The sequence below is a fragment of the Streptomyces sp. NPDC048566 genome (genome assembly GCF_043199735.1).
Taxonomy (GTDB): domain Bacteria; phylum Actinomycetota; class Actinomycetes; order Streptomycetales; family Streptomycetaceae; genus Streptomyces.
The window spans coordinates 1-57,671 of record NZ_JBICWL010000013.1; the positions used below are offsets into that span (position 1 = coordinate 1).

At 72.3% G+C, this 57,671-nt stretch carries 49 protein-coding genes and 5 tRNA genes (1 of these 54 running past the window's edge); 35 read left to right on the forward strand and 19 right to left on the reverse strand.

Annotated features, from left to right (window positions below):
* Positions 1–99: 99 nt before the first annotated feature.
* From ACGFS9_RS20255 to ACGFS9_RS20290, 8 genes are all read right to left on the reverse strand, one after another.
* The gene (locus ACGFS9_RS20255) at positions 100–681 is read right to left on the reverse strand and encodes an ATP/GTP-binding protein (RefSeq protein WP_046729246.1); all 582 of its coding nucleotides are present in this window, start codon (positions 679–681) and stop codon (positions 100–102) included.
* A complete protein-coding gene (locus tag ACGFS9_RS20260) occupies positions 662–1,258 on the reverse strand; it encodes a DUF742 domain-containing protein (RefSeq protein WP_393254944.1) in 597 nt (198 codons plus the stop codon). The genes ACGFS9_RS20255 and ACGFS9_RS20260 overlap by 20 nt, the downstream gene beginning before the upstream one ends.
* 94 nt (positions 1,259–1,352) lie before the next feature.
* Positions 1,353–1,766, reverse strand: coding sequence for a roadblock/LC7 domain-containing protein (locus ACGFS9_RS20265; RefSeq protein WP_054219305.1), 414 nt, complete (start codon positions 1,764–1,766; stop codon positions 1,353–1,355).
* Between the two features lie 10 nt (positions 1,767–1,776).
* Positions 1,777–5,007 carry a nitrate- and nitrite sensing domain-containing protein gene (locus ACGFS9_RS20270; protein ID WP_393254946.1) on the reverse strand — a complete coding sequence of 1,077 codons (3,231 nt, stop codon included), beginning with the start codon at positions 5,005–5,007 and terminating at the stop codon, positions 1,777–1,779.
* A 354-nt stretch (positions 5,008–5,361) separates the two neighbouring features.
* Positions 5,362–5,937, reverse strand: coding sequence for an ATP/GTP-binding protein (locus ACGFS9_RS20275; protein ID WP_028802395.1), 576 nt, complete (start codon positions 5,935–5,937; stop codon positions 5,362–5,364).
* Entirely contained in the window at positions 5,918–6,316 is a 399-nt protein-coding gene (locus tag ACGFS9_RS20280; protein ID WP_059131717.1) for a DUF742 domain-containing protein, read from the reverse strand. The genes ACGFS9_RS20275 and ACGFS9_RS20280 overlap by 20 nt, the downstream gene beginning before the upstream one ends.
* A 111-nt stretch (positions 6,317–6,427) precedes the next feature.
* On the reverse strand, positions 6,428–6,841 hold the full coding sequence (locus ACGFS9_RS20285) for a roadblock/LC7 domain-containing protein (RefSeq protein ID WP_095936862.1): 414 nt from the start codon (positions 6,839–6,841) through the stop codon (positions 6,428–6,430).
* Between the two features lie 9 nt (positions 6,842–6,850).
* Complete coding sequence (locus ACGFS9_RS20290; RefSeq protein ID WP_393254948.1) at positions 6,851–10,675, reverse strand: nitrate- and nitrite sensing domain-containing protein; 3,825 nt, start codon at positions 10,673–10,675, stop codon at positions 6,851–6,853.
* Between the two features lie 596 nt (positions 10,676–11,271).
* Here ACGFS9_RS20290 and ACGFS9_RS20295 point away from each other — a divergent pair.
* The 9 genes from ACGFS9_RS20295 to ACGFS9_RS20335 all read left to right on the forward strand — a co-directional run bounded on the left by ACGFS9_RS20295 (position 11,272) and on the right by ACGFS9_RS20335 (position 15,308).
* The gene (locus ACGFS9_RS20295) at positions 11,272–11,457 is read left to right on the forward strand and encodes a hypothetical protein (protein WP_393254950.1); all 186 of its coding nucleotides are present in this window, start codon (positions 11,272–11,274) and stop codon (positions 11,455–11,457) included.
* Positions 11,458–11,570: 113 nt separating this feature from the next.
* Positions 11,571–12,347: a fumarylacetoacetate hydrolase family protein gene (locus ACGFS9_RS20300; protein WP_393254951.1), complete on the forward strand. Its 777-nt coding sequence runs from the start codon at positions 11,571–11,573 to the stop codon at positions 12,345–12,347.
* Positions 12,340–13,815 carry a glutamate--tRNA ligase gene (gene gltX / locus ACGFS9_RS20305; protein ID WP_393254953.1) on the forward strand — a complete coding sequence of 492 codons (1,476 nt, stop codon included), beginning with the start codon at positions 12,340–12,342 and terminating at the stop codon, positions 13,813–13,815. Before ACGFS9_RS20300 ends, gltX begins: the two co-directional genes overlap by 8 nt.
* Before the next feature lie 157 nt (positions 13,816–13,972).
* A complete protein-coding gene (locus ACGFS9_RS20310; RefSeq protein WP_393254955.1) occupies positions 13,973–14,707 on the forward strand; it encodes an HAD family hydrolase in 735 nt (244 codons plus the stop codon).
* Between the two features lie 89 nt (positions 14,708–14,796).
* Positions 14,797–14,868, forward strand: a tRNA-Gln gene (locus ACGFS9_RS20315).
* Positions 14,869–14,910: 42 nt separating this feature from the next.
* Positions 14,911–14,983, forward strand: a tRNA-Glu gene (locus tag ACGFS9_RS20320).
* 62 nt (positions 14,984–15,045) lie between these two features.
* Positions 15,046–15,118: transfer RNA gene (locus ACGFS9_RS20325), tRNA-Glu, on the forward strand.
* Positions 15,119–15,134: 16 nt separating this feature from the next.
* Positions 15,135–15,206, forward strand: a tRNA-Gln gene (locus tag ACGFS9_RS20330).
* A 29-nt stretch (positions 15,207–15,235) separates the two neighbouring features.
* Positions 15,236–15,308: transfer RNA gene (locus ACGFS9_RS20335), tRNA-Glu, on the forward strand.
* Between the two features lie 217 nt (positions 15,309–15,525).
* On the opposite strand, the gene ndgR is transcribed toward ACGFS9_RS20335, so the two are convergent.
* A complete protein-coding gene (gene ndgR / locus ACGFS9_RS20340) occupies positions 15,526–16,242 on the reverse strand; it encodes an IclR family transcriptional regulator NdgR (protein ID WP_028806673.1) in 717 nt (238 codons plus the stop codon).
* 189 nt (positions 16,243–16,431) lie between these two features.
* On the opposite strand from ndgR, the gene leuC reads away from it, so the two are divergent.
* The 4 genes from leuC to ACGFS9_RS20360 all read left to right on the forward strand — a co-directional run bounded on the left by leuC (position 16,432) and on the right by ACGFS9_RS20360 (position 19,775).
* Complete coding sequence (gene leuC, locus ACGFS9_RS20345) at positions 16,432–17,856, forward strand: 3-isopropylmalate dehydratase large subunit (protein ID WP_393254956.1); 1,425 nt, start codon at positions 16,432–16,434, stop codon at positions 17,854–17,856.
* A 5-nt stretch (positions 17,857–17,861) separates the two neighbouring features.
* The gene (leuD, locus tag ACGFS9_RS20350) at positions 17,862–18,455 is read left to right on the forward strand and encodes a 3-isopropylmalate dehydratase small subunit (protein WP_393254957.1); all 594 of its coding nucleotides are present in this window, start codon (positions 17,862–17,864) and stop codon (positions 18,453–18,455) included.
* A gap of 297 nt (positions 18,456–18,752) precedes the next feature.
* The gene (locus ACGFS9_RS20355) at positions 18,753–18,983 is read left to right on the forward strand and encodes a hypothetical protein (RefSeq protein ID WP_393254958.1); all 231 of its coding nucleotides are present in this window, start codon (positions 18,753–18,755) and stop codon (positions 18,981–18,983) included.
* Positions 18,984–19,121: 138 nt separating this feature from the next.
* Entirely contained in the window at positions 19,122–19,775 is a 654-nt protein-coding gene (locus ACGFS9_RS20360; protein WP_393254959.1) for an HU family DNA-binding protein, read from the forward strand.
* Between the two features lie 66 nt (positions 19,776–19,841).
* Here the strand turns inward: ACGFS9_RS20360 and ACGFS9_RS20365 are convergent, their stop codons facing one another.
* Positions 19,842–20,045, reverse strand: coding sequence for a hypothetical protein (locus tag ACGFS9_RS20365; RefSeq protein WP_393254961.1), 204 nt, complete (start codon positions 20,043–20,045; stop codon positions 19,842–19,844).
* A gap of 171 nt (positions 20,046–20,216) precedes the next feature.
* Entirely contained in the window at positions 20,217–20,858 is a 642-nt protein-coding gene (gene cofC / locus ACGFS9_RS20370; RefSeq protein ID WP_393255137.1) for a 2-phospho-L-lactate guanylyltransferase, read from the reverse strand.
* A gap of 144 nt (positions 20,859–21,002) precedes the next feature.
* Here cofC and ACGFS9_RS20375 point away from each other — a divergent pair, with 144 nt between their 5' ends.
* From ACGFS9_RS20375 to ACGFS9_RS20385, 3 genes are all read left to right on the forward strand, one after another.
* The gene (locus tag ACGFS9_RS20375) at positions 21,003–21,773 is read left to right on the forward strand and encodes a lysophospholipid acyltransferase family protein (protein ID WP_393254963.1); all 771 of its coding nucleotides are present in this window, start codon (positions 21,003–21,005) and stop codon (positions 21,771–21,773) included.
* Positions 21,770–22,780 carry an NAD(P)H-dependent glycerol-3-phosphate dehydrogenase gene (locus ACGFS9_RS20380; protein WP_393254964.1) on the forward strand — a complete coding sequence of 337 codons (1,011 nt, stop codon included), beginning with the start codon at positions 21,770–21,772 and terminating at the stop codon, positions 22,778–22,780. Before ACGFS9_RS20375 ends, ACGFS9_RS20380 begins: the two co-directional genes overlap by 4 nt.
* 117 nt (positions 22,781–22,897) lie before the next feature.
* Positions 22,898–24,055, forward strand: a complete 1,158-nt coding sequence (locus ACGFS9_RS20385; protein WP_393254966.1) for a D-alanine--D-alanine ligase family protein — start codon at positions 22,898–22,900, stop codon at positions 24,053–24,055.
* Between the two features lie 21 nt (positions 24,056–24,076).
* Here the strand turns inward: ACGFS9_RS20385 and ACGFS9_RS20390 are convergent, their stop codons facing one another.
* Together ACGFS9_RS20390 and ACGFS9_RS20395 are read right to left on the reverse strand one after the other, a co-directional pair.
* Entirely contained in the window at positions 24,077–24,592 is a 516-nt protein-coding gene (locus tag ACGFS9_RS20390; RefSeq protein WP_393254967.1) for a DUF3515 domain-containing protein, read from the reverse strand.
* A 20-nt stretch (positions 24,593–24,612) separates the two neighbouring features.
* Positions 24,613–24,846: an Lrp/AsnC family transcriptional regulator gene (locus tag ACGFS9_RS20395; RefSeq protein WP_037625030.1), complete on the reverse strand. Its 234-nt coding sequence runs from the start codon at positions 24,844–24,846 to the stop codon at positions 24,613–24,615.
* Positions 24,847–25,052: 206 nt separating this feature from the next.
* Between ACGFS9_RS20395 and ACGFS9_RS20400 the strand changes: the two genes are divergently transcribed.
* Entirely contained in the window at positions 25,053–26,018 is a 966-nt protein-coding gene (locus ACGFS9_RS20400; protein WP_393254969.1) for a thiamine-phosphate kinase, read from the forward strand.
* Positions 26,019–26,471: 453 nt separating this feature from the next.
* Here ACGFS9_RS20400 and rpmB read toward each other — a convergent pair whose 3' ends face one another.
* Positions 26,472–26,657, reverse strand: coding sequence for a 50S ribosomal protein L28 (gene rpmB, locus ACGFS9_RS20405; RefSeq protein WP_003993230.1), 186 nt, complete (start codon positions 26,655–26,657; stop codon positions 26,472–26,474).
* Between the two features lie 259 nt (positions 26,658–26,916).
* Between rpmB and ACGFS9_RS20410 the strand changes: the two genes are divergently transcribed.
* Positions 26,917–28,653 (forward strand): DAK2 domain-containing protein, encoded by a 1,737-nt coding sequence (locus ACGFS9_RS20410; RefSeq protein ID WP_393254971.1) that lies wholly within the window; start codon positions 26,917–26,919, stop codon positions 28,651–28,653.
* A gap of 346 nt (positions 28,654–28,999) precedes the next feature.
* Here ACGFS9_RS20410 and ACGFS9_RS20415 read toward each other — a convergent pair whose 3' ends face one another.
* Together ACGFS9_RS20415 and ACGFS9_RS20420 are read right to left on the reverse strand one after the other, a co-directional pair.
* Entirely contained in the window at positions 29,000–32,056 is a 3,057-nt protein-coding gene (locus ACGFS9_RS20415) for a tetratricopeptide repeat protein (RefSeq protein WP_393254972.1), read from the reverse strand.
* Complete coding sequence (locus ACGFS9_RS20420) at positions 32,053–33,891, reverse strand: HSP90 family protein (RefSeq protein WP_393254973.1); 1,839 nt, start codon at positions 33,889–33,891, stop codon at positions 32,053–32,055. The genes ACGFS9_RS20415 and ACGFS9_RS20420 overlap by 4 nt, the downstream gene beginning before the upstream one ends.
* A 161-nt stretch (positions 33,892–34,052) precedes the next feature.
* Here ACGFS9_RS20420 and recG point away from each other — a divergent pair, with 161 nt between their 5' ends.
* From recG to mutM, 8 genes are all read left to right on the forward strand, one after another.
* Positions 34,053–36,266 (forward strand): ATP-dependent DNA helicase RecG, encoded by a 2,214-nt coding sequence (recG, locus tag ACGFS9_RS20425; RefSeq protein WP_393254974.1) that lies wholly within the window; start codon positions 34,053–34,055, stop codon positions 36,264–36,266.
* A 70-nt stretch (positions 36,267–36,336) separates the two neighbouring features.
* Positions 36,337–36,924 carry a 16S rRNA (guanine(966)-N(2))-methyltransferase RsmD gene (gene rsmD, locus ACGFS9_RS20430; RefSeq protein ID WP_393254975.1) on the forward strand — a complete coding sequence of 196 codons (588 nt, stop codon included), beginning with the start codon at positions 36,337–36,339 and terminating at the stop codon, positions 36,922–36,924.
* A 26-nt stretch (positions 36,925–36,950) separates the two neighbouring features.
* Entirely contained in the window at positions 36,951–37,430 is a 480-nt protein-coding gene (coaD, locus tag ACGFS9_RS20435) for a pantetheine-phosphate adenylyltransferase (protein WP_393255139.1), read from the forward strand.
* 99 nt (positions 37,431–37,529) lie between these two features.
* Positions 37,530–38,618 (forward strand): cell division initiation protein, encoded by a 1,089-nt coding sequence (locus tag ACGFS9_RS20440; RefSeq protein ID WP_393254977.1) that lies wholly within the window; start codon positions 37,530–37,532, stop codon positions 38,616–38,618.
* Between the two features lie 174 nt (positions 38,619–38,792).
* A complete protein-coding gene (locus ACGFS9_RS20445; protein WP_393254978.1) occupies positions 38,793–39,437 on the forward strand; it encodes a YceD family protein in 645 nt (214 codons plus the stop codon).
* A 2-nt stretch (positions 39,438–39,439) separates the two neighbouring features.
* Positions 39,440–39,613: a 50S ribosomal protein L32 gene (rpmF, locus tag ACGFS9_RS20450; RefSeq protein WP_006139588.1), complete on the forward strand. Its 174-nt coding sequence runs from the start codon at positions 39,440–39,442 to the stop codon at positions 39,611–39,613.
* Positions 39,614–39,632: 19 nt separating this feature from the next.
* Positions 39,633–40,490, forward strand: a complete 858-nt coding sequence (gene rnc / locus ACGFS9_RS20455) for a ribonuclease III (protein WP_393254980.1) — start codon at positions 39,633–39,635, stop codon at positions 40,488–40,490.
* Between the two features lie 527 nt (positions 40,491–41,017).
* Positions 41,018–41,884, forward strand: a complete 867-nt coding sequence (mutM, locus tag ACGFS9_RS20460) for a bifunctional DNA-formamidopyrimidine glycosylase/DNA-(apurinic or apyrimidinic site) lyase (RefSeq protein WP_393254981.1) — start codon at positions 41,018–41,020, stop codon at positions 41,882–41,884.
* Positions 41,885–42,379: 495 nt separating this feature from the next.
* On the opposite strand, the gene ACGFS9_RS20465 is transcribed toward mutM, so the two are convergent.
* On the reverse strand, positions 42,380–42,805 hold the full coding sequence (locus ACGFS9_RS20465; RefSeq protein ID WP_393254982.1) for a winged helix-turn-helix transcriptional regulator: 426 nt from the start codon (positions 42,803–42,805) through the stop codon (positions 42,380–42,382).
* Positions 42,806–43,051: 246 nt separating this feature from the next.
* Positions 43,052–44,029 (reverse strand): CAP domain-containing protein, encoded by a 978-nt coding sequence (locus tag ACGFS9_RS20470; protein ID WP_393254983.1) that lies wholly within the window; start codon positions 44,027–44,029, stop codon positions 43,052–43,054.
* Between the two features lie 154 nt (positions 44,030–44,183).
* On the opposite strand from ACGFS9_RS20470, the gene ACGFS9_RS20475 reads away from it, so the two are divergent.
* The 5 genes from ACGFS9_RS20475 (at position 44,184) to ftsY (ending at position 52,283) form a co-directional block, all read left to right on the forward strand.
* Positions 44,184–44,465 carry an acylphosphatase gene (locus ACGFS9_RS20475; protein ID WP_351425376.1) on the forward strand — a complete coding sequence of 94 codons (282 nt, stop codon included), beginning with the start codon at positions 44,184–44,186 and terminating at the stop codon, positions 44,463–44,465.
* 380 nt (positions 44,466–44,845) lie between these two features.
* Positions 44,846–45,049: a hypothetical protein gene (locus ACGFS9_RS20480; RefSeq protein WP_028802434.1), complete on the forward strand. Its 204-nt coding sequence runs from the start codon at positions 44,846–44,848 to the stop codon at positions 45,047–45,049.
* 251 nt (positions 45,050–45,300) lie between these two features.
* Positions 45,301–48,870, forward strand: coding sequence for a chromosome segregation protein SMC (smc, locus tag ACGFS9_RS20485; RefSeq protein WP_393254984.1), 3,570 nt, complete (start codon positions 45,301–45,303; stop codon positions 48,868–48,870).
* A 468-nt stretch (positions 48,871–49,338) separates the two neighbouring features.
* Complete coding sequence (locus ACGFS9_RS20490; protein ID WP_393254985.1) at positions 49,339–50,757, forward strand: sugar porter family MFS transporter; 1,419 nt, start codon at positions 49,339–49,341, stop codon at positions 50,755–50,757.
* Between the two features lie 323 nt (positions 50,758–51,080).
* On the forward strand, positions 51,081–52,283 hold the full coding sequence (gene ftsY / locus ACGFS9_RS20495) for a signal recognition particle-docking protein FtsY (RefSeq protein WP_393254986.1): 1,203 nt from the start codon (positions 51,081–51,083) through the stop codon (positions 52,281–52,283).
* 115 nt (positions 52,284–52,398) lie between these two features.
* Here the strand turns inward: ftsY and ACGFS9_RS20500 are convergent, their stop codons facing one another.
* A complete protein-coding gene (locus ACGFS9_RS20500) occupies positions 52,399–53,061 on the reverse strand; it encodes a bifunctional DNA primase/polymerase (protein ID WP_393254987.1) in 663 nt (220 codons plus the stop codon).
* Between the two features lie 447 nt (positions 53,062–53,508).
* Here ACGFS9_RS20500 and ACGFS9_RS20505 point away from each other — a divergent pair, with 447 nt between their 5' ends.
* From ACGFS9_RS20505 to ACGFS9_RS20520, 4 genes are all read left to right on the forward strand, one after another.
* Entirely contained in the window at positions 53,509–54,981 is a 1,473-nt protein-coding gene (locus ACGFS9_RS20505; protein WP_393254989.1) for a hypothetical protein, read from the forward strand.
* A gap of 415 nt (positions 54,982–55,396) precedes the next feature.
* A complete protein-coding gene (locus tag ACGFS9_RS20510; protein ID WP_393254991.1) occupies positions 55,397–56,737 on the forward strand; it encodes an ammonium transporter in 1,341 nt (446 codons plus the stop codon).
* The gene (locus tag ACGFS9_RS20515; RefSeq protein ID WP_081219652.1) at positions 56,734–57,072 is read left to right on the forward strand and encodes a P-II family nitrogen regulator; all 339 of its coding nucleotides are present in this window, start codon (positions 56,734–56,736) and stop codon (positions 57,070–57,072) included. Before ACGFS9_RS20510 ends, ACGFS9_RS20515 begins: the two co-directional genes overlap by 4 nt.
* Before the next feature lie 55 nt (positions 57,073–57,127).
* On the forward strand, positions 57,128–57,671 hold the beginning of the coding sequence (locus tag ACGFS9_RS20520) for a [protein-PII] uridylyltransferase (protein ID WP_393254993.1). Its footprint extends 1,910 nt past the window's final position; the window shows 544 of its 2,454 coding nt (coding positions 1–544); it begins with the start codon at positions 57,128–57,130; the stop codon falls past the right edge of the window.

The following is a 57,671-nucleotide window of genomic DNA, read 5'->3' on the forward strand; positions in this document are numbered from 1 at the left end:
CATCATCTGCTCGCCGGGGAAGGCGAGTCGGCCTCGGTAGGGCACGGCGTGCCGGGCGAGGGCGTCGATCTGCCGGCGCAGGTCGGCGGGCGCGGAGGGCTAGCGGAGCCGGGCCATGAGGGCGTGCTCCACCAGCGTGATCAGCGCCGACTTGGCGTCCGCGCGGTGCCGGGCGTCCGTCGTGATGATCGGGGTGTCCGGACCGATCTGGAGCGCCTCGCGTACTTCCTCGGGGTTGTACGGCTGGTTGCCGTCGAAGCCGTTGAGGGCGATGACGAACGGCAGACCGCTGTTCTCGAAGTAGTCGACCGCGGGGAAGCAGTCGGCGAGGCGCCGGGTGTCGACCAGGACGATCGCGCCGATGGCGCCGCGGACCAGGTCGTCCCACATGAACCAGAAGCGGTCCTGGCCGGGCGTGCCGAACAGGTACAGGATCAGGTCCTGGTCCAGGGTGATGCGTCCGAAGTCCATGGCGACGGTCGTCGTCGTCTTGTCTCCGGTGTGCGTGAGGTCGTCGATGCCCGCGGAAGCGGACGTCATCACGGCCTCGGTGCGCAGCGGGTTGATCTCCGAGACGGCGCCGACGAACGTGGTCTTGCCCACGCCGAAGCCGCCCGCCACCACGATCTTCGCGGACGTGGTGGAGCGGGAAGGCCCTCCGCTAGAGCTTGCGAAGTCCACTGAGCACCCTTTCGAGCAAAGTCACGTCTGGCTGGCCGCCGGCGTTCTCGTCGCCGCCGGGCTGATGGATGGCGACCAGGCCCGCCTCCGCCAAGTCGGCGACGAGGATCCTGGCGACACCGAGAGGGATCGTCAGCAGGGCCGAGATCTCGGCCACCGACTTGATCTCCCGGCAGAGGTTGCAGATCCGCTGATGCTCGGGCAACTGCCCCTGCATCTGGTGCGGCTGCGCGGTGGTGTGCACCAGCGCCTCGATGGCGAGCTGGTAGCGGGGCCTGGTACGGCCGCCCGTCATGGCGTACGGACGCACCAGGGGGTTGGACGCGCCGGTGGGCGACGGCTCGGGCGAGCGCCGCTGCGGCTGCACCGGCTGGATGCGCGGCGCCGGCGGCTGGTCGTACGGGGACGGCCCGGGGCCCTGCGGGCCCTGGGGCGCGTACGGCTGCCGCCGCTGGCTCGGCGCGGAGGGAAAGTTGTACCGGTTCGGGTTCTGCGCACCCTCGCCCTGGCCGCCGTGCCCCTGGCCGGGGCCGTACGACCAGTTGCCCGAAGACGAACCGCCTGGGGGTGTTGCCACTTTCTCCTCCTCCGACTGTGCCGGGCACCCATCACCGTGGGTCCGCGTCCCGAAACCTTACGGCTACGGGACGCCAATACGCACCGTCTGTCTGTTAGTTGAGAAGGCTCCCCTGGAGCTCCGCGCGGAGATCCGGGGTCAGGACCGTGCCCGCGCGGTCCACCAGAAGCGCCATCTCGTACCCAATGAGGCCGATGTCCGCCTCCGGGTGTGCAAGGACGGCGAGCGACGAACCATCGGAAACGGACATGATGAAGAGGAATCCCCGCTCCATCTCCACAACCGTCTGATTCACATGGCCGCCCTCGAAGATGCGGGACGCGCCCGCGGTCAGCGAGGTCAGACCGGACGCGACGGCGGCCAGCTGGTCGGCGCGGTCACGCGGAAAGCCTTCGGACATGGCCAGAAGGAGTCCGTCGGCGGAGACCACCACCGTGTGCGACACCCCGGGGGTGTTGTCCACGAAATTGGTGATCAACCAGTTCAGGTTCTGTGCCGCCTGGCTCATCGGGCTCACACTAACGCTCCTGGTTGTAGGTGCTGTCAGAGCCGAAGCCCTGACCGTTCGTGTCACTACCTGCATTGCGTCCCCGCTCGACGCCCCGGCGCAGGTTGCTCAGCCTGCCCCGGACGTCCTCGGGAGCGCGGGAGACCTGGGGGCCGCCCTGGGGGGTCGATTCCGCGGTGCCCTCGACCAGGTTGGCCTTGGGCACCCGCCGGGGCAGACCGGACGAGGTGACCCCGCCGGCCTTCGGCTTCTTCAGCTGCTCGGCGCGCTGCCACCGGTCGTCGTTGGACGAACGCCAGTCGCCGTCGCCGCCGCTTCCGGGGGAAGCGGGCGCAGCCTGCTCCCTCGAGCGGTCCGCGGAACGCGGGCCGCTGCCGTCCACGTCGCCGCCGCCGGTGGACCCGCGGCGGGGCAGTCCGGCATCGGTCATCGTGTGGCCGGCCGAGGGAGCCGGTCCCGGACGACCGAAGCCTACGCGGTCCTGCTCGCTCACGTCAGCGGCCTGCGGCGATTCCGCTTCCGGAGCGTACCCGGAGCGGTAGCCGCCCTGGTACGCGTCCTGCCGCGGCCAGTCGTCCTGGTAGGACGGCTCTTCGAAGCCCGAATGCGTCTCCGGCGCGGAACCCCGGGCCCCGGAGTGCTCCTCCTGGGCCGCTTCCGGATAGGAGGAGTCAGAGTAGCCGCCGGTGGACGGGAAGTACGCCTCGTCATACGCAGCGCGCTGCGGTTCCTCGTACGACGTCTGCTGGTCGTAGGTGGTCTGCTGCTCCTCGCGCACGCCCTGGCCGCCGTCGTACGCCGGAGCGCCGTCGAAGGTCGGCCGCCCCTGGTCGTAGGGCTGCCGGCCGTCGAACCCGTCGGCGTAGCCCTGCGGGCCCTCGGAACCGTCCGGGCCCTGGGTCTGGGCCTCCAGGTTCGCCCGGCGCTCCTCGCGCATCAGCGACCGGCCCACCGGGTCGAGGTCGCGCAGGTCGTCCGGAACCTCGTAGCGGCTGTCGTCGAAGCCGAGGTCCGCGGCGGTGAGCATCGGCTGCTGCTGCTGCGCCCCGAAGTCCTCGCCCGGGAACGACTGCTGCTCCGGGATGATCTGGGACACGGTGAACTCGTCGCGCATCGGCTGCTCGCCGCCGCCGCCGTGGGTGATGGCGTCGGGGAGCATGACGAGCGAGGTGGTGCCGGCCTGCTCGCCCGAGGGGCGCAGCTGGACGCGGATGCCGTGCCGGTCGGACAGCCGGCCGACCACGAACAGGCCCATGCGCTGGGAGATCGCGGCGTCCACGGTCGGCGGGTTGGCCAGCTTGTGGTTGATGTCCGCGAAGTCCTCGGCGGTCAGGCCGATGCCCTTGTCGTGGATCTCGACCATGATCCGGCCGTCCGGGAGACGGGTCGCGGTGACGCGGACCTTGGTCTGCGGGGAGGAGAACGTGGTGGCGTTCTCCAGCAGCTCGGCGAGCAGGTGCACGAGGTCGGTCACGGCGCGGCCGTGGATCTCGGCCTCCGGCACGCCGGAGAGCTCGATGCGCTCGTACTGCTCCACCTCGGAGGAGGCGGCGCGCAGCACGTCCACCAGCGGGACCGGCTGGTCCCAGCGGCGGCCGGGCTCCTCGCCGGCGAGGACGAGCAGGTTCTCGCCGTTGCGGCGCATACGGGTCGCGAGGTGGTCCAGCCGGAAGAGGTTCTCCAGCTGGTCCGGGTCGGCCTCGTTGTTCTCCAGGTCGGTGATCAGGGTCAGCTGGCCCTCGATCAGCGACTGGTTGCGGCGCGACAGGTTGGTGAAGATCGCGTTGATGTTGCCCCGCAGCAGCGCCTGCTCGGCCGCCAGCCGCACCGCCTCGCGGTGGACCTGGTCGAAGGCGCGGGCGACCTCGCCGATCTCGTCCGTGCTGGTGATCGGGATGGGCTGCACGCGGGTGTCGACGCGGCCGGGATCGGTGCGCGAGAGCTGGTCGACCAGCATCGGCAGGCGCTGCTCGGCGACGTTGAAGGCCGCGCTGCGCAGCTGGCGCATCGAGCGGCTCATCTGGCGGGCCACCATGCCGGCCAGGATGAACGCCGCCAGCAGGGCGATCACGACGGCCGCACCGGTGATGACGGCGTCGGTCTTGGCGCTGTCGGAGATGTCCGCCGCCTCGGCCACCGCCTTGTCGGAGAGGTCCGACTCGATCTGGCGGTAGGCCTGGTACTTGGCCGTGTTGACCGCCCACCAGTTCTGCGCGGTGACGCCCTTGGCGGCCAGTTCCGCGCGGTCGCTCTCCAGCGGCGACTTGAGCCCCGCCAGCGTGGTGACCATCTGGGTCGGGTCGGACGGCGGCTTCACGTAGTTCGGGTCCGCCGCGGCGGCCTGTTTGGCCTGCTCGGTCAGCTCCGTCTTGATCTTCGCCTGGGCCGTCGTGAGCTTGTCCGCGTCGGCCTGGGTGCCGCCGCCGATGTACTCCTCGACGGCGATGCCCTCCAGGTACGCGTAGGAGGAGAGGGCGACACGCTGGCTGGCGAGGCTGCTCACACCCGGGCCGGGCCGGACCAGCATGTGCATGCCGATGGAGCGCTCCAGCGACAGGGCCGCCTTGGAGAGGGAGATCGCGTAGACGGTACGGCCGTAGCTGGTGATGTTTCCGGTGCCGAGGCCGAGCTCGTTGGCGAACTCCATCAGCGGGTGCTGGATCTGGAGGTAGCCCTCCTCGGTCTTCACCCCGGGAAGCTTGGAGGTGTAGGCGGCCTTGCGCAGGGAGTCCAGTCCGGGCTCGACCTTGCGGAAGACCGAGAGCCGGCGCTCCAGGCCGGGCTTGCTCGGCATGTCCTGGGCCGCCGCGTCGAAGGCGTCCGCCGCGTCGTCGGTGTCCTTGCGGACGGCGTTGACGGTCGCCTTGTCCTTGGCGGTGGCCTGGCTGCCCTTGAGCAGCGGGGCCGCGCTGACGTCGCGCTCGACGAACAGCTTGTCGCCGTAGGTCAGCGCCGCCTGCACCAGCCGCGCCGTCTTCTCGGCGTCCTGGGCCTGCTGCCAGGTGTCGATCGAGCTGCGCACCTGGAAGCCGCCCATGACGAGGCCGACGACCACGGGTATGAGCAGGATCGCGTTCAGCCTCGTCGGCACGCGCCAGTTGCGCGGGGAGAGACGGCCGCCGCTCGGCGCGGGCGCCGGGACGGGCTCCGGGCCGGGCATGTGTGCGGGCGCCGCTCCGCGCGGCGGCGGGGTGAAGTTGCCCCGTGCCGACGGCTCGGGACCGTTCGTGCTTCGCCTCACTCGACCAACAACCTCTCGGCGTCGGCACCTGTGTTGTGCCGCGGTATCTCCAGCGCCCGTGACTTGCTACTGGGCAGTTCAGCGCATTTGAGCACGTCAGGGAGCGCCCTTCCAAACACTCGGAACCAGGGGTTCCGCGCGGTGCCGGTCACAGATAAAACGGTCATAAAGAGCGAGCCCCGCCAAAAGACGGGGCTTTCGTGAGCGCAGCGGTACCGGGTGACCGCGAACCGTGTCGGCGCCGGTGAAATTCTCTGTCGAAACGTTATGAACACTGTGGCCGACCGTGTCAAACGACACAGCCGGCTCCAGCACGTCTACGACAACTTCCTTATGGAACTGTCGACTTGGCTGCTACCGCAGCCGGGCCATGAGGGCGTGCTCCACCAGCGTGATCAGCGCGCTCTTCGCATCCGCACGGTGCCGGGCGTCCGTCGTGATGATCGGAGCGTCCGGACCGATCTGGAGCGCCTCGCGTACTTCCTCGGGGTTGTACGGCTGGTGACCGTCGAAGCCGTTGAGGGCGATGACGAACGGCAGACCGCTGTTCTCGAAGTAGTCGACCGCGGGGAAGCAGTCGGCGAGACGGCGGGTGTCGACCAGGACCACCGCGCCGATGGCACCGCGGACCAGGTCGTCCCACATGAACCAGAAGCGGTCCTGACCGGGCGTACCGAACAGGTACAGGATCAGGTCCTGGTCCAGGGTGATACGGCCGAAGTCCATGGCCACCGTGGTGGTGGTCTTGTCCCCGGTGTGCGTGAGGTCGTCGATGCCCGCCGAGGCGGAGGTCATGACGGCCTCGGTGCGCAGCGGGTTGATCTCCGAGACGGCGCCCACGAACGTGGTCTTGCCGACACCGAAGCCACCCGCCACGACGATCTTCGCGGAGGTGGTCGCCCGGCCTCCGTCAGAGCTTGCGAAGTCCACTGAGCACCCTTTCGAGCAAAGTCACGTCCGGCGCGCCGCCGTTGTTCTCATCGCCGCCAGGCTGGTGAATGGCGACGAGTCCGGCCTCCGCGAGGTCCGCGACGAGGATCCTGGCCACGCCGAGGGGCATGGACAGCAGGGCCGACACCTCGGCCACCGACTTCACTTCCCGGCACAGGTGGCAGATGCGCTGGTGTTCCGGGAGCAGCCCCATCAGCTGCGCAGGGTCGGCGGTGGTGCTGATCAGCGCCTCTATGGCGAGTTGGTACCGCGGCCGGGTCCGGCCGCCGGTCATCGCGTACGGACGTACCAGCGGCTGGTCGCCCTCGTCCCCGTACGGCTCAGCGTACGGATCATGAGAGGCGGTGGGCGGTGTCATGAATCCTCCGGGCGGGACAGCAAGTCGGTCAGTCGTGCCGTCTGTAGGGGCCGGTGGGGGGATTGTGGCGGCCGGACGGTGATTTCGTGCGGTGTCTGGATCCGGGGGCGGTCAGTGAAGCAGACTGCCTTGTAGTTCGGCGCGCAGGTCCGGCGTGAGAACGGCGCCGGCACGGTCGACCAGCAGCGCCATCTCGTAGCCGACGAGACCGATGTCGCACTCCGGGTGGGAGAGGACCGCGAGGGACGATCCGTCCGAGATGGACATCAGGAAGAGGAAGCCGCGCTCCATCTCCACGACGGTCTGGGCCACCGTGCCGCCCTCGAAGATCCGGGATGCCCCGGCGGTCAGCGAGGTGAGTCCGGAGGCCACGGCCGCGAGCTGGTCGGCGCGGTCGCGGGGAAAGCCTTCGGACATGGCCAGAAGGAGTCCGTCGGCGGACACGACGACGGTGTGGGACACCCCGGGGGTGTTGTCCACGAAGTTGGTGATCAACCAGTTGAGGTTCTGTGCCGCCTGGCTCATCGGGCTCAACTAACGCTCCTGCTGGTGAGTGGGGCTGGGGAAGCTGCCGGTCTGGCCGCCGGGAGCGGCCTGTCGACCCTGCTGGATGCCCCTACGGAGATTGGTCAGCCGGCCGCGTACGTCGTCAGGCGCACGGGAGACCTGCGGACCGCTTTGGTGCTGTTGCTGCTGTGCCGTGCCCGCGACGAGGTTGGCGCGCGGGACGCGGCGCGGCAGGCCCGAGGTGGTGACCCCGCCCGCCGACGGTTGACGGACGCGCTCTGCCTGCCGGACGAGGTCGTCGTTGGGAGAGCTGCGCCACGAGGCGGCGGCCGGTGCGGCGGCGGACCGCTGCGGCGGCGCCGAGGGACCCTGCGGCTGCTGGGGGACAGCCGGGGCGGACCCCTGGGAACCGTTGTTCCGGTGGGCGCCGTCGGCGGCGGAGCCGTTGGCGCCGGAGCCGTTCGCCCCCGTGCCGTTGGCGCCGGAGCCGTTGGCACCCGTGCCGTTCGCCTGACCGTGGAACCAGTTGGTCTCCAGGGTGTCGAACAGCGGGGTGCGGCCGTCGCCGGGGCTCGTCGCCGGAGGAAGCGCCTCGGGCTCCTGCGGTACCGCGGGCCGCTCGAACTGCCCGGTGGACGAGGGGTCCTGCCGGTTGTCGTAACCCGGCGCCGCGAACTGCCCGGTGGACGAGGGGTCCTGGGTCGCTCCGTAGCCCGGGCGGGCGAACTGGCCGGTCGAGGACGGGTCCTGGGAGGCGCCGTAGCCCGGGGCCGCGAACTGGCCGGTGGAGGCCGGGTTCCCGCTCGCGGGGGAGGGGCCGACGTTGCCGTAGGCGTCCGGGCGCTGGTACTGCCCGGTGCCGCCCTGGCCGCCGTTGTTCTGCCCGGGGTACTGCGGGCCACCGGCGCCGGGGCGCGGGGCGTCGAAGTCGGGACGGGCGAACTCGGAGGTGGAGGCGGGACCCTGGTGGTCCTCGATGCGCGGCATGCGCGAGGTGGCCTCGGGGTCCTCGTGACCGCGCGGGGAGTCCAGCGACGCGCGCGGCACCGGGGGCTGCGCGTTGTCGTCGCTCCAGCTCGGCGTACGGGAGTCGCCGTTGCCGCCGGGCAGTTCGGCGCGTGCGCCGCCGCGGCCCGGAAGCTGCGGCCGGCGGCGTCCGCCCTTGGCGGGCGGCGGGCCCTGCGGCGGCGTCGCGGCGGGGGCACCGCCGCCGAAGCCGTTCTGCTGACGGGAGTCGTTGCCCCCGGGGCCGCCGAACGCGTTCTGCCGGCCACCGGAGGTGTCGCCGAAGGCGTTCGCGGAGCCCGGTCCGTCACCGAAGCCCTGCTGGTTGCCGTTGCCGGAGTGGAATCCCTGCGGGGCGCCCTGCGTGTTCTGCCCGAAGGCGCCCGCGCCGGCACCGGCCGGAGCCGGCCTGCCCTGCTGTCCGGCGCCCGGACCCTGGGGGCCGCGCGCGCCGCCGGGAGCGCCCGGGCGACCGCCCTGGTTGCTGCCGGGCAGCGCGGCCCGCGCTCCCTGGCCGGCGCCGACCTGTCCGCGCTGCGGCGGGGCACCGAGGGAGCCGCCGCCCGCGGGGCCGGCTCCGGCTCCGAGCGGGGCGCCGCCCTGCTGGCCGTTGCCGCGGCGGGCCGCGGCGAGACCGGCGGATGCCTGCGCGGCGGCGGGACCGCCACCCTGCGCGCCCTGGCCGGGCTTGCCCGGAACGGGCTTCTTGCCGCCCTGGGCGACGTCGACGGGCAGCATGACCAGCGCGGTCGTGCCACCGGAGTCGGACGGGCGGAGCTGGATGCGGATGCCGTGGCGCTGCGACAGCCGGCCGACCACGAACAGGCCCATGCGGCGGGAGACGGAGACGTCCACGGTGGGCGGCGAGGCGAGCCGCTCGTTGATCGCGGCGAGGTCCTCGGGGGACAGGCCGATGCCGGTGTCGTGGATCTCGATGAGCACCCGGCCGTCGGGCAGGGCGTGACCGGTGACCTTGACCTTGGTCTGCGGGGAGGAGAACGAGGTGGCGTTCTCCAGCAGCTCGGCGAGCAGGTGCACGAGGTCGTTGACCACCCGGCCGGCCACTTCGGTGGTCGGCACCGAGGCCAGCTCGATGCGCTCGTACTGCTCCACCTCGGAGGCGGCGGCGCGCAGGACGTCGACCAGCGGGACCGGGCGGGTCCAGCGGCGGCCGGGCTCCTCGCCGGCGAGGACGAGGAGGTTCTCGCCGTTACGGCGCATGCGGGTCGCGAGGTGGTCGAGCTTGAACAGCGAGGAGAGCTGGTCGGGGTCGGCCTCGCGCGACTCCAGCTCGGATATGAGCGAGAGCTGGCGCTGGATGAGGCCCTGGGATCGGCGCGAGAGGTTGGTGAACATCGCGTTGACGTTGCCCCGCAGCAGGGCCTGCTCGGCGGCGAGGCGGACGGCCTCGCGGTGCACGTCGTCGAAGGCCGCGGCCACCTGGCCGATCTCGTCCCGGGAGTGCACACCGACGGACTCGACGGAGGTGTCGACGTCCTGCGGGTCCGACTCCGAGAGCTGCTTGACCAGCTCGGGCAGGCGGTCCTGGGCGACCCGGGTGGCGGTGTCCTGGAGGCGCCGCAGCGAGCGGATCATGGACCGGGCCACCACGAAGGCGCCGACGAGTGAGACGCCGAGCACGAGCAGGATCAGCGCACCCGAGATGATCGCTTCGCTCTCGGACTCGTTGCGCAGCTGACGGGCCTTCTGCTCCATCTGGCCGAGCAGCGTGGTCTCGATCGTCGACATCTTGTCGATCTTGGTCGAGTCGTCGTCGACCCAGTCCTTGTAGGACCGCTTGTTCTGGGTCTTCAGACCGTCCTTGCCGCTCAGCACGCGGCGGGCGTACTGGTCGGCCTGCTGGATGATCGGCGTTCCGCTCTCGATCGGCTTCAGCAGGTCGGCGTTGCCGGCGCCGTAGATGGTCTTGAAGCTGTTCATCTCCGAGTCTTCGCTCTCCTGGGCGGAGAGCGCGTACAGCTGGTCGTTCTCGGAGAGCGTTCCGTAGGTCTTCGGCTGCTCCGGCAGGGCCGCGGCGATGACGGCACGCTGGACGGAGGCGTACTCCTTGGCGGTGGAGAAGGCGGTCAGCGCGCGGGTGCGCTGGATCATCTCCGGGTTGCTGGTCGCCTCGGCCATGTCCTGCGAGAGCGCGAGCAGCTGGCTGACGAGGCGGTGGTACGCCTCCACCGTCTGCATCGAGTTCTTCGGGTCGTTGTAGGCGGTGTCACGGATGCTGTTGAGCTTGATCAGCTCGCTCGCGATGCCGACGAGGCTGTCGCGGACGCCGGACAGCTGACCCTTGGCGGTCGCGTCGTCGATGTCCTGCGTGCCCTCGAGGAAGTGCTTCTTCGCGATGTCCGTCGCGTCGCGCGCACCCTTGACCGTGTAGTCGCTGTCGGTGGCGCCGTGCGCCAGCGGGCCGGCCGACTGGTCGCGCTCCTTCTGGAGCGCGGCGGCCAGCTCGGTCGCCTGCTTGGTCATCTCGGTCAGCAGCTTCATGTTGTCGAGCTGCTGGATGTTGTCCATCGACTCGTTGATGCGCAGCGCGCCCAGCGAGGTCGCGGCGACCACCGGGAGCGCGAGCAGCGACACGAGTCGCGTCGAGATGCGCCAGTTGCGCAGGGCGACGCGCGGGCCGGGGCCCGGGGTGCCCTTCGGCGCGGCGGCCGGAGTGGTGGTGGGGGCCTTGGGCTTCGCGCCGGGGCGGGCGGACTGCTCGCCGCTGCCGCCGGCCTCCGCCGGTCCCTGGTTCTGGGCGTGCTGGGGCGAGGAACCGCGGTCGGTCCCGCCGCGCGGCTCCGGCTCCGCCGAAGCGCTGCCATCCCTCTTGAAACGTCCCTGCACTAGCGTCGCAACCTCTGGACCAGGCGCCCCTCCGCGCGAACGGCGGGACGGTGTCGGCGTCGTACAAAGGCGCAGATGCGCCTCTTGGTGTGGTCGTGAGTGACCCGGCGCAGGCTCCCCCTTCCCGCCGCCACTCGGCGCTGCGTTGCGCCCCTGCGCGCCGGTTCGTATCCCGCGGCGGTCCGTGGAATTCCAGCACAGTGCAGGATCTCCAACAAGGGCCGAGTACCAGGCTGTGACCTCCGTGACAGCACGTGAGGGGCGCGTCACGAGATGTGCAGAGTGATCTCGTACATACCGGGCGTATACCCCCGAGCCGCCGGTGCCCGCCTCCTGTCCCAGTCGCCATGATCAGGAGCGGAATGGTGGGTTCACTGGCGCAATGTCCGTTTGGTCGACCGGAGTCGGGGGTCCGCATTGCCCGCTTTGCCCCTGCGTGAGTGAGCAAACTCACATGACGATCATGGCGTCTTCACGGCTTCGCCCGGGAATTGCATGTTTAGCCTGACGCTTTACAGGGATGGCGAATCCGACAACCCGCGCCTATCAGGGGCCCTTCGCCCCCGGCGCCCGCGACGACAAGGTCGAGTACAACGGTGAAGACCACGATGATGTTCCGCAACATTGCCAACCCGCGACGCACCACGCTGGCGCACCTCGACGACGCCGGCGCCCTGGAGGCCGCGGAGCAGCCGGAGCACTCGCTCGACCTCCCGGGCCAGACGGCCAACCCCCGCCGCACCGTCCTCATGGAGAAGCCGGTCGCCGCCACCGCCGAGTGAACCGGGCGGCGCGCACCGGCCGGCCCGGCCGGCGGGAGCGAGGCCCGCATCCCCTGCCGCGTTAGCCTGGGGCGTCAGACTCCAGCCAGCTCAGTGAGGGGCGCAGGCATCCCGTGCGCATCGCCAGATTCTCCATCGACGGCAACGTCGCGTTCGGCGCGGTCGAGGGCGACAAGCCGGACGAACTCGTCCTCGACATCATCCGGGGCATCCCGTTCGCGGACTTCGAGCTCTCCGGCACCAAGGTCCCGCTGAGCAAGGTGCGCCTGCTGCCGCCGGTGCTGCCGAACAAGGTCGTGGCGTTCGCCCGCAACTACGCGGAGCACGCCGGGGAACTCGGCAACGAGGTCCCCGAGACCCCGTTCGCCTTCTTCAAGCCCTCGACCTCGGTCACCGGCCCCGGCGACCCGATCCAGTACCCCTCGTTCACCAGCGAGCTGCACCACGAGGCGGAACTCGCCGTGGTGATCGGCCGGATGTGCCGCGAGGTCCCGCGTGAACGGGTCAAGGACGTCATCCTCGGCTACACCTGCGCCAACGACGTCACCGCGCGCGACGTCCAGCGGCGCGAGAAGCAGTGGGCCAGAGCCAAGGGCTTCGACACCTCCTGCCCGCTCGGCCCCTGGGTGGAGACGGACGTGGACCCCGCCGACCTCACCATCCAGTGCACGGTCAACGGCCTGCAGCGCCAGCTCGGCCGGACCAGCGAGATGATCCACTCCGTCGAGGACCTGATCGTCAACATCACCGAGGCCATGACGCTGCTCCCCGGCGACGTCGTCCTCACCGGGAGCCCGGCCGGAGTCGGCCCCCTCAACGTCGGCGACGAGGTCGCCGTCACCATCGAAGGTATCGGCACTCTCACCAACAAGGTGATCAAGCGTGGCTAACGCGACCGTCCGCGTACGTTTCTGTCCGTCCCCGACCGGCAACCCCCACGTGGGCCTGGTCCGCACCGCCCTGTTCAACTGGGCCTTCGCCCGGCACAACGAAGGCACCCTGGTCTTCCGCATCGAGGACACCGACGCGGCCCGCGACTCCGAGGAGTCCTACGGGCAGCTCCTCGACGCGATGCGCTGGCTGGGCTTCGACTGGGACGAGGGCCCCGAGATCGGCGGCCCGCACGCGCCGTACCGCCAGTCGCAGCGCATGGACCTCTACGCCGACGTCGCCGCCAAGCTGCTGGACGCGGGGTACGCCTACCCCTGCTACTGCTCGACCGAGGAGCTGGACACCCGGCGCGACGCGGCCCGCGCCGCCGGCAAGCCATCCGGCTACGACGGGCACTGCCGCGACCTGACCGCGGAGCGGAAGGCCGCCTACGAGGCCGAGGGCCGCACGCCCATCATCCGCTTCCGGATGCCCGACGAGGCCATCACCTTCCAGGACCTGGTGCGCGGCGAGATCACCTACCTCCCGGAGAACGTGCCGGACTTCGGCATCGTCCGGGCGAACGGCGCACCGCTGTACACCCTGGTCAACCCGGTCGACGACGCCCTCATGGAGATCACCCACGTCCTGCGCGGCGAGGACCTGCTCTCCTCCACCCCCCGGCAGATCGCCCTCTACAAGGCGCTGACCGAGCTGGGGATCGCCCAGGGCACCCCGGCCTTCGGCCACCTCCCGTACGTCATGGGCGAGGGCAACAAGAAGCTCTCCAAGCGCGACCCGGAGTCCTCGCTCAACCTGTACCGGGAGCGCGGCTTCCTGCCCGAGGGGCTGCTGAACTACCTCTCCCTGCTCGGCTGGTCGCTCGCGGCGGACCGCGACCTGTTCTCCGTCGAGGAGATGGTGGCGGCCTTCGACGTCACGGACGTGAACCCGAACCCGGCGCGCTTCGACCTGAAGAAGTGCGAGGCGATCAACGGCGACCACATCCGCATGCTCGACGTGAAGGACTTCACCGAGCGCTGCGCCCCCTGGCTGCGCGCCCCCTTCGCCCCCTGGGCGCCGGAGGACTTCGACGAGGCCAAGTGGCAGGCGATCGCCCCGCACGCCCAGTCGCGGATGAAGGTGCTCTCCGAGATCACCGACAACGTCGACTTCCTGTTCCTGCCCGAGCCGGCCGTCGACGAGGCGTCCTGGGCGAAGGCGATGAAGGAGGGCAGCGACGCCCTCCTGCGCACGGCCCGGGCACGGCTCGACGCGGCCGACTGGTCCTCCCCGGAGTCCCTCAAGGAGGCCGTCCTGGCCGCCGGCGAGGAGCACGGCCTGAAGCTCGGCAAGGCGCAGGCCCCGGTGCGCGTCGCCGTGACCGGCCGCACGGTCGGTCTGCCGCTCTTCGAGTCCCTGGAGATCCTGGGCAAGGACAAGACCCTGGCCCGCGTGGACGCCGCCCTGGAGCGGCTCGCCGCCTGACGGCCTCCGCGGAAAGCGGAAGGGGGCGGTGTCCGGACCGGACACCGCCCCCTTCCCACGTTCGGGGCCCGCTTCGCTCCACCGGCGAGGCGCCCCGGTGGCGACCGCGGGTGCCTTCCCCGGGACAGCCGGCCGCCCGCGGCGATACGGTCGGGCCATGGGCATCGACGCGGTGGTCTGGGACATCGACGACACGATCTTCGACTACACGGCCGCGGACCGGGCCGGGATGCGCGGCCACCTCGCGGCCGAGGGCCTGCTCGACGCGGACGGCTCCGTCGAGCGGGCCCTGGACCGCTGGCGCGAGGTCACCGACGCGCAGTGGGCGCGCTTCTCCGCGGGCGAGACGGACTGGCCGGGTCAGCGCCGCGACCGCGTCCGGGTGTTCCTGGGAGCGGAACTCGCCGACGCCGACGCCGACGCCTGGTTCGACCGCTACATCACGCACTACGAGTCCGCCTGGATGCTGTTCCCCGACGTCCTGCCCGCCCTCGACGCCCTGGCGGCCGGCCACCGGCACGCGGTGCTGTCCAATTCCAGCCTCCTCGTCCAGGACCGCAAGCTGCGCGTCCTCGGGGTGCACGACCGCTTCGAGGCGATCCTGTGCGCCGCCGAACTCGGCGTCTCCAAGCCCGCGGCGGCCGCCTTCCACGCGGCCTGCGAGGCCCTGGACCTGCCCCCGCACCGGGTGGCCTACGTCGGCGACCATCCGGAGATCGACGGACGGGGCGCCGCCGAGGCGGGCCTGCTCTCCGTGTGGATCGACCGCACGGGCGCCCACCGCGCGCCCGGCGGCCCGCCGGCGGGTCCGCACCGCATCGCGACGCTGGCCGAACTCCCCGCGCTGCTCGGCGCCGATACCCGTTTTGGAGCGCCGTCCACCTTCGGGTAATGTTCTTCCTGCGCCGCCGGGAACGGGCCGAAAGGCCGGAGCTCGGAGGCGCTAACCAAGACAGAATCCCGCAGGGGATGGCGTCTCGGTGGCCTATGGTGTAATTGGCAGCACGACGGTTTCTGGTTCCGTTAGTCTAGGTTCGAGTCCTGGTAGGCCAGCTCGCAGAGCTCATCTGCACCCGCGGAGACCAGCTCCGCAAAGCCCCCGTTGTGTAGCGGCCTAGCACGCTGCCCTCTCAAGGCAGTAGCGCCGGTTCGAATCCGGTCGGGGGTACAGATCCTTCCCAGGGGGACAGTCCGGGTCGCACCCGCTGCCTCTCATGCAGGATCGCTAGGGCCCCCGTTGTGTAGCGGCCTAGCACGCCGCCCTCTCAAGGCGGTAGCGCCGGTTCGAATCCGGTCGGGGGTACTGGTCTAAACCACCATGGGCTATGGTGTAATTGGCAACACTACGGTTTCTGGTACCGTCATTCTAGGTTCGAGTCCTGGTAGCCCAGCTCGGATCTGCGGAAACGCACGATCCAAGGCCCCCGTTGTGTAGCGGCCTAGCACGCCGCCCTCTCAAGGCGGTAGCGCCGGTTCGAATCCGGTCGGGGGTACGCGATCCGAAAGGGTCTCCACTTCGGTGGAGGCCCTTTCGGCGTTCCCGGGCCCGCGTCCCCGTCGTCCTCCGCCCCCGCCCCGCCGCGCCAAGGGCGTGCCGCCCCGGCGATGGTGCCAACCCGGCGGTGCGGGGCGGGCGTTCGGATGCTCCGGGCGGGCCTGCCGCGGCGTTGAGGCCGGCCCGTCCCGGAGCGCGGGCGATCGGGGTGCCGGTCAGCCGGTGCGCCGCAGCGCCTCGGAGAGGCGGCCGGCGGCGTCGATGACCGCCTGGGCGTGCATCCGGCCCGGATGCCGGGTCAGCCGCTCGATCGGCCCGGAGACCGAGACGGCGGCGACCACGCGGTTCGACGGGCCGCGGACCGGCGCGGACACGGACGCGACGCCCGGCTCGCGCTCACCGATCGACTGGGCCCAGCCGCGGCGCCGGACACCCGACAGCGCGGTCGCGGTGAAGCGGGCCCCCTGGAGGCCGCGGTGCAGCCGCTCCGGCTCCTCCCAGGCCATCAGGATCTGGGCCGACGAACCGGCCTTCATGGTCAGGGTGGAGCCCACCGGCACGGTGTCCCGCAGCCCCGACAGCCGCTCGGCCGCGGCGACGCAGATGCGCATGTCGCCCTGGCGGCGGTAGAGCTGCGCGCTCTCGCCGGTGATGTCCCGCAGGTGCGTGAGCACCGGGCCCGCCGTCGCGAGCAGCCGGTCCTCGCCGGCGGCCGCGGCCAGCTCCGCGAGCCGCGGGCCGAGGATGAACCTGCCCTGCATGTCACGCGCCACCATGCGGTGGTGCTCGAGTGCCACGGCGAGGCGATGTGCCGTGGGCCGTGCCAGTCCGGTCGCCGCGACCAGGCCCGCGAGGGTGGCCGGACCGGACTCCAGAGCGCTCAGGACAAGGGCTGCCTTGTCCAGAACGCCGACGCCGCTACTGTTGTCCATGAAACGATACTCGCGTCTCACTCTGTGAAACGCAAGTTCAATTTCCCGTGGAACGCGCCACCCTTGTAGGCACAGCGGCCCGCGGACAACGGGCCCGGCGGACGACGTCCGGACGAGGGGTACGGACGTCTGCCGCCCCGGAGATCTCTAGTTGGGCCGGCGCCACACGAGCCGGCCGAAGGGAAAGCGATGGGTAGGACACTCGCGGAGAAGGTCTGGGACGACCATGTCGTCCGGCGCGCCGAGGGCGAGCCCGACCTCCTCTTCATCGATCTGCACCTGCTGCACGAGGTGACCAGCCCGCAGGCCTTCGACGGCCTCCGCCAGGCCGGGCGCACGGTGCGCCGGCTCGACCTCACCATCGCGACCGAGGATCACAACACCCCGACCCTCGACATCGACAAGCCCATCGCGGACCCGGTCTCCCGGGTCCAGCTGGAGACGCTGCGCAAGAACGCGGCCGAGTTCGGCGTGCGCCTGCACTCCCTGGGCGACGTCGAGCAGGGTGTGGTCCACGTGGTGGGCCCCCAGCTCGGCCTGACGCAGCCCGGCACCACCGTGGTCTGCGGCGACTCGCACACCTCCACGCACGGAGCCTTCGGCGCCCTGGCGTTCGGCATCGGCACCTCGCAGGTCGAGCACGTGCTGGCCACCCAGACGCTCCCCATGGCCCGCCCGAAGACCATGGCCATCACGGTCGACGGCGAACTGCCCGAGGGCGTCACCGCCAAGGACCTCATCCTCGCGATCATCGCCCGGATCGGCACCGGCGGCGGCCAGGGCTACGTCCTGGAGTACCGCGGTTCCGCCATCGAGAAGCTCTCGATGGAGGCCCGCATGACCATCTGCAACATGTCGATCGAGGCCGGTGCCCGCGCCGGCATGATCGCCCCGGACGAGACGACCTTCGCCTACCTCGAAGGCCGCGCGCACGCCCCCGAGGGCGAGGAGTGGGACGCGGCCGTCGCGTACTGGAGGACCCTGCGGTCCGACGACGACGCCACGTTCGACGCGGAGGTCGTCATCGACGCCGCCGCGCTGACCCCCTTCGTCACCTGGGGAACCAACCCCGGCCAGGGCGCGCCGCTTTCCGCGGTGGTCCCCGACCCCGCTTCGTACGAAGACGCCTCGGAGCGCCTCGCCGCCGAAAAGGCCCTGGAGTACATGGGGTTGAGCGCCGGACAGCCGCTGCGCGACATCAGGGTCGACACCGTCTTCGTAGGTTCCTGCACCAACGGCCGCATCGAGGACCTGCGGGCCGCGGCGTCGATCGTCGAGGGCCGCAAAGTCGCCGACGGCGTACGGATGCTGGTCGTCCCGGGCTCCGCGCGGGTCGGTCTCCAGGCCGTCTCCGAGGGCCTGGACGTGGTCTTCAAGGAGGCCGGCGCCGAATGGCGGCACGCGGGCTGCTCGATGTGCCTGGGCATGAACCCGGACCAGCTGGCCCCCGGTGAGCGTTCCGCGTCCACCTCGAACCGCAACTTCGAGGGCCGGCAGGGCAAGGGCGGCCGTACGCACCTGGTATCGCCGCAGGTGGCGGCCGCGACCGCGGTCCTCGGCCACCTGGCCTCGCCGGCCGACCTGTCCGACGCCCCCGCGCCCGCTGGAGTCTGAGAGCCATGGAAGCATTCACCACCCACACCGGCCGGGCCGTCCCGCTGCGCCGCAGCAACGTGGACACCGACCAGATCATCCCCGCCCACTGGCTCAAGAAGGTGACCAGGGACGGCTTCGAGGACGGCCTCTTCGAGGCATGGCGCAAGGACCCCTCCTTCGTCCTCAACCAGCCCGAGCGCGCGGGGGCCACGGTCCTGGTCGCGGGCCCCGACTTCGGTACCGGCTCCTCCCGCGAGCACGCCGTCTGGGCGCTCCAGAACTACGGCTTCAAGGCCGTCGTCTCGTCGCGGTTCGCCGACATCTTCCGGGGCAACTCGCTCAAGAACGGCCTGCTCACGGTGGTTCTGGAGCAGAGCGTCGTGGACCGGCTCCAGGAACTCACGGAGAACGACCCGCAGGCCGAGATCACGGTCGACCTGGAAGCCCGCGAGGTGCGCGCCGAGGGTGTCACCGCCGCCTTCGAGCTCGACGAGAACGCCCGCTGGCGGCTGCTGAACGGCCTGGACGACATCTCCATCACCCTCCGGAACGAGGACGACATCGCGGCGTACGAGGCCAAGCGGCCCTCGCACAAGCCGAAGACGCTCCCGGTCTGACCCGGGCGGACCCCTCGGGCCGGAAGCCCGGCCCGGCGGTCCGGCCCGACGGGTTTCAGCCACCCGCAACACCCCTCTGTACCCCCAATCGTGGACGGTTGGGGGTACAGCCGTATCCGCTCCCGGACGGCCCTCGCCCACCCTCGTTACACCTGTCAACTCCCCTGGTTACAGGGCAGATTGCCTGGGTACGCGGAGAACGGCACGGCGTGCGGCCGAAGCCCTCAGGAGGCCCTCGGCGGGCGGCAGTTGCCCCCTGAGCAGGCGACAACTCGCCCCAGATGGCACAATCTGTGCATGGAACACGACGGCCAACTCCAGCTCTACACGGCAGTCGCGGCCCAACTGAAGGAAGCGCACACAAGAGTGCGCGCACTGCAAGTCCCGGAGGGCGTACGGATGGCGCTGACCCGGAAGCTGCTGGTCATTACGGCCGCGGCCAAGCACGATCTCGCCGATGCGACCAGACGTCTGGAGCGGTTCACCGACGACCTCGACGAGGGCCGATTCCCCGAAGAGGAACGCTGAGGAACTCCGCTGCGGCCCGAGTTCGTTGCGGCACAAGGGTGATTAGCCCGTTTCGTGTTTGATTTGCGGTATATATCTGCCTAACGTGCGAAAAAGCTTGAACGCAATCGTTCGGGCAATGTCTCCGAAGGGGAAGACGTGAACAAGGCGCAGCTCGTAGAAGCGATTGCCGACAAGGTCGGCGGGCGTCAGCAGGCCGCCGACGCTGTCGACGCGGTACTGGACGCCATCGTCCGTGCGGTCGTCGGCGGGGACCGGGTCTCGGTCACCGGCTTCGGTTCCTTCGAGAAGGTCGACCGTCCGGCTCGCTACGCCCGCAACCCGCAGACGGGCGAGCGGGTCCGGGTCAAGAAGACCTCGGTGCCGCGCTTCCGCGCCGGCCAGGGCTTCAAGGACCTCGTGAGCGGCTCGAAGAAGCTCCCGAAGAACGACGTGGCGGTCAAGAAGGCGCCGAAGGGCAGCCTCTCCGGCGGTGCTTCGGCGACCGTGAAGAAGGCCGCGGCCAAGAAGGCCACCACGGCCAAGAAGGCGACCGCCCGCAAGGCCGCCACCGCCAAGAAGACGACCGCGAAGAAGACCACCGCGGCGGCGAAGAAGACCACAGCGGCGAAGAAGACGACCGCGCAGAAGACCACCGCGGCGGCGAAGAAGACCACGGCCGCCGCGAAGAAGACCACGGCCAAGAAGGCGACGGCGAAGAAGGCCCCGGCGAAGAAGGCGACGGCCAAGAAGGCCCCCGCCAAGAAGTCGACGGCCCGCAAGACCACCGCAAAGAAGGCCACCTCCCGCTAAGGCAGGCCGCCGGAGTACCTCACGCGCCGGGCCGGGCTCCCCTCGGGAGCCCGGCCCGCGGCGTGTTCAGAACGTCTGCAGGGTGATCAGCGTGATCCGGCGCCCGGCGCCCTCGCCCTCGGTCTCGATCCGCACCCGCTGCCCGGGCCGCAGCAGCCGCAGGCCGCCGGCGTCGAACGCCGCCCCGTCGAAGGGCACCGGCGTGCCGTCGTCGAGCAGCACCTGTCCGCTGCGGGTCTCGGGGTCGTACGTGTACGAGGTCGCCTGCATGCAGGCAGCCTACTGACCGCCGGCGACCCGCGCCCCGGCCCCGAGGGGGACGGTCCGCACCGCCGGTCGAGCGGGACCCGACCGCCTCGGCCCCACGGTCCGTCCCACGGTCCGCCCCGCGCCCGCGCGCCCCGGCGCCGCCCCGCGAGGCGAGGCTCCGCCGCGCCGCGCCTAGGAGGAATCCGGAATCAGCAGCCGGGCCGCCGCCGCGAGCGTGCGCGGCCCCACCCCGAGCGTCAGCGCCGCCCGCAGATCGTCCCCGGTGTCCACGTCCTGCCGTACCGAATCCACCGCGTCGAGCCGGAGTTCCGCCGCGCCCGAGGCGCGGTGCCGGGCCCGGGAATCCACGCCGAAAGCCGGGAGCAATTCGGCCCCCGGCGAGGCGGCCAGCAGGGTGGTGCCGATTGCGGCCGCGTCGGGGAGGAAAGCGCGGGGGAATTCGGCGGCGGCGCGCAGTACCCGGGCCAATTCCCCGGGGCGCAGGGCGGGCAGATCGGCGTTCAGCGCCGCGACGGCCAGGCCCGCGTCGCGGGACCGCACGCGCCGCGCGCCGTGGGCCAGTGCCGCGTTCAACCCGCCGCCCGGCTCGTCCGCGACGACGCGGGCGCCGAGCGCGGCCAGCTCCCGCCCGGCCAGCGGGTCCCCCGTGACGACCACCACATCCCGGACCGCCTCGCAGGCCAGCGCGGCCGTCACCGTGTCCTGGGCGAACGCCAGGGCGAGCGCCGGGCGCAGTCCGGCGGAGGCCGTGTCCGCCAGCCTGCTCTTGGCCCGCGCCAGGGTCTTGAGGGGAATGACCACACTCCACCGCACGACGGTTCCGCCCTCTCTCGTCACGCCTTATTGTGACCCGCCGACCCTGGCGGTCCGGACGCCGGGGCGTACGGTGTTCTCGACAGACAGGCGACCTGGGGCGACACTTGTGCGGCCCCCCAGGCCCTAGAGGAAGGTGTCCGCGTGCCCCGCCGCAGAATCGGCTTCTGGTACCGCTTCGCTGCGGTTCTCTGCAAACCGCCGCTGGTGGTTCTGATCAAGCGGGACTGGCGCGGAATGGAGAACATTCCGGCCGAGGGCGGATTTATCACCGCGGTGAACCACAATTCGCATGTGGACCCGTTCGCGTACGCGCACTACCAGTACAACACCGGACGTGTTCCCCGGTTCCTGGCGAAGGCCGGCCTTTTCCGGAAGGGATTCGTGGGCGCCGCGATGCGCGGCACCGGACAGATCCCGGTCTACCGCGAGAGCACCGACGCGCTCAGCGCCTTCCGGGCCGCCATCGACGCGGTGGAGCGCGGCGAGTGCGTCGCCTTCTACCCCGAGGGCACGCTCACCCGCGACCCCGACGGCTGGCCGATGACCGGCAAGACCGGGGCGGCCCGGGTCGCCCTCCAGACCCGGTGCCCGGTGATCCCGGTGGCCCAGTGGGGCGCCAACGAACTGCTGCCGCCCTACGCCAAGAAGCCCAACCTGCTGCCGCGCAAGACCCACCACGTGCTCGCGGGGCCGCCGGTGGACCTCACGCGCTTCCACGGCAGGGAGATGAGCCCGGAACTCCTGAAGGAGGCCACCGAGGTCATCATGGCGGCGGTGACCGCGCAGCTGGAACTGATCCGCGGGGAGAAGGCCCCGGAGCAGGTGTACGACCCGCGCGAGGTGCGTATCGCGCAGCGCCGCAGGGCCGCGGCCCGGGCGAAGGCACAGCAGGAAGAGGAGCAGGGTACGTGAGCAACCCGGTCAGGGCGGCCGTCTTCGGAACCGGATCGTGGGGCACGGCCTTCGGGATGGTGCTCGCCGACGCGGGGTGCGACGTCACCCTGTGGGCCCGCCGCCCCGAACTCGCCGAGGCGGTCAACTCCACCCGGATGAACCCGGACTACCTCCCCGGCATCGAGCTCCCGGAGAACCTCCGGGCCACCGCCGATCCGGCCGAGGCCGCGCGCGGCGCCGACTTCACCGTGCTCGCGGTGCCCTCCCAGACACTGCGCGCCAACCTCGCCGAGTGGGTGCCGCTGCTGGCGCCCGGCACGGTGCTCGTGTCCCTGATGAAGGGCGTCGAACTCGGCACGGTGAAGCGGATGAGCGAGGTGATCGAGGAGGTCGCGAAGGTCCCCGCCGACCGCGTCGCCGTCGTCTCCGGGCCCAACCTGGCCAAGGAGATCGCCCAGCGGATGCCCGCCGCGGCCGTCGTCGCCTGCCCGGACGAGTCGGTGGCCCGCCGGCTCCAGGCCGCCTGCCACACCCCGTACTTCCGCCCGTACACCATCACCGACGTGGTGGGGTGCGAGCTCGGCGGAGCCGTGAAGAACGTGATCGGCCTCGCGGTCGGCATCGCCGACGGCATGGGCCTCGGGGACAACGCCAAGGGCTCGCTCATCACCCGCGGTCTCGCCGAGACGACCCGACTCGGGCTCGTCATGGGCGCCGACCCGATGACGTTCTCCGGGCTCGCGGGCCTCGGCGACCTCGCCGCGACCTGCTCCTCGCCGCTCTCCCGCAATCACACGTTCGGCCTCAACCTCGGCCGGGGCATGACCCTCCAGGAGACCATCGCGGTCACCCGGCAGACCGCGGAGGGCGTCAAGTCCTGCGAGTCCGTGCTGGACCTGGCGCGTCGGCACGGCGTCGACATGCCCATCACCGAGACCGTCGTCGGCATCGTGCACGAGGGCAAGCCCCCGGTGGTCGCGCTCAAGGAACTCATGTCGCGCAGCGCCAAGCCCGAACGGCGCTGAACCGGCCCCGTCGCACCGCCGGCCGGGCGACGCTGCGCGACGGCCGGTGCGACGCTGAGCAACGGCCGTCGTGGGGCGCTGACTCACCGCCCTACCACCGGGTACTCTCAACCCGATATGAGCACCGAGAACCTCCCCCAGAGCCCTGAGCAGCCGCAGCGCAAGCCGCGTGTGGCTGTCGTCTTCGGCGGCCGCAGCTCCGAACACGGGATCTCCGTGGTCACGGCCGGCGCCGTCCTGAGCGCCATCGACCGGGCCAAGTACGACGTCCTGCCGATCGGCATCACCCGGGACGGCCGGTGGGCGCTCACCGCGGACGACCCGGAACGCATGGCGATCGTCGACCGCCGGCAGCCGAGCGTCGAGCAGCTCGCCGAGTCCACCGAGGGCGGCGTGGTGCTCCCCGTCGACCCCTCCAACCGCGAGGTCGTCTACAGCGAACCCGGTTCGGTGCCCAAGGCGCTCGGCGAGGTCGACGTCGTCTTCCCGGTGCTGCACGGCCCGTACGGCGAGGACGGCACCCTCCAGGGTCTGCTGGAGCTGTCCGGTGTGCCCTACGTCGGCTCGGGCGTGCTCGCCTCGGCCGTCGGCCAGGACAAGGACTACATGAAGCGGGTGTTCACCTCGTTCGGCCTCAAGGTGGGCCCGTACGTGGTGATCCGGCCGCGCGAGTGGCAGCAGGACGCCTCCGCCGTCCGCAAGAAGATCGTCGACTTCGCGGGGGACCACGGCTGGCCGCTGTTCGTGAAGCCCGCGCGCGCCGGTTCCTCGTTCGGCATCACCAAGGTCGACGGTCTCGCGGGTCTGGACGAGGCGATCGAGGAGGCCCGGCGCCACGACCCCAAGATCATCGTGGAGGCGCTGCTGCGCGGCCGCGAGATCGAGTGCGGGGTGCTGGAGTTCGAGGACGGTCCGCGCGCCTCGGTCCCCGCCGAGATCCCGCCGGTGCAGGCGCACGCCTTCTACGACTTCGAGGCCAAGTACATCGACTCGGCCGACGGGATCGTGCCCGCCCCGCTCACCGAGGAGCAGACCGCCGAGGTCCGCCGGCTCGCCGTCGAGGCCTTCGACGCCGCCTCCTGCGAGGGCCTGGTCCGCGCGGACTTCTTCCTCACCGAGGACGGCGAGTTCGTCATCAACGAGATCAACACCATGCCGGGCTTCACGCCGATCTCGATGTACCCGCGCATGTGGCGCGAGACGGGCGTCGACTACGCCGAACTGGTCGACCGCCTCGTCCAGGCGGCGCTGCGCCGCTCCACCGGGCTGCGCTGAGCGGTCCGCCGTACCCCCGTGTCAGAAGGCGATCCCCTCGGGGATCGCCTTCTTGACGGATGCCGCGAGTCCGACCAGGACACCGGAGACGTCCGCGCCCTCGGGCACCGTGACTTCCACATACGCCCGGCGCAGCGCGGTGGTCAGACGAGTGGAGCCGTCGTCCCGCTTCTCCATCAGCCAGTCGACGCCGTTCACCGCGCCGCCGACCGCCGTCGGGTCGTCGCCGTCGGCCACCTTCGGATCGGTCATCTTCGCGGGCCGTTCGACACCGCAGCGCAGTATGATCGCCGTCGCCGGGCTTCCCCAGCCCGCGGTCAGCGCGGACCGGGGCTCCGGGTCCTCACGGCTGTGGCCGTCCAACGTCCCCGGCAGCGCCTCGTCCAGGTTCCGGCACAGTTCGGTCGCCTTCGCTCCCGGGCTCGGAACCGCGACGGACGCGTGGTCGTCTGCCGAGGAGCAGCCCGACACCGCGATCAGAACCGCGATGACGGGCAGCCCGGGGCGAGCGGCGTGCCGGTGGCGGAAGAAGTTCACCGGCCAAGGGTAGACGGGGGCTACAGGTGCACGACCGGGCAGGTCAGGGTGCGGGTGATGCCGTCCACTTGCTGGACCTTGGCGACCACCATGCGGCCCAGCTCGTCCACGGTGTCGGCCTGGGCCCGCACGATCACGTCGTACGGCCCCGTCACGTCCTCGGCCTGGATCACCCCCGGGATCTTGCCGATCGTCTCGGCGACGGTCGACGCCTTGCCGACCTCCGTCTGGATCAGGATGTACGCCTGTACCACGGAACCTCCAGGGCGGCCACGAGGATCATGTGGGGAAAAGGAACGCCACGGTATCGCGTCGCCGCTCGCCACGGGGAGACCCGCGGTGACCGGGGCTTGCGCGCCGGGGTGCAGGGACGGCACAAGTTGACGGTCAACTCGACCGTACCGAGTACGGACACCGCTCGCTACCGGGCACGAGCAGCGACAGAGGGAGCACGACGATCATGAAGGGCACCGTGGGCGAGTTGGGGGAGTTCGGGCTCATCCGAGAGCTCACCTCGCGCCTTACCACCACCCCGGCGGTCCGGGTCGGCCCCGGCGACGACGCCGCGGTGGTGGCAGCGCCGGACCGCAGGGTCGTGGCGAGCACCGACATCCTGCTGGAGGGGCGGCACTTCCGCCGCGACTGGTCCACGGCCTACGACGTGGGCCGCAAGGCCGCGGCGCAGAACCTCGCGGACATCGCCGCCATGGGGGCCGTGCCGACGGCGCTGCTGCTTGGCCTTGTCGTCCCCGCGGACCTCCCGGCCACCTGGCCCTCCGAGCTGATGGACGGGCTGCGCGACGAGTGCCAGGTCGCGGGCGCCGCCGTGGTCGGCGGGGACGTGGTGCGGGGCGAGACCATCACGGTGGCCATCACGGCACTCGGCGACCTGCGCAACCACGAGCCCGTCACCCGGGCCGGCGCCCAGCCCGGCGACGTCGTGGCCGTCACGGGCTGGCTCGGCTGGTCGGCGGCCGGATTCGCGGTGCTCTCCCGGGGGTTCCGTTCGCCGCGCGCCTTCGTGGAGGCGCACCGCCGTCCCGAGCCGCCCTACCACGCGGGTCCGGCGGCGGCCGGGCTCGGCGCGACCTCGATGACGGACGTGAGCGACGGGCTGATCGCGGACCTCGGGCACATCGCCGAGGCGAGCAAGGTGCGGATCGACGTGCGCTCCGGCGACATCGACGTGCCGTCGCAGATGAACGACATCGGGCAGGCCGTCGGCGTCGATCCCCTCCAGTGGGTGCTCAGCGGCGGGGAGGACCACGCGATCGTGGCGACGTTCCCGCCGGACGTGAAGCTGCCCGCGCGCTGGAAGGTCATCGGGGAGGTCCTCAACCCGTCGGCCGCCGCCCAGGTCACCGTGGACGGCGCGCCCTGGACGAGCAAGGCCGGCTGGGACCACTTCGGGGACATCGAGTCCTAGGGAGCGCTGCGTACGTCCCGTCGTTCGCCCGGAGGGCGGGCCGTGCGGTGTCCGCCGCGAGAGTGCGTGCAGGGCGTCGCGCGGCAGCCGGGACGCTCGCGGCACGCCCGTGACGCAGTGCCCCGGCGCTCGTCCGGATCGGGCCGGGCTCGGGGCGGGGCGTCCCCGGCGTGCTCCTTCGGCCCGGCCCGATCGGGGCGGCAGGCGCCCGGGGGTCGGGGCCCGCCCGGTCGGCCGTCCCGCCGGAGCGCGGGGCGCGGCGGCCAGGGGCGGGGCGGAGAAGCGGCGAGCGGACCGTGGGTTCCACCGGTCCCGCCGCGGGCCGCGGCCCGCCGCTGTGGAGCCCTTCAGTCGGCGCGGCGGCGGGGGCGGGGGCGCAGCAAAAAACCCGCCCACCGTGAGGTGGACGGGCTCAGTGCAAGCGAACCAGCAGTGGCCGCGCGCTAGCGGTTGTCAGCGCGAGACCTTGCCGGCCTTGATGCACGAGGTGCAAGCGTTCACGCGCTTCGGCGTCCCGCCCACCACGGTACGGACGCGCTGGATGTTGGGGTTCCAGCGACGGGACGTACGGCGGTGCGAGTGCGAGATGTTGTTGCCGAAGCCCGGCCCCTTGCCGCAGACGTCGCAGTTGGCAGCCACGGGTCACTCCAAAGACTTCAGATGCACTTACGGTTGATCCCGGCATGCCGGGATCAGGATCGGAGGATCTGAGTGGCGGTGCCAGGGGGATGGCCCGAGCGGATCGGGCAACTGGAGCAGCATACAACGACTGCGTCCGGAGAACGAAACTACCATGGACCGGCCACCGCCCCTCCCGTCCCCGGCAGGGTCACCTACCGGCGGTAACCCTCGCGGGGTCTACGCTGCGTCCCACGTCCAGCAGCTCAAGGAGGCGCAGGTGCCGCAGGGACCGCAGACACTCGATGCTCTCGCGGTACGCACCTGGTGCGGGCTCGCGCTGGAGGCCCTGGGCCGCGCGCGCGAGGAGATCGACGCGATCAACGTGTATCCGGTCGCGGACGGGGACACGGGCACCAACCTGTACCTGACGGTGGAGTCGGCCGCCGCCGCGGTCGAGGCGGTGTTCGCGGGCCACGCGATGGCCGACGGCCCCCGGCCGCCGTCCCTCGCCGACGCCGTGCGGGCCATGGCGCACGGCGCCCTGATCGGCGCCCGGGGCAACTCCGGGACCATCCTCGCCCAGCTGCTGCGCGGCATGGCCCAGGTCCTCGCGGAGGAGGGCGAGCCGCCGCACGCCGACGGCCCGGGGCTGTGCCTGGCCCTGAGCCGGGCCGCCGAGTCCGCGCGACGGGCGGTCGCCCACCCTGTGGAGGGCACCGTGCTCAGCGTGGCGAGCGCCGCCGCCGAAGCGGCCTCCGGGGCCGCGGGGGACTGCGCCGCCGTGGCGCGGGCGGCCCACGAGGGAGCGCGCACCGCACTCGCCGCGACCACCGGGCAGCTCGCCGTCCTGGAGCGCGCCGGTGTGGTCGACGCGGGCGGGCGGGGACTGGTGACGCTGCTGGGGGCCCTGCTGCAGACGTTCACCGGGGAGGCGCCCGCGCCCGCCACCGGTGGGGGCGCCCGCCATCCGTACACCTCCGCCGCGGCGGAGGTCCCGGCCGGCGCGTGCGGGCCGGCCGAGCCGGGCGGCCCGCACGGGCCCGGCGAGGCCGGCAGCGGCGGCTGCGCCGAGGAGGACGCCGCGGAAACGGGGCCCGCCTTCGAGGTGATCTACCTGCTGGAGGCGTCGGACACCGCCGTCGACCGGCTGCGCGAGCGCCTCGACGGACTCGGCGACTCCCTCGTGGTGGTCGGCGGCGACGGCCTGTGGAACGTCCACGTGCACGTCGACGACGCCGGCGCCGCCGTCGAGGCGGGCGTCGAGGCGGGACGCCCGCACCGCATCCGCATCACCCACTTCGGGCTCGGGGACGTCCACGCCGGGGGAGCGGGGCGACCGCCGCGGGAACGGGCGCAGCGCGCCGTCGTGGCCGTCGTCCCCGGCGAGGGCCTGGCCGGGCTCTGCGCCGAGGCGGGCGCGACCACCGTGCTCGCCCGGCCGGGGGAACCGCCCGCCAGCGGCGAGATCGTCCAGGCCGTGCGGCGGGCCCACGCGCACGAGGTGGTGCTGCTGCCCAACGACGCCGAGCTGCGGCACACCGCCGCCGCGGCAGCCGAGCAGGCCCGCGCCGAGGGCGTCCGGGTCGCCCTCATCCCGACCCGCTCCGCCGTACAGGGCATCGCGGCGCTCGCCGTCCACGAGCCGGAGCGCCGCTTCGACGAGGACGTCGTCGCCATGACCTCGGCAGCGGGCGCCACCCGCTACGCCGAGGTCGCCCTCGCGGAGCGGCAGTCCTGGACCATGGCCGGGATCTGCCAGGCCGGGGACGTCCTGGGCCTCATCGACGGCGACGTGGCCGTCATCGGGACCGACCTCACCACCACGGCCGAGACCGTCCTCGACCGCATGCTCGCCGCCGGGGGCGAGATGGTCACCCTGGTCCTGGGCGACGAGACGCCCGACGCGGTCGCCGCCCGTCTGGAAGCCCGGGTGCGGGAGGCGTACCTGGCCGTGGACACCGTCGTCTACCGGGGCGGGCGGCAGGGATCGCTGCTGCTCATCGGCGTCGAGTAGCCGGGCTTGGCGCCGCCCGCGGGCAGGTCACCCGGCCGCCGACTCCGCGGCCCTCGGACGCGGGGCACCGGTCGACGGGCCCACCGAGGGGCCCGCGCGGCCGTGCGCAGCGTGCTCGCCGAACTCCGCCGCGCCGCGCGGGCGATCCGCGACGGGGACACGGCCACCGCCCGGGGCGGCGGGGCGGCGCACGAGGCGGCCGAGGAGACCCCGGGCAGGGCCGGCACGGCGGCGCGTGGTCCCGGGACCGGTCCGGCGGGTCCTCGCGGGTCCTGACGGCCGGTGCCGGTCCGCCGTCCGGGAAGGCGGGCCGGCATCACCTGCCCGGACGGCGGAACCGCCCGGCTCAGACCTCCCGGTCCGGGTGCTCCAGCAGTTCCAGCATCTCCTCGGCCTCGGTGCGGCGGGCCTCGGCGGTCTCCCGGTCCAGACGGTCGCAGACGTCGAGCACGGCCCGCGCGCGGGCCGCCGCGGCCTCCGGCCGGCCGAGGTCCGCCTCCAGCCCGGCGGCGGCCAGCTCGGCCCCGGTACGGGCATCGAGCGCCTCCTCCCCGAGCAGGGCGAACGCCTCGCCGGCGCGGGTGAGATGACCGAGCGCCTCCTCGAACGCGGCGCCCGTGGCCTCCTCGTCCGCGCCCTCCGGCACGGCGCGGGCGATCAGGTCCCCGAACTGGCTCCGGGTGTGGCCCAGTTCGGCGAGCAGCCGGCGACGGGCCCGCTCCGCCTCCCCAGCCTCGCCGGTGTCCGGCGCCGGCCCGGCGGCCGGCGGGTCCGCGTCCCCCGCCGCCGCGCAGGCCGCGAGCGCGCTCTCCATCAGCTCCCTGGCCACCCGCGGGTCCCGGTCCTGCCGGAACGCCGACCAGGCGCGCGCCCGGAGCGACCGGACCAGCCCGTGCACGTTGCCCAGCGCCCGCCACAGGTCGCCGGCGCGTGCGTACGCCCGGTCCGCCTCGTCCGGCAGCCCGGCCCGCCCGAGGGCCTCCGCGGCGAGATGCGCGAGCATGGCGTGGTCCCGCTGCTCCGGCCAGTGCCGGGCGATGTCCGCGGCCCGCAGCCAGTGCTCGGCCGCCGCCCGGTGCTCGCCCAGCTCCGTCAGGCAGTCGCCGAGCCACCAGCGCGTCTGCACGATCGCGCCGTCGCCGTGCAGGGCGTCCGTGAGATCCGGCAGCGCCGACTCCAGTACCTCGGCGGCCTCCGCCCACCGGCCCCGGCGGACCAGGAGCCCGCCGAGCTGGTGACGCGCCCACGCGCCCAGCGTGCCCGCCTCGCCCGCCTCGTCCGCCCAGTGCGCCGCCTCCAGCGCGTGCTCGGCGGCGGGGGCCGGCTGCCCGGTCTCCGCCAGGATCTCGGCCAGCCGCAGGTGCAGCTGGGCGTGACCGAGCGGCTCCAGGGTGGACCCGCCGTGCGCCAGCGCCGCACGGGCCGACCGCTCCGCCAGCTCCGCGTCCCCCAGGTGCAGGGCGATCCCGGCGAGCCGGGAGTCGTACTCGACCGCGAACCACGGGAGCCCCGCCGCCACGAACTCCTCGACGGCCCGCGAGAGGGAGGCCACCGCGCTCTCCCCGTCCCCGGCCCGCCCGGCGAGCTCCCCGAGCATCGCGTGCGCCTCGGCGCCCCGTGAGGCGACCGTCACGTCCTCGCCGCCGTGCGGCTCCGTCAGGGCCAGCAGCTCCCGCGCCGCGTCCGCGGCGGCGGCCGATACGTCGTCCCGCGCGGCCGCGCCGCCGGGCGGGACGGTCTGACCGGCCTCCTCCGCCAGTTCCACCCGGTGCATCAGCGTGCGTGCCCGGCCCACCAGCACCGACGCCGTCTGGGCCACCCCGGTGCCGCCGCCGGCGAACAGCGCGAGCACCTGCTCGCGCAGCTCCTCGCCGATCGCGAGCGCCGCGTCGGCCTCGCCGGTCAGCGCCCGGACGTACGCGGCACGCGACCGCGCCGCCAGCGCCTCGCCGGGGTCGCCGGCCTCGGCGTACAGCTCGGCGGCCCGCAGGAACAGGCCGGCGCCCTCGGGGCCCCGGCCCATCGCGGCGTGGTCGGCGATCTCGGCGCGGTCCCGGACGTCCAGGACGATCTCCCCGGCGGCCTCGGCGACGGCGGCCCACGCCGGCACCGCGTCCGGACTCCGGCGCGCGGAGAGCCGGCGGGCCCGGGTGAGCAGCGCGTCCAGCGTGTCCGCACCCCCTCGCCCCGCCTCGCGGTGCGCGCCGCTCGCGCCCTCCCCGGCGGGACCGGAACGCCCGGTGCCGTTCCCCGCGGCCCGCGCCGCGCCCGTCCCGCCCGGAGCGGGACGGGCGGACCGGACGCCCAGCGGCAGCCGGTCCACGAGCGCCGGCTGGTCCATCCGCGCGCGGGCGCGTCCGCTGACGGAGGAGGTGCCGTTGCGGGCGTCGAACCGCCCGGCCAGCTCCAGGGCCTCCCCGCGCGCGTGCGCGGCGAGTTCCGCCGCGGTCCACGCCCGCCCGGCCGGCCCGGGAACCGCCCGCTCCCCGAGCCCCAGAGCGGTCAGGCGGTCCATCACCAGCGCCACCACCGCCAGGAAGTCCAGCTTGCTGCGCGGGTCACCGGAGTCGGTGAAGTACGCCGGGCGCTCCGCCAGCAGTTCCAGCGCCCGCGCCTCGTTGCCGGTGACGGCACAGAACTCCACGTGATCCGCGTACGCGCCGCGCATGCTCTCCATCGGGCGCACCAGCCGGAAACCCCGCAGGTGGTGGGCCCGTGCCTCCTCGGCCCGCCCGAGACGCAGCAGCGGCAGCAGGGACGACGCGAGCGCCGTGTGCGGCTCGTGGGCGCAGCTGTACTCGCCCTCCAGCACCGGCGCCCACAGCTCCAGCGCCTCCGCGTCCGCGCCCCGCATCGACCGCCACCACCCCTGGGCGTGCAGCTCGCACGCGTGGCAGTCGGCCATGGAGTCGCGGTCGGCGGCGAGCCAGGCACCGTACGCCCGCTCGGCGCGCGCCAGGTCGCCCAGGTGCGCCGCGACACTGAACTCCGCGCTGCGCACCGCCCGTTCGGAGTGGCCGGCGAGTCGGTAGCGGTGCTCCATCTCGCCGAGCCACTTCTCTATGGAGGCGAGCGGGACGTGCGGCTGGTCCAGCATGCCGGCGGACATCCACTTGAAGACCCAGTGCAGGGAGTGGACCTCGTAGGCGTCGAAGTCCTCGGGGTGCTCGTCCCACAGGCGCAGCAGGCGGGCGAAGGGCACGAACATCTTGCCCTTCTCCGAGCTGTAGTTGTAGACCTTCAGCTGGTGGCCGAGCGCCTCGATCACGGCGAGCGGGATGCCCAGCGACTCGGCCTCCACCAGCAGTTGCTCCGCGCGCGCGTTGCGGTCGGGCCCCTCCGGACGGTCCTGGTTGTCCGCCATCGCCCGGCGCAGTGCGTCGAAGTCCGCGGTCGGGGTCATCGGTGGCCGTCCTCTTGGGGGTCGGTGTGGGTGGCCCACTCCAGCAGGCCGATGAACGCGCGGTTCAGGAGTGCGGAGTCGGCCGGCCGCAGCGGGCGCCGGGCCATCAGCAGGGCCTGCCCGTAGAGGGACTCCGTGGCGGTGCCGACGAGATCGGGGTCGCCGAGCGCGCCGATGCGCCGGATCAGCGGATTGAGGTGGTTGAGGACCAGCCGGGCGCGCGGCGCGCTGTCCCGCAGCGAGCCGAGGATGCCCGCCCACAGGTCGTCGGCCAGCTCCTCGGCCTCGGCGCGGGCCTGCTCGTGCCGGGCCGCCCGGTCGTCCAGGTGCAGCGCGGGCACCGACAGCGGGTGGAAGGACCGCAGGACGACGTCGCAGCCCAGCGGGTCGAGCCGGTCGCGCGCGGCCGTCAGGAACGCCGACAGGGCCAGCTCCTCGGCCGGGTCCACCAGGTCCAGGTGGGCGGTCACGGTGTCCGCGTCCAGCTCCGAGACCACCGTGCCGGGGCGGACCGACGGCAGCGCCTCGACGAGCTCGCTGTCGTAGGTGTAGCCGCCGTTGACCACCCCGACGCCCTGGGCGGACGCGATCGGCGCGACCTGCCGGTACTCCTCCACCGTCCGGGTGAAGTGCACCACCGGGTGGCGCTGCGCGAACTCCTCCAGCGACAGCCGGCCGTCGGTCGTCTCGAACGGCAGCCACGGCAGCATCGTGCGCAGCATCTCCGTGTCGTGCCGCGCCAGCGACTTCACCCCGAGGTGGTGCACCGCGAGGAACGCGGCCAGCCGCTCCGGGTCGCCCGCCGCGAGCCCGGTCAGCCAGGACCGTACGCGCTCGCCCAGCGCCTCCCGGACGGCCGCGAGGGTCTCGTCCTCGTACAGCGACTCGCGGGACGCGGTGGGCCGCAGACTGTCCGTGTCCAGGACGCAGCGCACGAAGAACGCCCAGTCGGGCAGCAGTTGTTCGGCCCGCTCGGTGAGCAGCATGCCCTTCAGGTGCACCCGGTGGCCCGCGCGCCGGGCCGGGCTGACCGCGGACGGCAGCACGTAGGCCACGCCCCGGACGCCGGCCAGCGGCACGTCCAGGTCGATGGAGTCCAGCGGCGTGAAGCCGAACAGCTCGTGGCAGTGCCGGGCCAGCGCCACCCGGCGGGCGGCCGGGCTCGGATAGGAGCGGTCCCAGGGCGCGGGCAGTTCGGCGACCGGCTCGTCGCCCACCCGTACGTCGTAGGGCAGCAGTGCCCCGAAGTCCCGCGCCAGCGCCCCGACCCGCTCCGGACTCAGCCACTCGCCGGCGCCGGCCCGCGCCGTCAGGTACACGGTGGTGCCCGGCTCGGTGCGCGCCGCGTGCGGCAGCGTGCGCACGGTGTACGAGCCGTCGTCGGCCGCCGTCCACTCGATCGGCGCGGCGTCCGGCGTCCGCGCGCTGCGGCTGACCACCCGGATGCGCTCGGCGACCACGAAACACGCCAGCAGCCCGATGCCGAACTGGCCGAGGAAGTCCGAACGGGCCGCCTCCAGAGCGTCGCCCCGCTTGGAGCTGCGGCCGATCGTCGCGAGCAGGTCGTGCACGTCGGACTCGGTCAGCCCGATGCCCGAGTCCTCCACGCGCAGCGTGCCGCCCTCGGCCCGCAGCCGCACGGTGGCGGGCGCGTCCGGCTGCTCGGCGCGGCGCGCGGTGATCGCGTCCACGGCGTTCTGCAGCAGCTCGCGCAGATAGACCTTGGGACTGGAGTACAGGTGATGGGAGAGCAGGTCGACCAGACCGCGCAGGTCCACCTGGAACGTGTGAGGAGACGGAGAGGCCTGGGAAGGCTGAGAAGTCTGGGAGTCCATCGTCGCTGCGCCGGTGGGGGGACGTGCGACGGCGCGGGGTCGGGCGGTCCCGGGGACGGTGACCGCGAGCGGGCCGGAGCGCGCCATCCTAGGCCCCGAACGAGCCGTCCGACCAGCGGATTCCCCGGGCGTCTGCGGCAATGTCGGTGGCGTGGTGTGCAATGGATCCCGTGCCCGTGCTCGATGAACCCCTCAAGAAGTCGCTCGGTGCCGCCACCGCGAAGGTGATGGCCGAGCACCTCGGCCTGCACACCGTCGGCGACCTGCTGCACCACTACCCCCGCAGATACGAGGAGCGCGGGCAGCTCACCCACCTCGCGGACCTCCCCCTGGACGAACACGTGACGGTGGTCGCCCAGGTCGCCGACGCGCGCCTGCACACCTTCGCCTCCGCCAAGGCCCCCCGGGGCAAGGGCCAGCGCCTGGAGGTCACCATCACGGACGGCATGGGCCGCCTCCAACTGGTCTTCTTCGGGCACGGTGTGCACAAGCCGCACAAGGAGCTGCTGCCCGGCACCCGCGCCATGTTCTCCGGCAAGGTCTCCGTCTTCAACCGCCGCCTCCAGCTGGCCCACCCGGCCTACGAGCTGCTCACCGGCGAGGCCGGCGACGCGGCGGAGAGCGTCGACAGCTGGGCCGGCGCCCTCATCCCGATCTACCCGGCCACCGCCAAGCTGGAGTCCTGGAAGATCGCCAAGTCCGTGCAGACCGTCCTGCCGAGCGCCCAGGAGGCCGTCGACCCCCTCCCGGACGCGCTGCGGGACGGCCGCGGCCTGGTCGGCCTCCCCGAGGCCCTCCTCAAGATCCACCGCCCGCACACCAAGGCGGACGTCGACGACGCCCGCGCCCGCCTCAAGTGGGACGAGGCATTCGTCCTCCAGGTCGCCCTCGCCCGCCGCCGGCACGCCGACGCCCAACTCCCCGCCGTGGCCCGTGTCCCCGCCCCGGACGGGATGCTCGCCGCCTTCGACGCCGAGCTTCCCTTCACCCTCACCGAGGGCCAGCGGAAGGTCTCGAAGGAGATCTTCGACGGACTCGCCACCGAGCACCCGATGCACCGGCTGCTCCAGGGCGAGGTGGGCAGCGGCAAGACGCTGGTCGCCCTGCGCGCCATGCTCGCCGTGGTCGACGCGGGCGGTCAGGCCGCGATGCTCGCGCCCACCGAGGTGCTCGCCCAGCAGCACCACCGGTCCGTCACCGAGATGATGGGGGAGCTGGCCGAGGGCGGCATGCTCGGCGGCGCCGAGCACGCGACCAAGGTCGTGCTGCTCACCGGCTCCATGGGGACCGCGGCCCGCCGCCAGGCACTGCTGGACCTGGTCACCGGCGAGGCCGGCATCGTCATCGGCACCCACGCGCTCATCGAGGACAAGGTCCGCTTCCACGACCTGGGCCTGGTCGTGGTCGACGAACAGCACCGCTTCGGCGTCGAGCAGCGCGACGCCCTGCGCGGCAAGGGCAAGCAGCCGCCGCACCTGCTGGTCATGACCGCCACCCCCATCCCGCGCACCGTGGCGATGACCGTCTTCGGCGACCTGGAGACCTCCGTCCTCGACCAACTGCCCGCCGGGCGCTCCCCGATCGCCAGCCACGTCGTCCCGGCGGCCGACAAGCCCCACTTCCTCGCCCGCGCCTGGGAGCGCGTGCGCGAGGAGGTGGAGAACGGCCACCAGGCCTACGTGGTCTGCCCCCGCATCGGCGACGAGGAGGAGGACCCGAAGAAGGGCCGCAAGCCCTCACCCGAGGACGACGCCGCGAAGCGCCCGCCGCTGGCCGTCCTGGACGTCGCGGCCCAGCTCGCCGCGGGCCCGCTCCACGGTCTGCGGACCGAGGTGCTGCACGGCAGGATGCACCCCGACGACAAGGACGCCGTCATGCGCCGTTTCGCCGCGGGCGAGACGGACGTCCTCGTCGCGACCACGGTCATCGAGGTCGGCGTGAACGTGCCGAACGCCACCGCCATGGTGATCATGGACGCCGACCGCTTCGGCGTCTCCCAGCTGCACCAGCTGCGCGGCCGTGTCGGCCGCGGCTCGGCGGCCGGGCTCTGCCTGCTGGTCTCCGAGATGCCCGAGGCGAGCCCCGCCCGCCGCCGCCTCAACGCGGTGGCCGCCACCCTCGACGGCTTCGAGCTGTCCCGCATCGACCTCGAAGAGCGCCGCGAGGGCGACGTCCTCGGCCAGGCCCAGTCGGGCGTCCGCTCCTCCCTGCGCATGCTCGCCGTCATCGAGGACGAGGAGATCATCGCGGAGGCCCGCGAGGAGGCCACCGCCGTCGTCGCCGCGGACCCGGAGCTGACCGGACTGCCCGGTCTGCGCACCGCGCTGGACGCGCTGCTCGACGAGGAGCGCGAGAGCTACCTGGACAAGGGCTGAGCGGCGGTGGCCCCGGCCGCCTGCTGAGACACTGGGAGCGACCGATCCGTCCCCAGCGCAAAGGACCCTCATGACCCGCGTGATCGCCGGCCGGGCCGGCGGACGCCGTCTGGCCGTTCCGCCCGGCACCGGCACCCGCCCCACCTCCGACCGCGCGCGCGAGGGACTCTTCTCCACCTGGCAGTCCCTGCTCGGAGGCCCGCTGGACGGCGAGCGCGTCCTCGACCTGTACGCCGGATCGGGCGCCGTCGGCCTGGAGGCGCTCAGCCGCGGGGCCGGCCACGCCCTGCTCGTCGAGGCGGACGCCCGCGCCGCCCGGATCATCCGGGAGAACGTGAGCGCACTGGGTCTGCCCGGCGCCGAGGTCAGAGCGGGCAAAGCCGAACAGACCGTCCGGACCGCTCCGCCCGCCCGGCCCTACGAGCTGGTCTTCCTCGACCCGCCGTACGCGGTCCCGGACGACGATCTTCGCGAGATCCTGCTCACACTCCGGACCGGGGGCTGGCTCGCGCCGGACGCGCTCGTCACCGTGGAGCGCAGCACCAGAGGCGGTGCGTTCGCGTGGCCGGACGGTTTCGAGGCCGTCAGGGCCCGTCGCTACGGCGAGGGCACCTTTTGGTACGGTCGCGCCGCCTCTACGTGCGAAGACGCACGATGACCGGACCGGAGAGCGAGGAACCACTGTTGCGCCGCGCCGTATGTCCCGGGTCCTTCGACCCCATCACCAACGGACACCTCGACATCATCGCCCGCGCCTCCCCGCTGTACGACGTCGTGCACGTCGTGGTGATGATCAACCAGTCGAAGAAGGGCCTGTTCACGGTCGACGAGCGGATCGAGCTGATCCGCGAGGTCACGGCCGAGTTCGGCAACGTCCAGGTCGAGGCCTACCACGGCCTCCTCGTCGACTACTGCAAGCAGCGCGACATCCCGGCCATCGTCAAGGGCCTGCGCGCCGTCAGCGACTTCGACTACGAACTCCAGATGGCCCAGATGAACAACGGACTCTCGGGCGTCGAGACCCTCTTCATCCCCACCAGCCCCACCTACAGCTTCCTGTCGTCCTCCCTGGTGAAGGAAGTCGCGCAGTGGGGCGGGGACATCAGTCACCTGGTGCCGCCGGTGGTCCTGGAGCAGCTCACCGAGCGGCTCGGCAGGCACTGACCGCCTGACGGGGCGTCACCCGGTGTCGGGCGGGGCGGCAGTGGCCGTACAGTCGACCCGTCCGTCTCCAACACAGCTGTAGAGAGTGGCGAGCACACGGTGGACGTGCAGAAGAAGCTCGATGAGATCGTCGCCGCGGTCGGCGGCGCCCGGTCCATGCCCATGTCGGCGTCGTGCGTGGTCAACCGCGCCGAGCTGCTCTCGATGCTCGAAGAGGTGCGCCAGGCGCTGCCCGGCTCCCTCGCCCAGGCCCAGGAGCTCATCGGCGGCCGCGAGCAGATGGTCGAGCAGGCCCGCCAGGAGGCCGAGCGGATCATCGAGAGCGCGCACGCCGAGCGCGGCTCGCTGATCTCCGACACCGAGGTCGCCCGCCGCTCGCAGAACGAGGCGGACCGCATCCTCGCCGAGTCCCGTCAGGAGGCCGAGGAGATCCGCGCCGAGGCCGACGACTACGTCGACTCCAAGCTGGCCAACTTCGAGGTCGTCCTCACCAAGACCCTGGGTTCCGTCGGCCGCGGGCGCGAGAAGCTCCTCGGCACCGGTCCGGGCCTGGACGAACAGGGATACGAGGACGAGGACGCCCCCGAGCGCAGCCACGACCCGGAGACCCTGCGCCGCAACGCCGACGAGTACGTCGACATCAAGCTCGGCGCCTTCGAGGCCGTCCTGGCCAAGACCCTGGAGGCCGTGGGGCGCGGCCGGCAGAAGTTGCACGGCCGCATCGCCAGCGACGACCTCGGCGACCTGACCCCGTTCGGCGAGGACGGGACGCCGGGCCTGCACACCAGCGACTCCGACTACCTGGCCGGCCTCGCCGAACTCGCCGGGACCGAACCCGAACAACCCGCTCCCGCCCCCGAGGCGCCGGTCCGGCAGCCGTCGTACGGCCGGCAGCAGGAGGCGTACGCCTACCAGCACCAGCAGGACGATCCGTACGGCTACCAGCAGCAGTACGGGGGGCAGCAGGACCCCTACGGCTACCAGCAGGCCGACCCGTACGCGACGTACGGGCAGCAGGGCTACGACCAGCAGCCGGCCTACGACCCGAACCAGCAGCAGGGGTACCAGCAGCCGGGGCACGGCCAGGAGCAGCAGGCGCAGGCGCTCGACGAGACCAGCCTCTTCGACACCGGCATGATCAGCGCCGAGCAGCTCAGGGCCTACGAGCAGGGACGCGGCGGCCACTGAGCGCCCTGCGGGAGCCCGTGCACGGGCCGTCCGGAGCGAGGGCGGGGCACCGGATTGGGCCGTGAGCGAAAGGTCCAGTATCCTGGCTGTTCGGTCGCGTGCACGTCCGCGATCAGCGCTGCCCACGAAACACCAGGGGCAGCGTTCCTCTGAGCTCGACGATCGAAAGCAGGAATGGCCCTGAACGCCCGCCTCGACCACCGCAACCCCCTCGTGTTCGACACGCACGAGCTGGGTCGGCGTCCTGGCGCGCTCCAGCGCCTGAACCGCACGATCGACGCACCCGCCGATCTCGGTATCCAGGGTGTCATCGGAGTGCCGGAAGGCGCCCCGGTGGAGCTCGACCTCCGCCTGGAGTCGGTCATGGAAGGGGTGCTTGTCACAGGCACCGCCCGTGCATCGGCCGAGGGGGAGTGCGTAAGGTGTCTGGAGCCGCTTGAGCAGGCGCTCGAAGCGGACTTCCAGGAGATGTTCTCGTACCCTGACGCCGATGACCGGGGCCGCCCCAAGGCGGAGCCGGCCGACGACGCCGAGGACGACGAGGACACGCTCTTCCTCGAGGACGGCCTGTTCGACCTCGAACCCGTGCTGCGTGATGCGGTGGTGCTCGCACTGCCGATGCAGCCGGTGTGCCAGGACGACTGCCCGGGCCTGTGCTCCACGTGCGGAGCCCGGCTCGCGGACGACCCGGAACACCACCATGACGCCGTCGACATCCGTTGGGCGGCACTGCAGGGACTCGCCGGTTCACTCGAAGATGGCGAGAAGGACGAGTTGAGCGGCGCCGAGTCTGGCGTCGACGAGAAGCAGGAGAAGTAGCCGTGGCTGTTCCGAAGCGGAAGATGTCGCGCAGCAACACGCGCCACCGCCGGTCGCAGTGGAAGGCTGCGGTCCCCACCCTGGTTGCGTGCGAGCGCTGCCACGAGCCCAAGCTGCAGCACATCGCGTGCCCGGCTTGCGGCACCTACAACAAGCGCCAGGTCCTCGAGGTCTGAGCGGCTGGTGAGAGGTCTGATGTCTGACGCCAAGGCGGACTCAAACGCCAAGAAAAAGGCGGACAACACAGCCTCGTCCCACACGCTTCTGGAAGGGCGGCTCGGCTACAAGCTCGAGTCCGCCCTTCTGGTGCGTGCGCTGACCCACCGTTCCTACGCGTACGAGAACGGCGGTCTGCCGACCAACGAGCGCCTGGAGTTCCTCGGGGACTCCGTGCTGGGGCTCGTGGTCACGGACACGCTGTACCGCACCCACCCCGACCTGCCCGAGGGCCAACTGGCCAAGCTGCGGGCCGCGGTGGTCAATTCTCGTGCGCTGGCGGAGGTGGCCCGCGGCCTCGAACTCGGCTCCTTCATCCGGCTCGGCCGGGGCGAGGAAGGCACGGGAGGCCGGGACAAGGCGTCCATCCTCGCCGACACCCTCGAAGCGGTGATCGGCGCTGTCTATCTCGACCAGGGGCTGGAGGCCGCGGGCGAACTCGTCCACCGGCTCTTCGACCCGCTGATCGAGAAGTCCTCGAACCTCGGTGCCGGCCTGGACTGGAAGACCAGCCTCCAGGAGCTCACCGCGACCGAGGGACTCGGCGTTCCCGAGTACCTCGTCACGGAGACCGGCCCCGACCACGAGAAGACCTTTACTGCTGCCGCCCGCGTCGGAGGCGTCTCGTACGGCACCGGCACCGGCCGCAGCAAGAAGGAGGCGGAGCAGCAGGCCGCGGAGTCCGCGTGGCGTGCCATCCGCTCCGCCGCGGACGAGCGCGCGAAGTCGGCCCAGGCCGCGGAGCAGGCGGCTCGTGCCGCCCACCACGCGGCCCAGGACGCCGAAGGGGCCACCGACAGCCCAGCGGCCCCGAGCACCGACCCGGCCACGGCCTGATCCTTCACCCGCACCACCGCACGACCGGACCCCGTCGCAGCGCGTCAGCGCAGCGGCGGGGTTCGTGCCGTGGGGGGCCAGGGTGTCCGCAGGGCGCGGAGCGCGCGGGCCGGTGCGGGCCGTAAGCCGCCGGGACGGGCGTGCCAGGGGTGTCCCGTCTGCGGGCCGTCGGCTGTGGGCGGGTCGAGGGAGTGGGAGTTGCCGGGGTGGGCCGGGGGTGTTGCGTCCGTGGGGTCGTCGGCTGTGGGCGGGTCGGGGGGAGTGGGAGCCGCAGGGACGGGCCAAGGCTGTCCCGTCCGCGGGGGCGGCGTCCACCGCGGACTCGCCGAGCGAGCGGGAGCCGCCGGCCCCGGCACGCGGCGGCCCGGAGACCGGACGGCGGGTCGACGCGATGGGGCGCGACACCGGTCTCGTCACCCTCCCCGCCGGGTGCCGGGAGGGCCGGGCCGACTCCTCGTCGCCGGCGCCCACGGCGTGCGATGTACGCTTCCGGCAACACCCTCAGACCGCCCTTCCCGAGGAGTCCCGTGCCCGAGTTGCCCGAGGTCGAAGTCGTGCGCCGGGGCCTGGAGCGCTGGGTGTCCGGACGGGTCGTCAGGGACGTCGAGGTGCGTCATCCGCGCGCCGTACGGCGGCACTTGGCCGGCCCCGAGGGCTTCACCGCGTCGCTCACCGGGCAGCGGATCGGCCCCGCGATGCGGCGCGGCAAGTACCTGTGGCTGCCGCTCGACGACTCCCCGTTCTCCGTGCTCGCGCACCTCGGCATGAGCGGTCAGCTCCTGGTGCAGCCCGAGCAGGCCGTGGAGGAGAAGCACCTGCGGATCCGCTTCCGCTTCCAGGATGCACTCGGCACCGAACTGCGCTTCGTCGATCAGCGGACCTTCGGTGGGCTCTCCCTCCACGAGAACACCGCGGACGGCCTCCCCGACGTCATCGCGCACATCGCCCGCGATCCGCTCGACCCGCTCTTCGACGACGACGCCTTCCCCACGGCCCTCCGCGGCCGCCGCACCACGATCAAGCGCGCCCTGCTCGACCAGTCGCTGATCAGCGGTGTCGGGAACATCTACGCGGACGAGGCCCTCTGGCGCTCGAAGCTGCACTACGAACGGCCCACCGCCACCATGACCCGGCCCCGGACCGCCGAACTCCTCGGCCACGTCCGCGACGTCATGAACGACGCGCTGGCCGCCGGCGGCACCAGCTTCGACAGCCTGTACGTCAACGTGAACGGCGAGTCCGGCTACTTCGACCGCTCGCTCGACGCCTACGGGCGGGAGGGCGAGCCGTGCCGCCGCTGCGGGACGCCGATGCGACGCCGCGCCTGGATGAACCGCTCCAGCTACTTCTGCCCCCGCTGCCAACGACCGCCCCGCCCGGACACCGGCCGGTAGGGCCCCGCCTTCGACGCGGACCGAATCAACGGGACGGTCGTGCGGCTCGGTTCGGAGGGGCGGGACGGTCGTGCGGCTCGGGCCGGATCGGCAGGGTGGTCGTGCACCTCGGGGCGGATCGGCAGGCGGACCGCTCACCCCGACCGGATCACCGAGCGTGCCCCGGCGGACCGAGGACGCCGCCACCGGTGCGGTCCCACCGGCCGCTGCCGCTGCGTACCGCCGATGCGCCGGCGACACGGCGGCCCGGGCCACCGGGTCGGCCCGAAGGCCGCCGGGCGGGATTCCGCATAGGGCAGGAGCTTTTTGTGGGCCGGTATTCCGTGGGGCCGGTCAGGCGTTCCGCACCGCGCCGGGTGGCTCGCGCTTACCGGTTTCCCGTCTGCCGAGTCCCGGTCCGCGTCCCAGTCCCAGTCCCAGTCCGAGCACGAGCACGAGCACGAGTCCGCGCCCTCCGCGACCGGGAGCGCTTCCGCGTCCCCCGGACCGCGTCCCCTACGCCTCGCGAGCGGCGTCGTAGCGTGTGCGGGACTCCAGGACCTCGTCCATGGCGCCCTCCACGCACGTGATGAGGGCCAGCAGGCGTTCGGCGACCCGGCGGCCGAGCGGAGTCAGGCTGTAGTCGACGCGCGGCGGATTGGTCGGCTGCGCGTCGCGATGCACCAGACCGTCGCGCTCCAGCGCGTGCAGTGTCTGGGACAGCATCTTCTCGCTCACACCGTCGACCCGGCGGCGCAGTTCGTTGAAGCGCACGGAGCCGTCGCGCAGGGCGCCCAGCGTCAGCGCTCCCCACCGGCCGGTGACGTGCTCCAGCGTGACCCGCGACGGGCAGTCGCGTGCGAAGACGTTGAACGCGAGGTCGTCGCCGTCCGGGCACGGGCTGCTGTCGGAACGCTGGGCGGCGGGGACGACGGTATCCATACCGGCAGCATACGCAGAAACAGCGCTTCCCAGGAGAGTGCGCTAACCCCAGGGTGGCGCTACCTCCCCCGAGCAGAGGCCCCGCACCGGCAGAGCCGGCCCGCCTCCCACGGCCCGAGCGGCCCGCCGGGTACGCGGCGTCGGAGGGCGACCCGTCGCAGGCCGGGGGAGTGCCGCCCCCTCGCATCCGGTACGCCCGGGGCGAGCGGGCGCAGGGTCAAAACGCCGATGGGGTCTCGGGGGACCTCAGTAGCCGAAGTCCTGCGTCCACCAAGGGCCGCCCGAGCCGAAGTGGGCTCCGACGCCGAGGGTCTTGAAGTCGCAGTTCAGGATGTTCGCGCGGTGGCCGGGGCTGTTCATCCAGGCTTCCATGACCGCTTCGGCGGTGGTCTGGCCGCGGGCTATGTTCTCGCCGCCGAGGCCGGTGACGCCCGCCTTCGCCGCGCGGTCCCACGGGCTCAGCCCGCTCGGGTCGGTGTGGTCGAAGAAGTCACGGGCCGCCATGTCCTCGCTGAAGGACTGCGCCAGATCCGCCAGGGCGCTGTTCGCCGACACCGGGCTGCAGCCCACCTTCGCCCGCTCGTCGTTGACGAGCTTGAGCACCTCGGCCTCGGCGGCCGTCTCCGCGGACACCGTCACCGGGGCCTTGGGCGCCGGTGCCTTCGTCGCGGTCTTGGAGGGCTTCGGGGCCGCGGGGGCCTTGGACGCCTCGCTCGGCTGGGCGCTCGGCTTCTTCGTCTTCTCCGACGGCGTCTTCGTGGGAGCCTCCGAGGGGGACGCGGAGGAAGGCGCCGCCGACGGGGTGGCCGCGCGGTGGGCGTCCCGGCTCGTCGCCGTGCCGTCCTCACGCGCCTCGGCGCTGCCCGACGTGCCGCCCTGCTGGGTCTCCAGGCCGGACGGGGAACTCGCGGCCTGCACCTTGTCGGAGCTCTGGCCTCCGCCACCGCCGAGGGCGTAGTTGTCGCTGCCCGGCAGCACACCCGCCGCGACGGCCACGGTGCCGAGGGCCACCGCCGCGGAGACACCGAGCAGGCCGGTGCGTACCGGGGTCACACCCTTCTTCTTGCGGTGCGAGCGGGCGGACGACGTGGTCGGGAGATCGGCGACGGCGGCGTAGCCGTACAGGTTCTCCGGACCGTAGGTCTGCGTGTCGGCCCCGTGCTGGTCGGTGGTGGCGCGGCCGGTGGCGGCGCGGCCGGCGGCGTGGCGTCGGTGGCGTCCCATCTCTTGGGCCTTCCTCGATCTTGCGTCAGGCGATCTCCCGAGGAACCTCACTCGAAAGAGTGAGTTTCCTATGAGACTCATTGGGTGGGGACGGTACCCCATGGCGCAGGGGGAGGAAGTGCTCCGAGAGACATTGTCCGGTTAGCGTGCAGCCATGAACGAGGTTGTGCGGCTGGTCGTGTGGGTACGCGGGCGCGTCCAAGGGGTGGGTTTCCGCTGGTTCACGCGTGCCAGGGCTCTGGAGATCGGCGGGCTGAGTGGCTTTGCTCTCAATTTGGACGACGGACGCGTCCAAGTGGTCGCGGAAGGGCCCCGCGACGGCTGCCAGGGGCTGCTCGACTGGCTCCAGGGGGACGACACGCCCGGACGGGTGGACGGCGTCACTGAGATCTGGGACACGCCCCGGGGGATCTACGACGGCTTCGCGATCCGCTGACGATCCGCGGCCGGGTGCCGCCCGGGACCGCCCGTGCGCATGCCCCGGGCACCTGCCCGAAGGGGAAACGGCCTGGTGGTTGCCAAGAAGGCCGCGAAGTGGCAGGCTCGCGGGGTAACAGTGATCTCAGCGCCCCGAGGGCCCCGCAGGAGTCGCAGCGCAGCCGCTCCAGAGCCGCGCGACAGCGGGTTGCCCCCCGATACGGGGCGTGATCGTGTTGACCGTCAAACTTTTTGGTGAGACTCTGAAAGCCCCGCGCACCTTAGCTGTTTGGCATGTGGAACGGCAGCAGGACATCAGCAGTGTCAAGCATCGCGGGTGCGATTCCCTCACGACCCACACCGCTTCGGTCGGTCACTCAGTGTGGAGGACCATCCATCATGGCAAAGGCGCTTCTCGGTTACGTCGGCGGTTCCGACCCGCGACTCATCGCCGAGATGCGACGGCTCCAGCAGCGCGTTCAGGACCTGGAATCCGAGCTCGTACGGATCCAGGCCGAGAACGACGCGCTCGCGGCTGCCGCTTCTCACGACTCGCTTCTCGAGAGCATCGACGTACCCCAGGCGGAGCCTGCGCTCACCTGATCGCTGTACCGCACCACCACGACAGCAGTGGTCGGGCAGCTCCCATCAACCGCTCAGTTGTCAGATGTGCAAGGGACGCCTCCTCGGCGTCCCTTCTTTCTTGGCCGCGGCCAACGATCCCGCGGCTTCGTCGCCCCCGCCCGTGTCGCCACCGTCACCGTGCCTTCACCGTGTGATCTGCCCTGCGCGTTCCTCGGCGAAACCGCGCGTTCATGGAGTGAGACCGGGCCCGAAAGGTAGAGTCCGGCGGCGTGCACCTCAAGGCCCTGACCCTGCGCGGGTTCAAGTCGTTCGCCTCGGCGACCACGCTGCGGTTCGAACCGGGCATCACCTGCGTCGTGGGCCCCAACGGTTCGGGCAAGTCCAACGTGGTGGACGCGCTCAGCTGGGTCATGGGCGAGCAGGGCGCGAAGTCGCTGCGCGGCGGCAAGATGGAGGACGTCATCTTCGCCGGCACCACCGGGCGCCCCCCGCTCGGCCGTGCCGAGGTGTCCCTCACCATCGACAACTCCGACGGCGCCCTGCCGATCGATTACGCCGAGGTCACCATCACGCGGATCATGTTCCGCAACGGCGGCAGCGAGTACCAGATCAACGGCGACACCTGCCGGCTGCTGGACATCCAGGAACTGCTCTCCGACTCCGGCATCGGCCGCGAGATGCACGTCATCGTCGGACAGGGCCAGCTCGACTCGGTCCTGCACGCCGACCCGATGGGCCGCCGCGCGTTCATCGAGGAGGCGGCCGGCGTCCTCAAGCACCGCAAGCGCAAGGAGAAGGCGCTGCGCAAACTGGACGCGATGAAGGCGAACCTCGCCCGCGTCCAGGACCTCACCGACGAACTGCGCCGCCAGCTGAAGCCGCTCGGCCGGCAGGCGGCCGTCGCGCGGCGCGCCGCCGTCATCCAGGCCGACCTGCGCGACGCCCGGCTGCGGCTGCTCGCCGACGACCTCGTCCGGCTCCGCGGCGCGCTCCAGGCCGAGATCGCCGACGAGGCGGTCCTGAAGGAACGCAAGGAGTCCGCGGAGGACGAACTGAGGAAGGCGCTCCAGCGCGAGGCCCTGCTGGAGGACGAGGTCAGGCAGCTGACGCCGCGCCTCCAGCGCGCCCAGCAGACCTGGTACGACCTGTCGCAGCTCGCCGAGCGGGTGCGCGGCACGGTCTCGCTGGCCGACGCGCGCGTCAAGAGCGCCACGTCGGCGCCCGGGGAGGAGCGGCGCGGACGCGACCCCGAGGACATGGAGCGCGAGGCCGCCCGCGTCCGGGAGCAGGAGGCCGAACTCGAAGCGGCCCTGGAAGCGGCCGAACGGGCGCTGGAGGACACCGCCGCGCACCGCGCCGACCTGGAGCGGGAACTCACCCTGGAGGAGCGCCGGCTCAAGGACGTGGCCCGTGCCATCGCCGACCGCCGCGAGGGCCTCGCCCGCCTCAACGGCCAGGTGAACGCCGCCCGTTCGCGCGCCGCGTCCGCGCAGGCCGAGATCGACCGGCTCGCCGCCGCCCGGGACGAGGCCCGCGAGCGCGCGGTCGCCGCCCAGGAGGAGTACGAGCAGCTGAAGGCCGAGGTCGACGGGCTCGACGCGGGCGACGCCGAGCTCACCGAACAGCACGAGGCGGCCAGAGGGGCGCTGTCCGACGCGGAGGCCGCCCTGGGCGCCGCCCGCGAGGCGGCCACCGCGGCCGAACGCCGTCGCGCCGCAACCCGGGCCCGCCACGAGGCGCTCGCCCTGGGCCTGCGGCGCAAGGACGGCACGGGCGTCCTGCTCGGTGCCCGCGACCGGCTGTCCGGCCTGCTCGGCCCCGCCGCCGAGCTGCTGTCGGTGACCCCCGGTTTCGAGGTGCCGCTCGCCGCCGCCTTCGGCGCGGCCGCCGACGCCGTCGCCGTCGGCACACCCGCCTCGGCCGCCGAGGCCATCCGCCTGCTGCGCAAGCAGGACGCGGGCCGGGCCTCCCTCCTCCTCGCCGGCGCCCCCGAGGAACCCCGGCGGGAGGCGGAGGAGGACCGGGGGCCTGCCGACGCGGTGCGGTACGCCGCCGACCTCGTGCGCGGCCCCGCCGAGCTGATGCCCGCGGTGCGGCGGCTGCTGCGCGGGATCGTCGTCGTCGGGACGCTGGAGGACGCCGAGGACCTCGTCTACGCGCGGCCCGACCTCACCGCCGTGACCGCCGAGGGCGACCTGCTCGGCGCGCACTTCGCGCACGGCGGGTCCGCCGGCGCGCCCAGCCTCCTCGAAGTGCAGGCGTCGGTGGACGAGGCGGCGGCCGAGCTGGAGGAACTGGCCGTGCGCTGCGACGAGCTGACCGAGGCGCAGCGGCTCGCCGCCGACGAGCGCACCCGTCGGGCCGCCCTCGTCGAGGAGCTGGGGGAGCGGCGGCGGGCCGCCGAGCGGGAGAAGTCGTCCGTCGCGCAGCAACTCGGCCGGCTGGCCGGGCAGGCGCGGGGGGCGGCGGGAGAGGCGGAGCGGAGCACCGCGGCCGCCGCACGTGCCCAGGAGGCCCTGGACCGGGCGCTGGAGGACGCGGAGGAGCTGGCCGAACGGCTCGCCGTGGCCGAGGAGACGCCCGTCGAGGAGGAACCGGACACCGCGGCCCGCGACCGGCTCGCCGCCGACGGGGCCAACGCCCGGCAGACAGAGATGGAGGCCCGGCTCCAGGTGCGGACGCACGAGGAGCGGGTCAAGGGGCTGGCCGGCCGGGCCGACTCGCTGGACCGTGCCGCGCGCGCCGAACGCGAGGCGCGGGCACGGGCCGAGCAGCGGCGGGCCCGGCTGCGCCACGAGGCCGCCGTCGCCGGGGCGGTCGGGTCCGGAGCGCGCCAGCTGCTCGCCCATGTCGAGGTCTCGCTCGGGCGGGCCGACGAGGAGCGGACGGCCGCCGACCGGGCCAAGGCCGAGCGCGAGCAGGAACTCGTCGCCGCGCGCGGGCGCGGCCGCGATCTCAAGGCGGAGCTGGACAAGCTCACCGACTCGGTGCACCGCGGGGAGGTGCTGGGCGCCGAGAAGCGGATGCGGGTGGAGCAGCTGGAGGCGAAGGCGCTCGACGAGCTGGGCGTCGAACCGGCGGGGCTCGTCGCGGACTACGGACCCGACCAGCCCGTACCGCCGTCGCTGCCCGCCGAGGGCGAGGAACTGCCCGAGGACCCGGAGCACCCGCGCAACCGGCCGCGGCCCTTCCACCGCGCCGAGCAGGAGAAACGGCTCAAGGCGGCCGAGCGCGCCTACCAGCAGCTCGGCAAGGTCAACCCGCTGGCCCTGGAGGAGTTCGCCGCGCTGGAGGAGCGCCACCAGTTCCTCAGCGAGCAGCTGGAGGACCTGAAGCGGACGCGGGCCGACCTCCTCCAGGTGATCAAGGAGGTCGACGAGCGGGTCGAGCAGGTGTTCACCGAGGCGTACCGGGACACCGCGCGCGAGTTCGAGGGCGTGTTCAGCCGGCTGTTCCCGGGCGGTGACGGTCGGCTCGTGCTGACCGACCCCGACAACATGCTCACCACCGGCGTCGACGTCGAGGCCCGGCCTCCGGGGAAGAAGGTCAAGCGGCTCAGCCTGCTCTCCGGTGGTGAACGGTCGCTGACGGCCGTGGCGCTGCTGGTGTCGATCTTCAAGGCGCGCCCCAGCCCGTTCTACGTGATGGACGAGGTCGAGGCCGCGCTGGACGACACCAACCTCCAGCGGCTGATCCGCATCATGCAGGAGCTCCAGGAGGCTTCGCAGCTGATCGTGATCACGCACCAGAAGCGCACGATGGAGGTCGCCGACGCGCTGTACGGCGTGTCCATGCAGGGCGACGGGGTCTCGAAGGTCATCAGCCAGCGACTGCGCTGACGTCCTCCGGCGCGGGCGGCCGGTCGCCGGGCCGGGCCCGGGCTCCGAGCGGGCCGGGGCACCCGGTCGGCGTACCCGGGCGGACCGGGGCGCGGTTCCGCGGGACGGGCGGCCGCCGACCGTCGCCGGGAGGACATCCCGGTCCCGCCAGCGATCACGCGAGCCGGTGTTCCGATCATCACATTCATGTAGAGCCCACGGAGTTACCCCGGACGCTTCCGGGGCAGAAGGGCGGTGTTGAGCCGCACGAGGGGCATTCGTTCAACTCTTGAAGACTGAAGGCCCCGAACGGTGGAAGCGATTCATGGTTACGCAGGTATTGACTTCGAAACTTGAAGGCATAGTCTCTGCAACGTTGCTTTTACCTTCAGGTGGTGGGCGGCGTGAAGTTGTGCGCCACTGGTACCACCATCGAAGGGTTTCGCCCCCCACCCCCGGCAGCGAGGCCGGTGGCCCGAGGAGTTTTACGTGACCAGCGCAGCGCAGGCACCTCAGCCGGCAGCCAAGTCGGCCCCTCCCGAGCATCTCGGGCATGTCATCTTCATCGCGGCGGCCGCCGCGATGGGCGGATTCCTGTTCGGTTACGACAGTGCCGTGATCAACGGTGCCGTCGAGGCGATCAGGAGCCGGTACGACATCGGCTCCGCGGCCCTGGCCCAGGTCATCGCCATCGCCCTGATCGGCTGCGCCATCGGCGCGGCGACCGCCGGCCGGATGGCCGACCGCATCGGCCGCATCCGCTGCATGCAGGTGTCCGCGGTCCTGTTCACCGTCAGCGCCATCGGCTCGGCGCTGCCCTTCGCGCTGTGGGACCTCGCCTTCTGGCGGATCATCGGCGGGTTCGCCATCGGCATGGCGTCCGTCATCGGCCCCGCCTACATCGCCGAGGTCTCGCCGCCGGCCTACCGCGGCCGGCTCGGCTCCTTCCAGCAGGCCGCGATCGTCGTCGGCATCGCCGTCTCGCAGCTGGTCAACTGGGGCATCCTGAACGCCGCCGACGGCAAGCAGCGCGGCAGCCTGCTGGGGGTCGAGGCATGGCAGGTCATGCTCGGCGTCATGGTGATCCCGGCCGTCCTCTACGGCCTGCTCTCCTTCGTCATCCCCGAGTCGCCGCGCTTCCTGATCTCCGTCGGCCGCTACGACCGCGCCCGCGAGGTGCTCGACGAGGTCGAGGGCGACGGGGTCGACCTCGACGCCCGCGTCGCGGAGATCGAGCACGCCATGAAGCGCGAGCACAAGTCGACCTTCCAGGACCTGCTCGGCGGCTCCTTCTTCTTCAAGCCGATCGTCTGGGTCGGCATCGGCCTCTCGGTCTTCCAGCAGTTCGTCGGCATCAACGTCGCGTTCTACTACTCCTCGACGCTGTGGCAGTCGGTCGGCGTCAACCCGTCGGACTCGTTCTTCTACTCGTTCACCACGTCGATCATCAACATCATCGGCACCGTGATCGCCATGATCTTCGTGGACCGGATCGGCCGGAAGCCGCTGGCGATCATCGGCTCCGTGGGCATGGTCATCGGCCTCGGCCTGGAGGCGTGGGCCTTCTCCTTCGACCTGGTCGACGGCAAGCTGCCCGCCACCCAGGGCTGGGTCGCCCTGATCGCCGCCCACGTCTTCGTCCTCTTCTTCGCCCTCTCCTGGGGTGTCGTGGTCTGGGTCTTCCTCGGCGAGATGTTCCCCAACCGCATCCGCGCCGCCGCGCTCGGCGTCGCCGCCTCCGCGCAGTGGATCGCCAACTGGGCCATCACCGCGAGCTTCCCGTCGCTGGCCGACTGGAACCTCTCCGCGACCTACGTGATCTACACGATCTTCGCGGCGCTCTCCATCCCGTTCGTGCTCAAGTTCGTCAAGGAGACGAAGGGCAAGACCCTGGAGGAGATGGGCTAGCGCCCCGGGGGCGCCGCCGTCCACGCGGGCGCCGGCGCCCCGCCCCGAGACTCGGGGAGAAGGGCCAAGTCCCCGCTGCCCCTCTCCTCGTTCACGTGAAGAACCCACCGCCCCGGCTCGGACCGTCAGGTCGCCCGAGCCGGGGCGGCGCGGTCTCGCCGCGGGGCTCCCCGCCCCGCGCCCGTCCGGTTCGCGGGCCCGGCCCGCCTCTCCCGCCCGGCTCCGTCCGGAACCGGAGGGCGGTCCTCGTACGAAACGACAAGACCTCGTGTGCGCGGGGGAAAATCCCCCGCGCGCGGGCCATGACTGATACTGGGGGCGTTATGGAAACCGTCATCCTTGCTGTAGTCATCGCCGTGGTCGTGATCGGCGCGCTCGGCGGACTCGTCATCGGCAGCCGCAGGCGCAAGCAGCTGCCCCCGCCGCCGCCGTCCGCCCCCGACATCACCGCCCCGCCGGCCGAACCGCACGTCGGCGACGAGGCCGAGACCCCGCGCGACGAGTCGCGCCGCACGATAGAGGAAGTGGACCTCCCCGACCGGTCGGCGGACACGCCGGTCGTCGTGGAGGAGCCCCCGCCGGCTCCCGCGATCGAGATCCCGGAGCCCACCGCCGGCCGCCTGGTGCGCCTGCGCGGCCGGCTCTCCCGCTCGCAGAACGCGCTCGGCAAGGGGCTGCTCACGCTCCTCTCGCGCGAGCACCTCGACGAGGACACCTGGGAGGAGATCGAGGACACGCTGCTCACCGCGGACGTCGGCGTGCAGCCCACCCAGGAACTCGTCGACCGGCTCCGCGAGCGGGTCCGGGTGCTCGGCACCCGCACCCCGGAGGAGCTGCGCGGGCTGCTGCGCGAGGAGCTGCTCCAGCTCCTCGTCCCGGAGTTCGACCGCGCCGTGAAGACCGACTCGAACCTCGACACCCCGGGGATCGTGATGGTCGTCGGTGTCAACGGCACCGGCAAGACCACCACCACCGGCAAGCTGGCGCGCGTGCTCGTCGCCGACGGCAAGAACGTCGTGCTGGGCGCGGCCGACACCTTCCGTGCCGCCGCCGCCGACCAGTTGCAGACCTGGGGCGAGCGGGTCGGGGCCCGCACCGTCCGCGGTCCCGAGGGCGGCGACCCCGCCTCGATCGCGTTCGACGCGGTCAAGGAGGGCATCGAGGAGGGCGCGGACGTCGTCCTCATCGACACCGCCGGCCGGCTGCACACCAAGACCGGTCTGATGGACGAGCTGGGGAAGGTCAAGCGCGTCGTCGAGAAGCACGCGCCGCTCGACGAGGTCCTGCTCGTGCTCGACGCCACCACCGGCCAGAACGGGCTGATCCAGGCCCGCGTGTTCGCCGAGGTCGTCGACATCACGGGCATCGTGCTGACCAAGCTCGACGGAACGGCCAAGGGCGGCATCGTCGTCGCGGTCCAGCGCGAGCTGGGCGTCCCGGTCAAGCTGGTCGGGCTCGGCGAGGGCGCGGACGACCTGGCGCCGTTCGAGCCGGAGGCGTTCGTCGACGCCCTGGTGGGCGACTGACCGGCCGGCCGCCCGAGGAAGCGCCCGCCGCCCGGCATCCCGCCCGGGGACGGGCGCTTCGGCGTACCGGGGGTGGACGCCGGGCTCGGGTGCCGCGGCCCCGGGTGCGGTCCGGTCAGGCCCGGGACCGGTGGGCGACGTAGGCGAGCGTGCCGAGGAGCAGGCGGGCCTGCGGCGGGTTCGTGGCCGAGTCCAGGGCGGGGGCGCGCAGCCAGCGGACCGGGCCGAGACCGGCCCGGTCGGAGGGCGGAGCGGTCACGAAGGCGCCGGGACCGAGCCCGTGCAGGTCGAGGGAGGCGTCGTCCCAACCCATCCGGTACAACAGCCGGGGAAGGTCGGCCGCGGACCCGGGGGAGACGAAGAAGTGCGCCCGGCCGTCCGGGGTGGCGGCGACCGGTCCGAGCGGAAGCCCCATCCGCTCCAGGCGGACCAGGGCGTGGCGCCCGGCGGTCTCGGCGACCTCGATGACGTCGAAGGAGCGGCCGACCGGAAGCATCACGGCGGCGCCGGGGAACTCCGCCCACGCGCCGGTGGCCTCGTCCAGGGTGGCGCCCGCCCGGATCGCGGGGGCGAAGGCCAGGGGGTGCGCGCCGGGCGCCGTGCAGTCGCCCCGGCCGCACGAGCACGCGCCGGCCGCCGCGCGGGCGCCGGGGACGACGTCCCAGCCCCACAGACCGGTGTACTCGGCGACGGCCGTGTACTCCGACGAGCGACCGCGGCGTCGTGTCCCGGTCCGGATGTCGCGCATCGTCCGACTGCTGCCGATCGTGAAGCCCATGCCCCCTCCAACGGGTCCGACGCACCACTGGTTACGTGAAGGAGCCGGAATGTCACGCTCTGCTTCCGGCTGCCCCGCCGTCGCGGGCTCCATGCGGCGCCCCGTCGCACACGGGGTGGTGCGCCCGGCGCCCCGCGCCCCGGCGTGCACCGTGCCGCCCGTCCCCGGTGGTGCCGTGTCAAGTGAATCGCGATCAGCGCACGCGGAGTTCATTCGAAGGGGTGGCGAATGGTGGCGTTTCACGGAACGCCATGGCCGGACGGGTGATCGTAGGATTACTTTGAGTGCACAGGCCCTTGGGGTGGCGCACTCGTGGTTATGCCAAGGGCAAGTCGGCTTCCCGTTCGAAGGGTGAGAAGCGGCGGACGCGCGGCGGTGCCTACCGGCATTCTGATAGGGCTTGGGCGCACAGCGGCGACAAGTGGTTCCAGGGATGGGGGCGTTCCAGTGGGCGGCAACGGCGGAGGCGGGACGAACGCTGAGAAGCGCCCCAACGAGCTGCTCGGCTCGTGGTTCGTGCGCAGCGGCTGGTCCAAGGGTGAACTGGCGCGGCAAGTGAACCGCCGCGCCCGCCAGTTGGGCGCGAACCACATCTCCACCGACACCTCGCGGGTCCGCCGCTGGCTGGACGGGGAGAACCCGCGGGAACCCATCCCGCGCATCCTCTCCGAGCTGTTCTCCGAGCGTTTCGGCTGTGTCGTCGCCGTCGAGGACCTCGGGCTGCGCGCCGTGCACCAGGCACCCTCCGTGGCCGGCGTCGACCTGCCCTGGACCGGCCCCCAGACCGTCGCGCTGATCAGCGAGTACTCGCGCAGCGACCTGATGCTGGCCCGGCGCGGCTTCCTCGGCAGCTCCCTCGCGCTCGCCGCCGGCCCCGCCCTGATCGAGCCCATGCAGCGCTGGCTCGTGCCCACGTCGACGGCCTACCAGGAGGAGCCCGAGCCCGCCCTCCCGGCCCGCCGCGGGCGGTTGTCCAAGCCGGAGCTGGACCTTCTGGAGTCCACCACGGTGATGTTCCGCCAGTGGGACGCCCAGTGCGGCGGCGGCCTGCGCCGCAAGGCCGTCGTCGGCCAGCTGCACGAGGTCACCGACCTGCTCCAGGAACCGCAGCCGGCCGCCACCGGCAGGCGCCTGTTCAAGGTCGCCGCCGAACTCGCCGAACTGGCCGGCTGGATGAGCTACGACGTGGGACTCCAGCCCACCGCCCAGAAGTACTTCGTGCTCGCCCTGCACGCGGCCAAGGAGGCCGGCGACAAGCCCCTCGGCTCCTACGTGCTCTCCAGCATGAGCCGCCAGATGATCCACCTCGGCCGGCCCGACGACGCCCTGGAGCTGATCCACCTCGCCCAGTACGGCAGCCGCGACTGCGCGAGCCCGCGCACCCAGGCGATGCTGTATGCGATGGAGGCCCGCGCCTACGCCAACATGGGCCAGCCCGGCAAGACCAAGCGGGCCGTGCGGATGGCCGAGGACACCTTCGCCGACGTGGACGAGTGGGACGACCCGGACCCCGACTGGATCCGCTTCTTCTCCCGGGCCGAGCTGTACGGCGAGAACTCGCACTCCTACCGCGACCTCGCCTACGTGGCCGGCCGCAGCCCCACCTACGCGTCCATGGCCGAGCCGCTGATGCAGGAGGCCGTCGACCGCTTCGGCAAGGACCCCGAGCACCAGCGCTCCTACGCGCTCAACCTCATCGGCATGGCCACGGTGCACCTGCTCCAGCGCGAGCCCGAGCGGAGCACGGAGCTGGCCCGGGAAGCCCTCAGGATCGGCAAGAAGGTGCGCTCGGAGCGGGTCAACACTCGTATCCGAAAGACGGTCGACACCGCGGTCCGCGACTTCGGTGAGCTGGCCGACGTCATCGACCTCACCGCCCAGCTGGCCGTGGACCTGCCCGAGACCGCCGAAGCGGTCTGAATCCGGCCGCCCCGGCGGCCCCACCCCATGCCCCGGCCGCGGCCGGCCGTCCCGAAACGCCCGACTCGGCTCCCCCGTGCCAGGTCATCGGACGGCCCGCCGCGGCCGGCCCTCCGCCCGCCCCGCCTGCCCGCCCGAGCCCCCGCGGCGTCCCCCGCCCGGCGTCCCCCGGGCCGCCGGCCAGCGGGTCGCGACCGCCACCGCGGAAGGTTGCGCCACGATAACGATCGGCGTGACCGCAATCCGGCAGTTCATGAACGCGTAACACGCGGGGTGCCTTCGTCACGGGTGCGAAACATCGAGGGCCGTCGACGGAAACCGCGCTGCGCCAATCTCGTGGCGCATAACCGGCCCACCCCTCACGCCCACTCAGGCTTCGCCCGCACGGGGCCGTACCAACGACGAGGAGACGCCGATGGCACCAGCCATCACCCTTGCCGCAGAGGCACCGAAACTCTCTGCAGCCAACACGGGGTTCATGCTCATCTGTTCCGCCCTGGTGCTCATCATGACGCCCGGCCTCGCCTTCTTCTACGGAGGCATGGTCCGCGTCAAGAGCACCCTCAACATGCTGATGATGAGCTTCATCAGCATGGGGATCGTCACCATCCTGTGGGTGCTGTACGGCTTCTCCCTCGCCTTCGGCACGGACAAGGGTTCCTTCATCGGCTGGACCTCGGACTGGGTCGGCCTCAGCAACATCGGCCTGACCGAGCTGTGGGACGGCTACAACATCCCCGTCTTCGTGTTCCTGGTCTTCCAGCTGATGTTCGCGATCATCACGCCCGCCCTGATCAGCGGCGCGCTCGCCGACCGCGTGAAGTTCACCGCGTGGTCGCTGTTCATCACGCTGTGGGCCACGGTCGTCTACTTCCCGGTCGCCCACTGGGTCTGGGGCGCCGGCGGCTGGGCCTTCGACCTGGGCGTGATCGACTTCGCCGGCGGAACGGCGGTCCACATCAACGCGGGTGCCGCGGCGCTCGGCGTGATCCTCGTCATCGGCAAGCGCGTCGGCTTCAAGAAGGACCCGATGCGCCCGCACAGCCTCCCGCTGGTGATGCTCGGCTCCGGCCTGCTGTGGTTCGGCTGGTTCGGCTTCAACGCCGGCTCCTGGCTCGGCAACGACGACGGCGTGGGCGCGCTGATGTTCGTCAACACCCAGATCGCCACCGCCGCCGCCATGCTCGCCTGGCTCGCCTACGAGAAGATCCGGCACGGCGCGTTCACCACGCTGGGCGCCGCCTCCGGCGCGGTCGCCGGCCTGGTCGCCATCACCCCGTCCGGCGGCGCGGTCTCCCCGCTCGGCGCCATCGCGGTCGGCGCCATCGCCGGTGTGCTGTGCGCCATGGCGGTGGGCCTGAAGTACCGCTTCGGCTACGACGACTCGCTCGACGTCGTCGGCGTCCACCTCGTCGGCGGTGTCATCGGCTCCCTGCTGATCGGCTTCTTCGCCAGCGGCCACGGCCAGTCCACCGTCGAGGGACTCTTCTACGGCGGCGGCCTCGCCCAGTTCTGGAAGCAGTGTGCCGGCGTCTTCGCCGTCCTCGGCTACTCGCTGGTCGTCTCCGCCGTCCTCGCCTTCCTCATCGACAAGACCCTCGGCATGCGGGTGAGCGAGGACGAGGAGATCACCGGCATCGACCAGGCCGAGCACGCCGAGACCGCATACGACTTCAGCGGCGCCGGCGGCGGCGCCGCCGCCCGGACCGCCGTGCCCGCCCCGGCCGACACGGACGCCAAGAAGGTGGACGCATGAAGCTCATCACCGCCGTCGTCAAGCCCCACCGGCTCGACGAGATCAAAGAGGCCCTCCAGGCCTTCGGAGTGCACGGACTGACGGTCACCGAGGCCAGCGGCTACGGTCGGCAGCGGGGACACACCGAGGTCTACCGCGGTGCCGAGTACACCGTGGACCTCGTGCCCAAGATCCGTATCGAGGTGCTGGCCGAGGACGACGACGCCGAACAGCTCATCGACGTCGTGGTGAAGGCGGCCCGCACCGGCAAGATCGGTGACGGCAAGGTGTGGTCCGTCCCGGTCGAGTCGGCGGTCCGGGTCCGGACCGGGGAGCGCGGCCCGGACGCGCTCTGACCGGCCGAGCACCGGCCGGCCGGCAGGAAAGCGGAAGAAAGACAGGAGTCGCTGGGTGACGAGTACCGGTACACGCACGGAAGCAGAGGACTCGGGACCCAGCGGCTACGCGGCGGCCCGGCTGCGTCTCCTCCAGGAGGGGACGCGGCCCGGGCCGCCGCGCCGTACGGCCCTCGCCGGCCTCACCGACGACTGGCTGACCGGGCTGTTCACCGCCGGGGCCGAGGGCATGCGCGGTGTCTCCCTGGTCGCCGTCGGCGGCTACGGGCGCGGCGAGCTGTCCCCGCGCAGCGACCTCGACCTGCTGCTCCTGCACGACGGCGGGGACTGCGCCGGGGTCGCCGCCCTCGCGGACCGCCTGTGGTACCCGGTGTGGGACCTCGGGCTCGCCCTCGACCACTCCGTCCGCACCCCGGCCGAGGCCCGCAGGACGGCCGGCGAGGACCTCAAGGTCCAGCTCGGCCTGCTGGACGCCCGCCACCTCGCCGGCGACCTCGGCCTCACCGCCGGACTGCGCACGTCGATCCTCGCCGACTGGCGCAACCAGGCGCCCAAGCGGCTGCCCGAACTCCAGGAACTCTGCGCCGAGCGCGCCGAGC

Coding starts and splice junctions, on each gene's coding strand:
- ACGFS9_RS20265 (WP_054219305.1), bottom strand. CDS start 1,766: ATGAGCCAGGCGGCACAGAACCTGAACTGGTTGATCACCAATTTCGTG.
- ACGFS9_RS20280 (WP_059131717.1), bottom strand. CDS start 6,316: ATGACACCGCCCACCGCCTCTCATGATCCGTACGCTGAGCCGTACGGG.
- ACGFS9_RS20285 (WP_095936862.1), bottom strand. CDS start 6,841: ATGAGCCAGGCGGCACAGAACCTCAACTGGTTGATCACCAACTTCGTG.
- ACGFS9_RS20310 (WP_393254955.1), top strand. CDS start 13,973: ATGGGCATCGACGCGGTGGTCTGGGACATCGACGACACGATCTTCGAC.
- ndgR (WP_028806673.1), bottom strand. CDS start 16,242: ATGGACAACAGTAGCGGCGTCGGCGTTCTGGACAAGGCAGCCCTTGTC.
- leuC (WP_393254956.1), top strand. CDS start 16,432: ATGGGTAGGACACTCGCGGAGAAGGTCTGGGACGACCATGTCGTCCGG.
- leuD (WP_393254957.1), top strand. CDS start 17,862: ATGGAAGCATTCACCACCCACACCGGCCGGGCCGTCCCGCTGCGCCGC.
- ACGFS9_RS20355 (WP_393254958.1), top strand. CDS start 18,753: ATGGAACACGACGGCCAACTCCAGCTCTACACGGCAGTCGCGGCCCAA.
- ACGFS9_RS20365 (WP_393254961.1), bottom strand. CDS start 20,045: ATGCAGGCGACCTCGTACACGTACGACCCCGAGACCCGCAGCGGACAG.
- ACGFS9_RS20385 (WP_393254966.1), top strand. CDS start 22,898: ATGAGCACCGAGAACCTCCCCCAGAGCCCTGAGCAGCCGCAGCGCAAG.
- ACGFS9_RS20400 (WP_393254969.1), top strand. CDS start 25,053: ATGAAGGGCACCGTGGGCGAGTTGGGGGAGTTCGGGCTCATCCGAGAG.
- ACGFS9_RS20415 (WP_393254972.1), bottom strand. CDS start 32,056: ATGACCCCGACCGCGGACTTCGACGCACTGCGCCGGGCGATGGCGGAC.
- ACGFS9_RS20420 (WP_393254973.1), bottom strand. CDS start 33,891: ATGGACTCCCAGACTTCTCAGCCTTCCCAGGCCTCTCCGTCTCCTCAC.
- recG (WP_393254974.1), top strand. CDS start 34,053: ATGGATCCCGTGCCCGTGCTCGATGAACCCCTCAAGAAGTCGCTCGGT.
- rsmD (WP_393254975.1), top strand. CDS start 36,337: ATGACCCGCGTGATCGCCGGCCGGGCCGGCGGACGCCGTCTGGCCGTT.
- ACGFS9_RS20445 (WP_393254978.1), top strand. CDS start 38,793: ATGGCCCTGAACGCCCGCCTCGACCACCGCAACCCCCTCGTGTTCGAC.
- rnc (WP_393254980.1), top strand. CDS start 39,633: ATGTCTGACGCCAAGGCGGACTCAAACGCCAAGAAAAAGGCGGACAAC.
- ACGFS9_RS20465 (WP_393254982.1), bottom strand. CDS start 42,805: ATGGATACCGTCGTCCCCGCCGCCCAGCGTTCCGACAGCAGCCCGTGC.
- ACGFS9_RS20470 (WP_393254983.1), bottom strand. CDS start 44,029: ATGGGACGCCACCGACGCCACGCCGCCGGCCGCGCCGCCACCGGCCGC.
- ACGFS9_RS20475 (WP_351425376.1), top strand. CDS start 44,184: ATGAACGAGGTTGTGCGGCTGGTCGTGTGGGTACGCGGGCGCGTCCAA.
- ACGFS9_RS20480 (WP_028802434.1), top strand. CDS start 44,846: ATGGCAAAGGCGCTTCTCGGTTACGTCGGCGGTTCCGACCCGCGACTC.
- ftsY (WP_393254986.1), top strand. CDS start 51,081: ATGGAAACCGTCATCCTTGCTGTAGTCATCGCCGTGGTCGTGATCGGC.
- ACGFS9_RS20500 (WP_393254987.1), bottom strand. CDS start 53,061: ATGGGCTTCACGATCGGCAGCAGTCGGACGATGCGCGACATCCGGACC.
- ACGFS9_RS20510 (WP_393254991.1), top strand. CDS start 55,397: ATGGCACCAGCCATCACCCTTGCCGCAGAGGCACCGAAACTCTCTGCA.
- ACGFS9_RS20515 (WP_081219652.1), top strand. CDS start 56,734: ATGAAGCTCATCACCGCCGTCGTCAAGCCCCACCGGCTCGACGAGATC.